Here is a 55,255-nt window from a genome sequence, read left to right as displayed (position 1 = left end):
AGCCGGGTGGCCGAGGGCGAGTTCGACGCCGCCAAGCGCCGGCTGGACCGGGCCCTGGTGTGGAACGAGCGCGGCGACCTGGTGAACCTGACGCCCCGGCCGGCCCTCTGCTTCAATCCCGTGCTGGGGGCGGTCACCGACGCCCCGGCGCCGGCCCGCCTGCACCAGGGGGCCGCCAACGCCACGGGTCTGGAGTGGGGCGCCCGGCCGGCCTTCCTGGCCCGGCAGGTGAGCGCCCGCTGCGAGCACGGCGTGCTGCATGTGAGCCGGCCCAAGTCGGCCTCTCTGCGCAAGAGCGGCTCCTGGGCCGACCGCCGCAAGGCGCCGGGCTTCAATCTGTTCTACGCCGACCTCGAAACCGACGCGAAGGCCAGGCTCACGGCCTTCCAGGCGCGCCCGTCCGAGGCGGCCCCGCAAGACCAGCCCCCAGATCTCTAGAAAGTCGAGGAAAAGCCCCATGTCCGACGTGAACCGCCAGATCGTGCTCGACCAGCTGCCGCAGGGCCCGCTGACCCCCGGCCATTTCCGCCTCACGGAAGGGCCGCGCCCCACGGCGGGCGAAGGCCAGGTGGTCGTGAAGACCCTTTATGTGTCGCTCGACGCCGCCAACCGGGCCTGGATGCAGGGGGCGACCTACCGCTCGGCGATCAACGCCGGCGACGTCATGGCCGGCGGCGCCCTGGCCGAGGTGGTGGAAAGCAATTCGCCCGACCTCGCCGTGGGCGACCTCGTGTTCGGCGACACCGGCTGGCAGGACTATGCGGCCCTTCCGGCCAAGAACCTGCGCAAGCAGCCCCGGCTGGAGCCGCTGACGCATCTGCTGAGCGTCTATGGCGTGGCCGGCCTGACCGCCTATTTCGGCCTGCTGGAGTGCGGCCAGCCCAAGGCTGGAGAGACGGTGGTGGTGTCGGCTGCGGCCGGCTCGGTGGGCTCGATCGTCGGCCAGATCGCCAAGATCAAGGGCTGCCGCGTGGTGGGCATCGCCGGCGGCGCGGAAAAGGGCCGTTGGCTGACCGAGGAGCTCGGGTTCGACGCCGCCGTCGACTACAAGGCGTCGGACTTCAAGGCGCAGCTGCGGGCGGCCTGTCCCGACGGCGTGGACGTCTATTTCGACAATGTGGGCGGCGAGGTGTTCGAGGCCGTGCTGTTCGCCATGAAGACCTTCGGCCGCATCGCGTGCTGCGGGGCCGTCTCGCAGTATGACGGCGAGGCGCCGCGACATGGGCCCCGGGGCGTGCCGGGCCTGATCGTCACCAAGCGCCTGAACCTGCGCGGCTTCATCGTCTCGGACTTCGCCGACCGCAACGACGCCGCCCTGGCCGATCTCCAGGCCTGGGTCGCCTCCGGCCGGCTGAAGGTGCAGGAGGATGTGATCGAGGGCTTCGAGAAGCTTCCCGAAGCCCTGGTGGGCCTGCTCCACGGCGAGAACCGCGGCAAGCGGATGGTGAAGGTCTGATCCCTAGCCCGCGTCCCTGAGGGCGAGGTTGGCCTTCCAGTCGAACAGTTCCTGCAGGACCTGGAGGGCTTTGCCTCGCTCGGACGTCAGGTCGGGGTCGCGGGCGATGATCAGGCGGGCGTCATCGCCGGCGGCGGCGATCAGCTCGCGATGGGCGAAGGGGTCGGCGAACACATAGTCCGGAAACCCCGACTGGCGCAGTCCCAGGGCGTCGCCCCCGCCGCGCAGCTCCAGGTCCCGCTCGGCGATCAGGAAACCGTCGTCCGTCCGGCGCAGGATGTCGAGGCGCTGCTGGGCGGTCTCGGACAGCGGCGGGTCGTACAGGAGCACGCAGGCGCTCTCCCGGGCGCCGCGGCCCACGCGCCCCCGCAACTGGTGCAGCTGGGCGAGGCCGAAGCGTTCGGCCTGCTCGATGACCATGATGGTGGCGTTGGGCACATTGACCCCCACCTCGACGACCGTAGTGGCCACCAGGACCGACAGCTTGCCGTCGGCGAAGTCGGCCATCACGGCGTCCTTCTCCGGCCCGCTCATTTTGCCGTGGACCAGCCCCACGGCCGGCACCACCTTCTTCAGGGCCAGGGCGCGCATCTCGGCGGCGGCGAGGTCGCTGACTTCCGATTCCGAGACCAGCGGGCAGATCCAGAACGCCTGGGCGCCGGCCGCCACCACCTCGCGCAGGCGGCCCACCACCTCGTCGAGGCGGGACATGGGCACGGCCCGGGTGGCTACCGGGGTGCGGCCCGGCGGCTTCTCGTCGATCCGCGAGACGTCCAGGTCGCCGTAGATGGTCAGTTCCAGGGTCCGCGGGATCGGCGTGGCCGACATGGCCAGGAGGTGGACCGCACGGCCCTTGGCCTGCAGTCGCTGACGCTCGGCGACCCCGAAGCGGTGCTGCTCGTCGATGACCACCAGGTCCAGGCGCTGGAAGGCGACGTCGTCCTGGAAGAGGGCGTGGGTGCCCACCGCCACCGCCGCCTCGCCGGACGCCAGCGCCCGGAGCTTTTCGGCCCGGGCCTTGCCCTTGTCGCGGCCGGTGAGCAGCACCACGGCGATCCCATGGGCGGCCAATGGCCCGGCGATGGTCTCATAGTGCTGCCGGGCCAGGATTTCGGTGGGCGCCATCAGGGCGGACTGGCCGCCGCCGGCGGCGACGTCGGCCATGGCGCACATGGCCACCACGGTCTTGCCCGAGCCCACGTCGCCCTGGACCAGCCGGCTCATCCGCTCGCCCGAGGCCAAGTCGGCGCGGATGTCGGCCAGGGCGCGGGCCTGGGCCCCGGTGAAGGCGAAGGGTAGGTCCGCCTGGACCTGGGTCGCGACGGCGCTGGCGGCGATGCGCGCGGCCGGCTCGCGGCGGCGGGCGGCCTTGCGCTGGGCCATGGCGAGCTGGTGGGCCAGCAGCTCGTCATAGGCGAGGCGGCGCATGTGCGGCGTCAGGGGCGACAGGTCGGCCTCGCCCTCCGGGGCGTGCATCCGCCCCAGGGCCTCCCGCCAGGCCGGGAACCGCTCTCGAGCCAAAAACGCCGGGTCCTGCCATTCGGGCAGGTCGGGCGTGCGCGCCAGGGCCTCCAGCACGAAGGTCCGCACCCGGCGGGCCGGGAGGCCCTCGGTGGCCGGATAGATCGGCTCGACCTCGGGGATCTCCTCGGCCTTCTCGGGATCGGCCATGTAGTCGGGGTGGACCATCTGGCGGCCGAACCGATCGTCGGCGACCTTGCCGGAAATGATCCGCCGGGCGCCCACCGGATGGCGTTTCTCGAGACCGTCGCCGAAGCGGCCGAAAAAGACCAGGGTGATCCAGCCGGTAGGGTCGGAGGCGCGGATGCGCCAGGGCTGGCCGTTGGCCCGGGGCCGCTGATGCTCCTCGATCACCACCTCGAAGGTCATGATCTCGCCGTCGCGGGCGGCCGACAGGACCGCGGGCGTGCGGCGAATGATGGTGTGAGGCTTAAGGAACGCCACGTCGCGGACGATGGGCCCGGCCACCCGCGCAAGCAGGGGCTCCACGCGCGGGCCGACGCCCTTCAGCGTGCTTACCGGTGCGAAGAGCGGGAACAGAATCTCCGGCCGCATGCTTCGAGCATAGCTCACTGGCGCAGAGGCGAGGGGACCTCTATATCCGCGACCTTCCGATGACCAACGAAGATGCACGGCTGAAGAAGCTGAAGCTGCGGGCCTGGCGCCGCGGCTTCCGGGAAGCGGACCTGATCCTGGGCCCGTTCGCGGACAAACACGTCTCGACCTTCACTCCGGATGAGCTGGACTGGTTCGAACGGCTGCTCGAACAGCCCGATCAGGACCTCTACGCCTGGATCGTCGAGACCCTGCCCACGCCGCCCGAGTTCGACGGCGAATTGATGAACCGGCTCAAGGCGTTCCGCGACGAGGTTTACGCCAAGGGGATGACCGGTGGCAGCTGACGGATCGCGTCCAGTGAGCGCCGCCCAACTGCGGCGGGTGGCCGAGGATCCGGGCCGCCTGGACCTGGTGGGCGCGCCGGAGGGCTTCGACGCCCTGGTGATGGCCGACATCGTCAAGGCCCGGAAGGGCCTGTCGGTGTTCGTGGCCCGGGACGGAGCCCGGCTGTCGGCCTTCGTCGACGCCTTCCGGTTCTTCGCGGAGAATGTCGAGGTGCTGACGTTCCCGGCCTGGGACTGCCTGCCCTACGACCGGATCGGCCCGTCGCCGGGGGTGGCCGCCCAGCGCATGGCCACGCTGTCGCAGCTCGCCGCCGGCCTCGACGAGAAGAAGCCGGTGCTGCTGGTCACGACGGCGCCGGCCCTGCTGCAGCGGGTTCCGCCGGTGAAGTTCGTCAAGCGGGCCAGCTATTCCGCCAAGGTGGGCAATTCGGTCGAGATCGCCGACCTGGAGCGCTATTTCGCGGTCAACGGCTACGCCCGGGCCTCGACGGTCTCGGACAAGGGCGAGTTCGCTATCCGCGGCGGGGTGATCGACGTCTTCCCGCCCACGGCGGACGAGCCGGTGCGCCTGGACCTCTTCGGCGACACCCTGGAAAGCATCCGCGCCTTCGATCCGGAGACCCAGCGCTCCACCAGGCAACTCAAAGAGGTGAGCCTGCTGCCGGTCAGCGAGGCCCTGCTGGACGCCGAAGCCATCAGCCGCTTCCGCACCGGCTATCTCGAGGCCTTCGGCGCGCCCGGGGACGATCCGCTCTATGCAGCCATCTCGGAGGGCGGCCGCCGGGCCGGGATGGAGCACTACCTGCCGCTGTTCTACGGTGAGCTCGCGACCCTGCTGGACTACCTGCCCAAGGACGCCCTGGTGGCGCTCGACCACCTCTCGCGCGACGCCCGCGACGAGCGGCTGGAGATGATCGCCGACGCCTATGAGAGCCGCACGGCGACCGAGCGGCGGATGCATTACCATCCGCTCGAGCCCACCCGGCTCTATCTCGACAAGGACGAGTGGAACGAACAGCTGGCCAAGCGGCCGACCCGGCGGTTCTCCGCCTTCCAGGAGGCCGAGGGCGAGGCCGTCATCGACATGGGGGCGCGCCAGGGCCGGGACTTCGGCCCCGAGCGCAAACTCGACAGCGTCAATCTGTTCGAGGCCACCGTCGCCCACGCCAAGAAGCTGTCGTCCGACGGCAAACGGGTGCTGTTCGCCTCCTGGTCGGACGGCTCCTCGGACCGGCTGGGCCACATGCTCGCCGACCATGGCCTGCCGAGCCTGCCGCTGGCGGCCTACTGGGGCCAGGCCAAGGCGGCCGACCCGAAGAAGCCCCAGCGGGTGGTGCTGCCCCTGGACCACGGCTTTGAGACCGACAACCTGGCGGTCATCTCCGAGACCGACATCCTGGGCGACCGGCTGGCCCGGCCGCGTAAGCGGCGGCGGGCGGCCAACTTCCTCGCCGAGGCCTCGGCCCTGACGACCGGCGATCTCGTGGTCCACATCGATCACGGCATCGGGCGCTACGAGGGCCTAAAGACCCTGGACGTCCAGGGCGCCCCCCACGACACCCTCGAACTCCAGTACGGCGGTGATGCGAAGCTCTACCTGCCGGTGGAGAACATCGACCTGCTCACCCGCTATGGGGCTGACGGCGAGAACGTGCAGCTCGACCGGCTGGGCGGAGCCGCCTGGCAGGCGCGCAAGGCCAAGGCCAAGGAGCGCCTGCGGGCCATGGCCGACGGCCTCATCCGCATCGCCGCCGAGCGGGCCACCAAGCAGACCGACGCCGTGGAGCCGCCGCAGGGCGTGTTCAGCGAGTTCTGCGCCCGCTTCCCCTACGAGGAGACGGACGACCAGCTGGCCGCCATCGGCGACGTGCTGGAGGATCTGGCCGCCGGCCGGCCCATGGACCGGCTGGTCTGCGGCGACGTGGGCTTCGGCAAGACCGAGGTGGCGCTGCGCGCCGCTTTCGTGGTGGCCATGAGCGGTCAGCAGGTGGCGGTGGTGGCCCCCACGACCCTCCTGGCCCGGCAGCACTACAAGACCTTCAGCGAGCGGTTCGAGGGCTGGCCGGTCAAGGTGCGCCGCCTCTCTCGGCTGGTGCCGGCCAAGGAAGCGGCTGAGACCCGCGAAGGCCTGGCCAAGGGCGAAGTGGAGATCGTGGTCGGCACCCATGCGGTGCTGTCCAAGCAGGTCAGCTTCAAGGACCTGGGCCTGGTCATCGTCGACGAGGAGCAGCACTTCGGCGTGAAGCACAAGGAGAAGCTCAAGGAGCTTCGGGCCGACGTGCACATGCTGACGCTCACCGCCACGCCGATCCCGCGGACCCTGCAGATGTCGCTGAGCGGCATCCGCGAGATGTCGATCATCGCCACCCCGCCGGTCGACCGGCTGGCGGTGCGGACCTACATCACGCCCTGGGACCCGGTAGTCATCCGCGAGGCCCTGCTGCGGGAGAAGTATCGCGGCGGCCAGGCCTATATGGTCGCCCCGCGGCTGAAGGACCTGCCCGACCTGGAGCGGTTCCTGCGCGAGCAGGTGCCGGAGGTGAAGTTCGTCGTCGGCCACGGCCAGATGAGCGCCACGCAGCTCGAGGAGGTGATGAGCGCCTTCTACGACGGCCAGTACGACGTGCTGCTGTCCACCACCATCGTGGAGAGCGGTCTCGATATCCCCACGGCCAACACCCTGATCATCCACCGGGCCGACATGTTCGGCCTGGCCCAGCTCTACCAGCTGCGCGGACGGGTGGGCCGCTCCAAGGCCCGGGCCTACGCCTACATGACGACGCCCGCCGAGAAGCAGCTGACGCTGTCGGCGGAGAAGCGGCTGAAGGTGCTGCAGTCCCTCGACAGCCTGGGCGCCGGCTTCCAGCTGGCCAGCCACGACCTCGACATCCGGGGCGGCGGCAACCTGCTGGGCGAGGAGCAGTCAGGGCACATCCGCGAAATCGGGGTCGAGCTGTACCAGCAGATGCTCGAGGACGCGGTCAACGAGCTGAAGACCCGGGCGGGCGCCGAGGGCCTGGTCCACGACCGGGGCTGGTCGCCGCAGATCAACACCGGCGCGGCCGTGCTGCTGCCCGAGGACTACATTCCCGACCTCAATGTGCGGCTGGCGATCTACCGCCGCATCTCCGACGCGGAGAAGGCGGACGACCGCGAGGCCCTGGCCGCCGAGCTGATCGACCGCTTCGGGCCGCTGCCGCCCGAGGCCGATCAGCTCCTCAAGGTCGTGGCCATCAAGGGCCTGTGCCGCGAGGCCAATGTCGCCAAGATCGACGTGGGGCCGAAGGGCGCGGTGGTGAGCTTCCGCAACGACGACTTCCCGAACCCCATGGGGCTCGTGCAGTTCGTGGCCAAGAACCAGGTCGCCTGGAAGATCCGCCCCGACCACAAGGTGGTGGTGAAGGGCGAGTGGGAAACCCCGCTCCAGCGGCTGAACGCCGCCGAGAAGGTCCTGGCCGAACTGGCCCGTCTCGCGGCCTAGACTGCGGCCGCCAAAGCCGCTGCGGCGTCGTCAGCCGGCCTTGCGCCGGCCGGCCGCGGCGGCGGCCTCCTCAAGGGCGTGGGCCACGCTGTCGGAGGAGGTGACCTCGGCCGCGCCCACCTCGAACTCCACCACGAAGGGCTTGGCGCCTTCGCTCGCCTCGAAAGCGGTGCAGCCGATGACGGCGGCGATGCGCTCGCCCGCGGCGCAGGCGGCGGGCAGGGCCGTCGCGGGCAATGCGAGGGCGAACACCTCGGGCCCAAGCCGGGCGGCCGTGTCCTCCACCCGCACCAGGCGGCCGATCATGGAGCCGATCTGCGGGATGGCGCGAGCCACCCAGCCCCCGGCCCGGGCCGCTTGCAGCTCGGCACGCTCGGACACCTTCAGGACGCAGACGCTAAGCGGCCGCCGGCGGGCCTGGGAAGCCCGAGCCAGGCGCACCAGATGGGCGGCGAAGAGGTCGCGGGTGAAGAGGCCGGTGGCGGCGTCCATCAGGCCCAACTGCCGCGCCTGCTCCAGCGCCTCGCGCACCGCCTTCTGGCGACGGAAGGCGCGGGCGAGTTCGACGATCCGCAGCGCTGTCTCGCTCTCGGGCGTGTCGGCCGCGGCCACGTCGCTGACCCCGCGATGATAGGCCTCGGCGGCGGTCACCGTGGCCCCGCCCTTCAGATAGAGCAGGGCGGGGGTGTGATAGAGCCGGGTGTTGCGGCGCATCCCCGCGGCGATGGACAGGGCCTCCTGCGGACTGTCGCCGGCCCAGAGCACCACGGCGTCGAACGGCCGCTCGTGCAGGAAGTCGAAGGCGGTGAAGGCCGTGAAGGCGCCCGTCACCTCGGCGCCGTTGCGAGCCAGGGCGTTGGACAGGGCCAGGAACTGCGGCGCGGGCTCGCCGATGGCCAGGACGCGGAACGGCGAGGGATCGTCCGCCGGGGGCTCCAGGGCGTGGCCGCGCTCGGCGAAGGTGTCGAGACGCAGCTCGAACTCCTCCTCGCAAACGGCTGTCCGGACGAGACTTTCCAGGCGCGTCGCGGCCTGAGCGGGATGCAGCGGCGGGGCGATGACGAGGTCGAAGCCGTGTTCGCTCAGGGCCGGATCGGGCCGCGCCACTGCGACCATCGGCATCCGCCGCGGCGCGCACGCGGCCCGCAGCCGGGCGACCAGCGGCCCCAGCTCGGCCCCGAAGCCGGCCGCATCCACGATGACGGCCTCCAGGGTCATGTCCGAGAGGGCGGCCTCGGCACCGGCCAGCCCTCGCGCCGTGATGGTCCGCCAGCCGCGCTGATCCAGCCCCTCGGCCAGGGCCCCGGCCACGGAATCATCGCGCGCTGCGATCAACACCCGGGCCTGCACGCCTGACGCCATTTCCCCATCCCAAAAACGCTAGGGCGTAGCCTATGGCGTGTCCTAAGCACGGAATCGCGGCGCCCAAAACAGACCACTAGGCGCGCAAAGGTTGCAGAAACGCTGAAGCTTGGGAGGGAAGCAGGGGATGAGCGGACAACTGTCGGGCAAGGTGGCGGTGGTCACGGGCGCCAGCGGCGGTCTCGGAGCGCATTTCGCGCGGGTGCTGGCCCGGGAGGGCGCGGCGGTGGCGCTCACCGCGCGGCGCGTCGACCGGATCGAGGCCTTGGCCGTCGAACTGACCGCCGGCGGCGCCAAGGCCGTGGCCCTGCCGCTGGACGTGGCCGACGCCCACGCCATCGCGCCGGCCCTGGACGAGGTGCAGGCCAGGCTCGGCCCCATCGACATCCTCGTGAACAACGCCGGGGTGGGCGGCGAGGGGCTGGCCCTGGAGCTCTCCATCGAGGCCTTCGACAACACCTTCGCCGTGAATGTGCGCGGAACCTACTTCGCCGCTGTCGAGGCGGCGCGGCGGATGATCGCCGCCGGGATCGAGGGGCGGATCCTGAACATCGCCTCCATCGCCAGCCACACCGTTCTGCCGGGACTGTCGGCCTACTGCGCCTCGAAGGCCGCGGTGGGGATGCTGACCAAGAGCCTGGCGCGGGAGTGGGCCCGCCGCGGCATCGCCGTCAACGCCCTGTGCCCGGGCTATATCGACACCGACATCAACACCAACTGGTGGCCGACGGAGGGCGGCCAGAAGCAGCTCAAGGGCTTCCCGCGGCGCCGGCTGATGGAGGCCTCGGACCTGGACGCGGCCTTCCTGATGCTGGTCGGGCCGGCGGCCTCGGCCATCACCGGCACCCTGGTGACGGTGGACGACGGCCAGTCGCTGCCCGGCGGCGGCTGAGCGCCCTTGGCTGACGGCGCGTCAGGATTCCTAGAATCGCCGGCAAGTTCGGAGGAAACACATGCGCCAGGGACCGCTGACGGGCCTCAAGATCATCGAATTCGCAGGGATCGGGCCGGGGCCGTTCTGCGGCATGCTGCTGTCCGACCTCGGCGCCGACGTCGTCCGGATCGACCGCAAGGGCGGTCGGGGCGGCGCCCCGTCCGACATCACCTCGCGCGGGCGGCGCTCGGTGGCCCTGGACCTGAAGGACCCCGCGGCGGTCGAGACCTGCCTGAAGCTGATGGAAAAGGCCGACGCGGTGTTCGAGGGCTTCCGCCCCGGCGTCATGGAACGGCTCGGCCTCGGCCCCGACGTGGCGCTCAAGCGCAATCCCAAGCTGGTCTATGGCCGCATGACCGGCTGGGGTCAGACGGGACCCTACGCCCACGCCGCCGGCCACGACATGAACTACATCGCCATCACGGGGGCGCTGCACGCCATCGGCACCGAGGACAAGCCGGTTCCGCCCCTGAACCTGGTGGGCGACTTCGGGGGCGGGGCGCTCTACCTGGCGTTCGGCCTGCTCGCCGGGGTGATCCATGCCCGGGAGACCGGGCAGGGGCAGGTGGTGGACTGCGCCATGAGCGACGGGGCGGCCTCGTTGATGGCCATGTTCTACGGCTTCAAGGCGGCCGGAGCCTGGACCAACGAGCGGCGCGCGAACCTTCTCGACGGCGGGGCGCATTTCTACGACACCTACCGTTGCGCGGACGGCAAATGGGTGTCGATCGGCTCCATCGAGCCGCAGTTCTACGCCCTGCTGCTGGAAAAGACCGGCATCACCGATCCCGACTTCCAGCGGCAGATGGACAAGACGGCCTGGCCGGTGCTGCGCGAGAAGCTCGCCGCCGTCATCGCCACCAAGACCCAGGCCGAGTGGTGCGGGCTGATGGAAGCCACCGACGTCTGTTTCGCCCCGGTGCTCGACCTCGACGAGGCGCCGAAGCATCCGCACAACCAGGCCCGGCAGACCTTCGTCGAGGTGGCGGGCGTCACCCAGCCGGCCCCCGCGCCGCGCTTCTCGGCCACTCCCGGCAAGATCCAGGGCCCGCCGCCGCAGATCGGCGCAGACACCGCCAAGGCCCTGGCCGACTGGGGCCTGACCGAGGCCGAGATCCAGGCGCTCGGAAGCTGAAAGCGCCGTTCAGACTGGGTTCAGCCACAGAGCCGCATTTTCGCGTCCGGACGGTCGTCGCGCTCTCCCGTCCCTCGAAGCGGCGGCCGGCCCGGATGGAACGACACGCCCATCGGCGGCCCGTCACTCGCAAGGTGGCGGGCCGTTATGGTTTTCGCCTGGCGGGTTGCGAGTCAGGAGCGCCTTGACCACCCTGCGCCCGATGAAGAGCCTTCCCGACCGGCTGCGCGCCGCTGACTGGGATCCGGTCCACTGGGCGCGGACGACCCTCGTGGTGCTTGGTCGGGCGCTGACCCGGCTCTGGGGGCGTGACGTGATGCTCTACACGGGCGGCGTCAGCTTCTTCGCCATGCTGGCGATCTTCCCGGCCCTGGCCATTCTGATGGGGGTCTACAGCCTGGTGTCGGACCCGGCCCAAGCCGCGCGGCAGGGCGAATACCTCGCCAGGATCCTGCCCGACGCCGCCCGGCTGATCTTCCAGAACGAGATGCTGCGGCTCAGCCATGCGCCCTTCGAGACGGTGTCGCTGCAGAGCGGCGTCGCCCTGGTGGTCGGCGGCTACGCCACCCACCGCGGCTTCAAGGCCCTGCTGGCGGGCCTGTCGTTCATCCACGACGAGGACAAGCCCCGGGGATTCGTCGGCTTCAATCTGCTGGCCCTGGCGGTGCTGCTGGCCGTGTTCGCCGGGCTGGGCGCCCTCTCGGTGGTCTTCTTCGGCTTCCGTATCCTGGGTGAGACCTTCGATCTTCGGCCGCTGCGGGGCGCCTCGTGGCTCTTCAGCGAATGGACCTGGGCCAGCGTAGGCATGAGCACCGGCATGGCGATGATCTACCGCTGGGCCATGTCACGCGACCCGGTGGACTGGCGCGCCTCCCTGCTGGGCGGGATCGCCGCGGCGGCCCTGTGCATCTTCGCCTCGTGGGCCCTTGGCTTCTATGTGGAGCAGATCGCCCAGCTGGGCGCCACCTACGGCTCGGTGGCCACGGTTGTGATCTTCCTGATCTGGCTGTCGTGGAACGTAAACGCCCTGTTCTTCGGCGGGGCCCTCGCCACCGAGGTGGAGCTGGCCCTGCACGCGGGCGTGCTTAGGGCTTGACCACCACGAAGCTGAGCGTCCCGTCGCGTTCTGACTGCTCCAGGACCGTCGCCCCGGCCTGGCCGGCGAAGTGGGGCACGTCGATACGCGCCAGGGGGTCGTCGGCAAGCAGCCGCACATGGGAGCCGGCAGGGGCGGCTTCCAGGGCGCGCCGGAGGCGCAGGGTGGGCACCGGGCAACGGTGGCCGCGGGCGTCCACCAGGATCTCGTCGGAGGGCATGGCCGGCCTCTACACCGGCGCGGCGCCCTGTCCTAGATGGCGCGGCGCATCGCCGGCGCCGCGTGGTCGGCTTTCAGCAGCGTCCAGCCGTCGCGGGTGAGGAAGAAGGCATGGGGCGATCCCCGCCAGCCGTTGGCGGCGGCCACGCCGCCAGACCGCTGCAGGAGGCCAAGGCTGCACAGACGGACGCAGGCGGCGAGCTCCTCCGCACCAAGATCGACCAAGGGGCCGTTCAGGGCCGCATGGAGAAGGCCGCGCTCTTCGGGGGTCAGGCCGAGATTCGGACCAGGCATAGGGCTCATGCGGGCTGAACGCAGAGAGCGGCGGTATGTTGCCGCCTAGCGGGCCAGATGCAGGGCGGCGATCTGGCCGGCGATGCTCTGGAACGCCAGGGTCATCTGCGAGGCGTCCCTGACGTCGTAATAGTGGTCGGCGGACGAAGCGCAGGTTTTCAGAACGGTGCTGGATCCCGACTTAACCTCGACCCGGATCGTATAGATTTCAATGTCCTTGGCCGACGCCTTCATGTTGGCGCAGAGCAGCTTCAGGCGGTGATCGAGCGCCGCCGTCCGGTCTGGATTGCTGGTGTTCTGGTCGATGCCGACGCCGGCGGCGTTGAGGACGCGCTTCTGCCGGATGTGGCCGATGCCCGTGTAGCTGGAGCCGTTGGGGGTATCGATGGAGGAGATCTGGTTCTCGCCGTCGGTCATCAGCACCACGATCTTCTTGTGCTTGTCGGCCCGGTAGGGGACGCCGTCGTTGAAGGGCGGGAGGGGCGCCAGGGTGTGCCAGCCCCAGACCAGGCCCATGGGAATGTTGGTCGAGCCCGAGGCCGTGAGGTTCCTGATCGCCGTGCGCAGGGCGGCGAAGTCGGTGGTGAGCCGCACGATGGGGCGGATGTCGCAGCCGGTGTTCGGGCCCTTGCTCCAGTCGGTGCGGTGCTTGCGCTTGTACTTCGCAAGGTTGCCCTGACGGACCCGCCATTTGGCGTTGAGCGTCTCGTCCGACAGGTAGTTGTGCGGGAACCGGTCGAAGTACCACTCGGCCTTCAGGTCCGGTTCGTCGGGGGCGAAGTAGGGGGTGAAGAGCGTCGCGCCGCTGGTCGGCGGGGTGTCCTGGATGTCGTAGGGCGCCTGGCGGCTCTCCACGCAGCCGGCCCAGGTCTCGCCCAGCTGCTCGAGCAGGGTGAAGCGATTGGCCCACTGGACGCCGTTGGCCGTGGTGAAGATCTCGTTGTTGATGGGCGAACTGCCGTTCTGGTCGATCCAGGCGGCGTGGCGATAGACCGACGGCTCCAGCCGGACGGTGTGGGAGAACGGCACCAGCGAGATCTTGATGGTGTTGGGCTCGGAGGCGCCCCGGGCCGCTTCCTCCATCTTGTTGACGAAGGCGGTGGCCGCGTCCTTCAGGTGCTTGAGCTTGTTGTTCTGGTCCATCGAGCCGGTGTTATCCAGCACGAGGGCGATCTCGAGCTTCATGCCCGCGCGCACCACCTCGGCATCGACGGTGATGTTCATGTCGGAGGCGCCGATCAGGCCGGCCACATAGGGCTCCACCCGGACCTGGGCCCGGGCCAGCACCCTGTTGCCTTCCGCGAACCGGAAGGACGAGGACACCAGCTCGAAATCCTCGCCGAGGGACAGGTTCTGGCGCAGCAGCTGCTCGCCCCTGGCCTGCAGCACGGCCGGATCGGCCGAGGTGGCGCGCGCCGCTCCGAGCGCGGCCGCGTCCAGGGCGTCCTGCAGCTGGACGCGGGCGCTGGCGCCCCGGGCCAGGTCCACCGCCGCCAGGGTCCCGAACGAGATGGGCAGCATGGCGAGCGCCACCGTGATCGCGACATTGCCGCGATCCTCGGCCAGCCGCTGAAGGCCGCGGCGCAGCCGCCGCGGCATGGGGATACGCATCCAGCCCATGGCGGCGGGAGCATGGGGCCCGCGGGGATAACGGCGCGTGTGCGGAACTGGTTAAGCGCGCGTCCACCATGGCGCGCCTGGGCTTAACCCGGCCTTTGCGCCGAGCGTCGAGGATGGCCGCCGGTTTCAACTGTCTTCGGCGAGGAGGCGCTCTTGGCCGTGCGCCGTTTCCACCGTGACGAGCGGGGCGGAACCGCCATCGAGTTCGCCCTGGTGGCGCCGATCCTGATCTTCCTGCTGTGCGCCACCCTGGAGGTGGCGGTCCTCGGCATGACCTCGGCGGTCCTCGACAATGCGGTGGCCCGGGCTAGCCGGATGATCCGCACCGGTCAGGACGACGGACCGGCGGACGCGGCCGCCTTCAGGGCGCTCATCTGTCGCGGCCTCGGGGAGGACGACGACCGGTGCCGCGAGCGGGTGCGGGTGAGCGTGGAGCGCTATGCGAGCTTCGCCCAGGCCGCCGCGGCGGCGGACGACGCCCCCGACGGCGCCTTCGACAAGGGCGAGGCGGGGGACATCATCGTGGTGCGCGCCAGCTATCGCTATCCTCTGTTCATGCCGCAGATCGCGCTTGTGGGCGAACCGGCCGGGCGGGGCGAGGTGATGCTGGACGCCCGCACCGCCTTCAAGAACGAGCCCTATCAATGAGGGCGGCGCTGGGACGCCTTGTCCGGGACGAGCGGGGCGCGGCGGCCGCGGAGTTCGCCCTGATCCTGCCGTTCCTGGTGATCCTGCACTTGGCCGTGGTGGAGTTCGTCCAGGCCTGGCAGGTTCGCACGCGGGTGGGCCATGTGGCGGCCTCGATCGCCGACGTCGCCTCCCAGTCCCGGTCGCTGGGCGAGGCCGAACTGAACGACATCCTCCGGGCCGGCGACGCCATGATGCGGCCCTATCCCACCGCGCCGTTGGGGGAGCGGATCACCAGCCTGTCCACCAACGCCCAGGGCGTGGTCTCGGCCGACTGGAGCGTCAGCCGCAACTTCCCGTCCAGCCCGGCGCCCACCACGCCGCCCGGGTTCCTGGGGCCGAACGAGAGCGTCATCGTGGGCGAGACGATCTACGACTACCGGCCGGGCATCCGCATCATCATGGCCGACCGCTTCCGCCTGCGGCAGGCCGCCTATGTGAGGCCCCGGGTCTCGGCGCGGGTGGAGAAGCGCTGAGCGCTCAGCGCGGGGCGGCGATGCGCACCCAGACCTGCGACTTGCAGGCGATGTTGGCGATCAGGCAGCCCCGGGCCCGCAGGTGATCGTTGTCGACCAGTTCGGCCATGCCGGTGAAGGTCACATTGAGGTCGGGCACGAACACCTTGCCGCGCCAGCGGCCATTGGCCTGCTGGTTGAAGTTGCGGAACAGCTGCAGCCCGATGAGGTTTGGGGTCCCGCCCTTGCGGGCGTCGGCCTGGGCCTCTGCATTGGCCCAGACGACATAGCCGCAGGCGCTCTCGCCGCAGGGGCGCACGTCCACATGGACGCTGTTCTTGGGGTTGCGCCACACGCCGTAGATCGACGCCCCGGGCTGGGCCTGCGCCGCCGCCGGGGCCGCGAGGGCCATCGTGGCGAGGAGGGCTAGGACGATCTTCTTGATGGACATCAGGACGCTCAGCTACCGCAGTTCGCCCGATGTGCAAACGCGGGCTATCGACACGGCCTATGCCGCAAGCCGGTTAGATAGGAGATGAACAAACCGCCTCAAGCGCAAAAGAGCAGGGCGCAGCCTTGCCTGGCGGATGGGGTGGGATTCGAACCCACGGTGGGCGTGAACCCACGGCGGTTTTCAAGACCGCTGCCTTAAACCACTCGGCCACCCATCCGGCGGCGCCGCCTATAGCAGGGCCGGGCGGGCGGCTCCACCGCAACCCTCCGTTAACCCTGGCGCAAGCGTTGGCCCGCAAGCTTTCCGGGAATTTCGGGAGGGCTCGGCATGGCGCGCGCTCGCATCGTGAACCTGCTCGGCGTGCTGCTGGCCAGCGCCCTCCTGGCCGCCTGCGTGACGCCCAGGTACGCGACGGAGGGCGGCAAGGGCGGCCGCCCGCCGGCCACCGCCGGGGCCGGCGGCTATAAGGTGGGCAAGCCCTATCAGGTGGGCGGGGTCTGGTACGTGCCCCGCGAGCAGCCCAACTATGACGAGGTCGGGATCGCCTCGTGGTACGGCGACGCCTTCCACCTGAAGGCCACCGCCAACGGCGAGATCTTCGACATGAACGCGGTGACCGCCGCGCACACGACCCTGCCGCTGCCGTCCATCGTCGAGGTCACCAATCTGGAGAACGGCCGCAAGATCCGGGTGCGGGTGAACGACCGGGGGCCGTTCGTGGGCAACCGGATCATCGACCTTTCCCGGGAAGCAGCCCGGCAGCTGGGCTTCGAGCGGGCGGGGATCGCCCGGGTGCGCGTGCGCTACATCGGGCCGGCGCCGCTGCTCGATCGAGACGCCGGGGTGCGCTACGCCTCGGCGCCCGTTCGGCCTGACCGAACGCCGACGCCTGCTCCGGCGCGGGCCGCACGACCGCAACAGCCGGCGGTCACCGAGGTGGTCAGCCGCTTCCCGTCCCCTGAACCGATCACGGCGGCGCCGCTGGCGGCCCCGCCGGCCCGGCCCGCGCCCGCGCCGATGCTGGCGTCCGCAGCCCCGTCGGCCTTCCGGATTCAGGCCGGCGCCTTCGCCAATCCCGGCAACGCCGAGCGCGCCGCGGCCCAGCTCGCCTTCGCCGGTCCGGCCACCATCGAGCCCCTGCAACGGGCCGACGGGGTGACGCTCTACCGCGTGCTGCTGCCTGCGCCAGGGGACGAGGCCCAGGCCTACGCCCTGCGTGATCGGGTGGCGGAAGTCGGCTTCGCCGACGCCCGGGTGCTGAGGTCGTTCTAAGCGGCTGGACATCCGTCGCGAACGGGCCATTTTGGCCCCCGTGGCGCGCGGGCGGTTCATCACATTGGAAGGCGGCGAGGGGGCCGGCAAGACCACCCAGGTGAAGCGGCTGGCCGCGCGCCTGGGCGCGCAGGGGCTCGAGATCGTCACCACCCGTGAGCCGGGCGGCTCGCCCGGGGCCGAGAGCATCCGCGATCTCGTCCTGAACGGCGCGGCCGATCGCTGGAGCCCGGTCACCGAGACCCTGTTGATGTACGCCGCCCGCCGGGATCACATCGAGCGGGTGATCCGGCCGGCCCTGGATCGGGGCGCCTGGGTGATCTGCGACCGCTTCGCCGACTCCACCCGGGCCTACCAGGGGGCGGCCGGCGGGACCGATCCGGCCCTGATCTCCGCCCTGGAGGCCCACATCCTGGAGGACGTGCGCCCCCACCTGACCCTGGTGTTCGACCTTCCGCCCGAGGTGGGCCTGGAGCGGGCCCACGCCCGGGTCGGCGGCGAGATGCGCTTCGAGAGCAAGGGCATGGCCTTCCACACCCGCCTGCGCGAAGGCTTCCGCGCCATCGCCGAGGCGGAGCCGGAGCGCTGCGTCCTGGTGGACGCCACGCAGTCAATGGATGCGGTGGAAGCCGCCGTCTGGCAGGCGGTGGCCGAACGGCTCGCCGTCCATGGCTGAAACCCAGGTCCCGCATCCCCGCGAGGTCTTCCAGCTGCAGGGCCAGGGCGGGGCCGAGTCCGCCTTCGAGGAGGCCCGCGCCCGCGGCCGCCTGCACCATGCCTGGCTGCTCACCGGTCCCGAGGGCGTCGGCAAGGCCACCTTCGCCTACCGCGCCGCCCGCCGCCTGCTGGGCGCCCCGCCGGCGCCGGCCTATGGCGGGCTGGGCTCCGATCCCGAGCATCCCGTCAGTCGACAGGTGGCCGCCCGCAGCCACCCCGACCTGCTGGTGTTGGAGCGGGAAGGGGCCGACGGCAAGCCGCGCAAGGTGATCCCCGTGGAGGACGCCCGCCGCCTGGGCGAGTTCTTCTCCAAGTCGCCCGCCGCCGCACCGCACCGGGTGGCCATCATCGACGCCGCCGACGACCTGAACGTCAACGCCGCCAACGCCATCCTCAAGACCCTGGAGGAGCCGCCGCCGCGGGGGGTGCTGTTCATGATCTCCCATTCGCCGGGGCGGCTGCTGGCCACCATCCGCTCGCGGTGCCGCCGGCTGGCGTTCCATCCGCTCGAACTGGAGGACGCCGCGGGCTTCGTGCGTCGCCATGCCGACGTGAACATGGAGGAGTCCCTGCGCCTGGCCCGCATGGCCGGAGGCGCGCCCGGCCGGGCCCTCGCCCTGGCCGCGGCCAATGCGCTCGCCGTGGACGACGCCGCCCGCGAGCTGATCGCCGACCTTCCCCGGGTGGACGAGGCCCGCGCCCTGTCGCTGGCCGAGAGCTTCCGGGGCGGGGAGGGGCCGCAGGCCTTCGCCCTGCTGTTCGACCGCCTGGCCGACCGGGTGCACGCCATGGTCGCCGATCGGGCCGCCCAAGGGCTCGGTTCCCTTGATCGCTGGGTCCAGGCGTGGGAGACGCTGCAGCGCCTGCCGCGGGAGGTCGAGGCCCTAAATCTCGACCGCACCGATGCGCTGTTCGCGGCGCTCTCGGAACTGAAGCAGGCCGCCCAGGCCTAATTTTCCCATGCTCATCGACAGCCACGTCAATCTGCACGCGCCGCAATTCGATGACGACCGCGAGGCGGTGATCAGCCGCGCCCTGGCGGCGGGCGTCCGGCTGATGGTCAATATCTGCGACCGTGTCTCGAACTTCGAGGCGGTGCGGGCCGTGGCCATGCACCCGGACATCTGGTGCACCGTCGGCACCCATCCGCATGAAGCCAAGGAGAACCCCGAGCTCGCCGCGGCGACGCTGGTCGACCTGGCCCAGGACCCCCGCGTGGTGGGCATCGGCGAGTGCGGCCTCGACTTCCACTACGACCTCAGCCCGCGGGACATCCAGGCCAAGGTGTTCCGGGTCCACTGCGAGGCGGCGCGGGAAACCGGGCTGCCCCTGGTGGTTCACACCCGCGAAGCCGACGACGTCATGGGCCAGATCCTCGAGGAGGAGTACGCCCGCGGCCCGTTCCGCATGCTGATGCACTGCTACACCTCGGGGGCGGACCTGGCCCGCAAGGCGGCGGGCCTCGGAGCCTGGTTCTCGGTGGCGGGGATCGCCACCTTCAAGACCGCCGATGACGTGCGCGCCGTGATCGCCGAGATGCCCGCCGACCGGATCATCGTCGAGACGGACTGCCCCTACCTGGCGCCCGTACCGTACCGCGGGCGGCGCAACGAGCCCGCCTTCCTGCCGCACGTCCTGGCCAAGCTGGCCGAAATCCGCGGCTGGACCCTGGAAGAGGCCGAAGCCCGCACCGAGGACGCCTTCTTCGCCCTGTTCGACCGGATTCCGCGGCCGTGAGCGGGACGCTGGAGGTCGTGGTCCTGGGCAGCGGCTCGTCGGGGGGCGTGCCGCGCGCCGACGGCGAATGGGGCGCGTGCGACCCGGCCAACCCCAAGAACTTCCGCACCCGCTGCTCGCTGCTGGTCCGGCGCAAGGGCGAGGGGCCGCAGACGACCCTCCTGGTCGACGCCTCGCCCGAGCTGCGCATCCAGACCGCCCGGGCCGGGGTGAAGCGGGTGGACGCCGTGCTGCTCAGCCACGACCACGCCGACCAGGTGCATGGTCTGGACGACGTGCGCGCCTTCTATCTGCGCCAGCAGGCGCGCATCCCCTGCTACATGGACCCCGCCACGCACGGGACGATGAAGCGCCGCTTCGGCTACATCTTCGAAGGCGAGGGGGGCTATCCGGCCATTTGTGACGACCGCCCGTTGCCGCCGCACGGCGAGGCCTGGGCTGTGGAGGGGCCGTCGGGACCGATCCCCGTGGTCACCTTCGACCAGGACCACGGCGGCGTGCGCTCGGTGGGCTACCGGTTCGGCGGCGTGGCCTATTCCAGCGACGTGGTGGGCCTGGACGAGGCCGCATTCGCCGCCCTGGCGGGCGTGGAGGTCTGGATCGTCGACACGCTCCGCTACCGGCCGCACCCGACCCACGCGCACCTGGACCTCGCCCTGGAGTGGATCGACCGGGTGAAACCCAAGCGCGCCATCCTCACCAACCTGCACATCGACCTCGACTTCGACACCCTGGCGGCGCAGCTGCCCGAGGGGGTCGAGCCGGCCTATGACGGCCTGGCGTTCGAACATCAGCTCGGACCTGAAAACCTGTGATTTCCCGGCCCCTTAAGATCGGTTTTCTCGCGTCCGGGAACGGTTCCAGCGCCCGGGCGGTGACCGAGGCCATCCGGTCGGGTGATCTCGCGGCCGAGGCGCGGCTGCTGGTGACCAACACCCGCAAGGCCGGGGCGCTGGAATGGGCGCAGGCCGCGGGCCTGCCGACCCTGTGCGTGCCGACGGCGGCTGATCCGGAGGCCGCGGACGTGCGCTTGGCCGAGGCCATGGCCGAGGCCGGGGCCGAGCTCATCGTCATGTCGGGCTACCTGCGCCGCCTGGGACCGGTGACGCTCGGGCGGTTCGCCGGGCGGATCGTCAACATCCATCCCGGCCCGCTGCCGGACTTCGGGGGCCAGGGCATGTACGGCCGCCGGGTGCACGAGGCCGTCCTGGCCTCCGGTCGCGCCCACAGCGGCATCGTCATCCATGTGGTGGACGAGGAATACGACCACGGCCCCGCGCTCGCGACCCTCGACGTCCCGATCGCGGCCGGCGACACGCCCGAGGCGCTGGAGGCGCGGGTCAAGGCGTTGGAACCGGCGTTCTTCGTCGATACGCTCCGGAAAATCGCCCAGGGCGAGCTGGAGCTGCCGGATGTGGCTGGATCGTAGAGCCTTCGCCCTGGGGACCGCTGCGCTCGCGGCCACGCCCGCCGCGACGGCCGAGGGAGGGTCGCGCATGTACGGACTGATCGGAAAGGTGCTGGCCAAGCCGGGCCAGCGGGACGCCCTGGTGGAGGCCATGCTCTCGGGCTCGAAGGGCATGCCCGGCTGTCTGAGCTATGTGGTCGCCGCCGACGCGGAGAACCCCGACGCCGTCTGGGTCACCGAAGTCTGGACCGACGCCGAACATCACAGGGCTTCGCTGCAGCTGCCGCAGGTCCAGGCTGCGATCGCCCGGGCCCGACCGCTGATCGCCGGCTTCGGCGAGCGTTTCGAAACCATCCCGCTGGGCGGCGTCGGCCTCTGATCCGCCCGCCCGGCCCGGCCCCTCAGGCCGACGCGCGCGCCCGCTGGACCAGCCCTTCGATCCGGGGGTCCGGCGTATCCGACGGGCGGGCGCCATAGGCCCCAGCGGCGGGGAGCTCCACGCCGAACAGGCGCCGGGCGAGGGCGGCGGCGTCGAGGGGCGGCGCGACCTCATCCTCCGCCCTGCGGACCGAAACCAGGGCCAGGACCTCGCGCCGGCTCGCCCCGCCGCCGCGGACCGACAGGCCTGGAGCCTCACCCGAGACGAGGGAGCCGCTGCGGCTTTCCCGCCGGGTGAGCGATCCGGTGGAGCCGACCAGCACGGCCTTGCCGAACGGCACGCGGGCCGAGACCTCCACCCGCGACTTGTCGGTCTGCAGGAGGCTGGCGCCGCGGCCGGCGCTGTTCACGCTCTGGCCGGTGATGTTGGACAGCTCGAGGGTGACGGCCAGATCGACCTCCTCCGCGCCGATCCGCTCGGGGGTGACCTCGAGCACGATGCCCACGTCGCGCTCGACCGGGTCGCTGTCGTCCGCCAGCGGGACGATGAGGACCGAACCGCCCTCCAGGAACTTGGAGGTCTTTCCCTGGCGCGCGAGGACCACGGGACTGGCCTCCAGGGACACGCGCGAGAGATCGCGGCTGGCGAGGTTCAGGGAATAGGTCACCGCCGGAAGGGTGATGGCGACCGAACCGCTGGTCTCCGAGGAGTCGCCGCCATAGCTGTAGTTGACCAGCGTCCCCTCGAACTGGAGGGCCAGGCTGTCCAAAAGGTTCAGGCCCTGGTTCAGGTTGGCGCTGCGGCTGTCGCGGATCAGAAAGGCCTCGATGAGGATGTTGCGCTCCGCGTCCGGGACAGGCGCGGCCGGGCGCGACGGCTGGACGGGCGCCGGACGCCAGGCGCCGCCGCCTTCGAACGCACGACGGAGGAAAGCTGCTTCCGGCGCCATGGCGGCCTCCGGCCCGGCGGCGGCGAAGGCGAGGCGCGCCAGCTCAGGCTCCTGGGCCCGGTAGGCCAGGAGGGCATAGGGGAGGGCGAGGTCGCCGAGACTCCCCCGGCGTTCCACGGCCTCCGACAGGGCGGCGAGGGCCTCGCGATACTCGCCCAGGCGGTAGTGGGCGGCGGCGAGGGCGGCCATGGGCTCCCACAGGTCGGGGGCCAGACGCCCGGCGGTGGCGAAGGCGCTGCGGGCGATCTCCACATCGGCCCGGGTGCGGCCGGCGCGGCCCATCAGCCCCAGCCCGGTGACGAGGTGGGCCCTGGCGTTGAGCGGCTCGCGCTGGGCGACCTCGAAACCGGCCGGCTCGGCGGGTGCGCCGGTCATGGTCATCGCGCGTTCAAGACTGGTCGAGGCGCAGCCGCCGAGCAGGCCCGCCGCCAAAAGCGTGACCGCGAGAGGCGCGGCCGTCCGGGGCGACCGGCGCCGCTTGCGAAAGTCCGCCATTCCAAGATCCCCCATCACCGGTCCGGCGATAGGCGTCCGGGCCGCTGCGGCCCATCCCATGTTTATGGGACGCCGGCGTCCGCCTGAGGTCGCCGCGGGCCGTCCGCCGCGGCCTCGGCGGTCATCGGCAGGCGCAGAATGACGCAGGTCTCGTCGCCTTGGCGGCCGACGCTGAGCTCGGCGCCCAGCCGCTCGGCCCGCAGGCGCATGTTGCGGATGCCGGCGCCGCTTCCACCGGGGTCGAAGGCGTGCCCGTCGTCGCAGATCGCCAGGGTGATCGCGCCGGCCTCGGTGGAGACGGACACCCGGAGCCGCCCGGCGCGGGCATGTTTCATGGCGTTGGTGGCCGCCTCCTGGACGATGCGCAGGATGTCGAGCGCCTGGGCGGGGCCGAGGCCGGGGAGCTCGGGCACGTCGTCCACATCCCAGGCCAGGGTCAGGCCGGCGGCGCGCAACTGCGGCTCGGCCCGCTCGCGCCAGGCCCCCAGCACCAGGGACAGGTCGCCCCCGTAGTCCTCCAGCGAGCCGATGATCAGCCGCATGTCGGTGAGCGCCGCCCGGGCGTGGGCGGCGATCTCCGGTGCGGAGGGCTTGGGGGCGTCGGACAGGGCGAGGATCGAGGCCAACTCGCCGCCGAGGCCATCGTGCAGGTCGCGCATCAGCCGGGCCCGCTCGCGCTCGACCGCCTCGGCTTCGCGCCGGGCGCGGAGCTCTTCGTAGGTGGCGCGCAGTTCGGCCTCCACCTCGGCGACCCGCTCTCGCAGTACGATGGCGGTTTCGTCCACCCGGCGCATGGCGCGGATGAACCGCAAGGTCATGAAGGTGGCGACGGCGGCGAGGAAGCCCAGGTAGGCCGTCCGCACCAGGAAGACCCGGCTGGGGTCGGCGTTGAGCGCCATGGCCACATCCCGGGCCCCGAAGGCCAGCAGCATGATCAGCCCCGGCGCCACGAGCAGGGCGTCGCGGTCGCCCCGCCGGGCGGCGTAAAGCAGCGTCACGGTGGAGGCGGCGAAATAGAGGCCGACGGCGGCGACGCAGGCGAGGAGCGCCCAGTAGGCGATCTCCATGGGGGGCTGGATCACGAAGAGGACCGTCGCCGCCGTCGGCGGGGCCGCGAGCAGCCAGGTTCGCCAGGTGGTCGGCCGGCGGGTGAGCGCCCGGCAGAACATCAGGCAGGTGGCCGCCTCCCACATGACCAGGACGTTCCAGTAGGGGCGCTCCAGGGCCGAGATGCCGAAATCCGGCATCAGCACCGAGCCGCGCAGGGCCGCCAGCCCCAGGGTGGCCGCGATCCACCCGAATTCGGTCTCCCGCGGCCGGGCCACCCAGATCAGGCCGAACATGCAGGCCAGGGCCAGCTCGGCGCCCACGGCGACGGTGGGGATCACCGCCGCGGCGAACCAGCGGGCGTGGTAGAACGGCTTCAGCCGCGCGCGGTCGCCGATGAACACCCGGTTCAGCGCCAGGGCTCGGCCAGGCAGGGTGGTCACCGTCACCCGGAACTGGTTCGTTCCGGGCTCCAGGACGTCTCCCAGTCGCGGGAAATAGGCCGGGAAGGTGGCGAAGCGCAGGTCGCGCATCATGTAGAGGTCGGCCACCGCCACCCGCCGGCCATTCACCTCCAGGGTCACCGAGTCGGCGAAGGAGGGGATCAGCATGGCCGCCGCGCTGACCTCGTCTTCGGTCAGCGTCAGCTCGAACTCGCAGCGCAGGGTCCGCCGCTCGGAGGCCGGCGCGCCGGGCTCCACATAGGGCAGGTGGACGATCCGGCCGGCGCCCTCCACGCCCGGGGCGGGCAGGCGAAGGCACTCGGCGCTCTGGACGGCCAGGCTGTAGTCCGGCTCGCGGGAGGCGGCGACCAGGGCTACAACCCCGAAGACCACAAGGGCGACGATGAGCCAGGCTACGGCCAGGACGTGGCGCCAGGCGGCGTTGCCGGCCGCCTGGGGCCTCAGAGCTTGATCAGGCCGCACTGAATCGCCTCGTAGACGGCCTCGCCGCGGGTCGCGACCTGAAGCTTGCGATAGATCGCCTTGATGTGGCTGGGCACGGTGTGCCGCGAGAGGCCGAGCCGGTCCGCGATCTCATTGTAGGTCAGGCCCTTGGCGATCCCCCACAGGATATCGAGCTCCCGGGGCGTGAGGCGCGGGGCGGGCAGCTCCTCGGCGGCGGGAGCGGGGGCGGCCGGCGCCTCACGCATGCGCCGGACGATGAAGCGGGCGATGGACGGCGAGATCGGCGAGCCGCCGGACAGCACCTCGATGGCCGCGGCGTGAATATCCTCGGGCAGGGCGTCCTTCAGGATGTAGCCCGAGGCGCCGGCGGCGATGGCGGCGAGGATGGTGGTCTCGTCCCCCAGCACCGAGATCACCAGGATCTCCACCGCCGGATACTGGGCCCGGGCCTCGGCCAGGAGGTCGATCGCGAGGCCATCGGGCAGCCGCAGGTCGGCGACGATCAGGTCGAAAGGCTGCCTGGCCAGCAGCGCACGCCCCTCGGCGAGGGTGCCGGCGGTGGCCACCTGACAGTCGCCCGGGGCGGCGAGGGCGTCCCGAAGCCGTCGGCGGATCGCCCGGTCATCCTCGATCAGGAGGACCTGATGGACCCCGGCCCCAGCCAACTCGGTACTCGCACCCGTCATGGGGGAAGCTTAGGCGTAGGCGAGCCGCCGCCGCCACCCCATGAATCAGGGACTACGTTCATGGGATACCCGCCGACCGCCGCCGCGCGCATTTCCGGACCGCCCCGAACTGGGGGGAAACGGAGCAAACGAGGTACGACATGCGCACCATCTTCACCGCCGCGGCGGCCGCCGCCCTGATGATCGGCACGCCGGTCCTGGCCAAGGACATGCACTGCAATGTCAACGCGGACTACGCGCCGATGCTCAACGGCAAGGAAGTCAAGGTTGGCGGCACCACCTACAAATTCAAGGTCAAGGACACCTTCCAGGGCGTGCCTGAGAGCGTGTCGAGCCGCGACTATAACGGCTTCGTCAACGTGAAGTTCGGGGCCGAGCGGACCAGCAGCAAGTCGGTCAACGTCCAGGTGCGCCCGCGCAAGTCGAGCGAGTGCCTGAACGGCGTCTATGACGACAACAAGAAGCAGATCTGGGGCGGCGCCTACTGCGACACCAGCAACCACAAGAAGGCCTCGAGCCTGACGCTGCGTGCGGCCGACGACAAGCACAAGCTCTACATCGCCGGCGGCGCGGCCACGACCACGTCGAAGCAGAACCACCTGATGGGGCTCTACATGAGCCAGGGCTCGCAGTACGTCCTGACCGGCGTCTGTGTGGAAGACAAGTAGCCATCTGCGCCCCGTCCGTCGGCGCAGGCGGACGGACGGGGACATCGGCTGGGCCCGATCGGATGAGGCGCGCCCGAAAGACGGCCCAAAGCGCCGAACGTCTCGTAATAGCCAGAAGCGAGCTTGGCATTATTTCTGATAATATTCCTTAGGCGAGAAGTTGGCGGGGCTCAAAAGGGCGGATGCGCCTGCCCCGGGTCCCGCCCCCTTGGCTTCCCGCTCCGGGTTCACGCCGCAGCCTCTGCCATCACGCCGTACGCGAGGCGGCATTCGGTCACGACAGCAGCCCGGCTCGTGGTGGTCTCGCGTCGTCCCGCGGTAACGCCTTGAGGCCGTCCGCTTTCGAGCGAGCGGACCATCCATAGGACTGGACGGCGCGCGCGCCCTCGCCCACAACGCGCGGCGTGACCGAGCCCTTGCCGGACGAGACCCTCGCGCGCGCTGTCCTGCAGCGTCTGCCAGATCCCGTTCTGATCGTCCGGGGCGAGCCGCCCGAGATCACTTGGTCCAACACCGCGGCGCGGGAGCTGTTTCCCCTGAGCCGCGCCCATGCGCCGCTGGAGGCGGCCCTGCGCCAGCTGGACCTGCTGGAGGCGGTCGATGCGGCCCGGACGGGCGGCGCCGCGCACGAGGCGGCGTTCGCGACGATCGGCGCGACCCCCAGATTCTGGCGGGCGACCGTCCGGCCCCTGGGTCCCGGTCAGGCCTTCATCGTCCTGCACGACGAAACCGACGCGCGGCGGACCGAACGGATGCGGGCTGACTTCCTGGCCAACGCCAGCCACGAACTGCGGACGCCGCTGGCCTCTCTGTCCGGCTTCATCGAAACCCTTCGCAGCCACGCCAAGGACGATCCCGAGGCCCGCGACCGGTTCCTGGCGATCATGGACGAGCAGGCCGGCCGGATGCGCCGGCTGGTGGACGACCTGCTTTCGCTCAGCCGCATCGAGATGAACGAGCATGTGCCGCCGGCCGACGAGGTCGACCTGGCCGGCGTCGTTCGGGACGTGGCCGGAGCCAGCGCGCCGATCCTCGCCGCGCGCAGGCTGACGCTGGAGGTGGATGCGCCCGCTCCGTTGAGGGTCGTCGGCGACTACGACCAGCTGGTGCAGGTGGCGCAGAACCTGGTGGACAATGCGTTGAAGTACTCCCCCGACGGCGGGGTCGTGCGGCTCGCCGCCCGGGCGGTGACGGCGCAGGCCGCGCGAGCGCCCTTACGGGAAGGCGCCGTCTCGCTGTCCCTGCTCGATCCCCAGGGAGACGCCAGGGGGCTCTATGGCGCGATGTGGGTGATCGACCAGGGGCCAGGGATTCCGCGCCAGCACCTCCCGCGCCTCTCCGAGCGCTTCTATCGGGTGTCGGGACAGAGGACCGGCGGCACCGGCCTGGGGCTCGCCATCGTCAAGCACATCGTCAACCGCCATCGCGGCGGCCTGGTCGTGGAAAGCGCCGAAGGGATGGGAACGACGTTCTGCGCTTATGTCCCGGCGGCGGACTAGACGCTGTCGCAAAACTGTCGTGGAAGCCCGCTAGAAGCGCGTCGGGAGATTCCTGATGTCCGAGACCGCCCGCCCTGCGGCGACCGAGCTGCGCAGCCTGAGCGCCGACCTGATCCGCATGGGAGGTCTCGCCGAGGCCCAGGTGGTCGACGCGGTGGAGGCCGTGGTGCGCCGCGATGTCGCCCTCGCCCAGGCCCTGATCGTCCGGGACCTGCGCCTGGACGCCCTGCAGGTGGACGTGGAGCGCCGAGCTCTGGCGCTGATTTCCCGACAGGACCTGGCGGACGACCAGCTGCGGGTTGCAGTCTGCGCCCTCAAGCTGGCCGGGGCGCTGGAGCGCTGTGGCGACCTCGCCCGGAACATCGCCAAGCGAAGCCTGATCCTCTCGGCTGCCGAGCCCGCCACCGGCCTGATGGGGGCGGTCGAGCGCATGGGCCGGCTGGTGGCCGCCCGCCTGCACGAGGTGCTGGACGCCCTGGCGGCCGGGGAGATCGCCGGGGCGCTGGATGTCTGGCGCCGTGACGGCGAGGTGGACGAGCATCACGAGAGCCTGTTCGCCGAGCTGCTGGCCTTCATGAGCCGCGAGCCCGCCCAGGTGACCACGGGCGCCCATCTGCTCTTCGTCACCAAGAACCTCGAACGGATCGGCGACTACGCCACCAACATCGCCGAAGTGCTGCACTTCCAGCTGACCGGTCAGGACATCCTGGGCGAGCGGCCGAAGTACAGCCTGGCCGAGGCTACGACGCGGGAGACGCAAGCATGAGCGCACGCCTGCTCATCGTCGAGGACGAGGACGCGCTCGCCACCCTGCTCGACTACAACCTCTCGAAGGAAGGCTTCCTGACGGAACGGGCGGCGGACGGCCAGGAGGCCCTGCTGCGTGTAGAGGAAGCTAGGCCCGACCTGGTGATCCTGGACTGGATGCTGCCGAAGGTGTCGGGCGTCGAGGTGTGCCGCCAGATTCGGGCCCGGCCGGAGACCCGGGCGACGCCCGTCCTCATGCTCACCGCCCGGGGCGAAGAGAGCGACCGGGTGCGCGGGCTCGACACCGGGGCGGACGACTATCTTGTGAAGCCGTTCGGCATGGCCGAGCTGGCCGCCCGCGTGCGGGCCCTGCTGCGCCGCGCGAGCCCCGAACTGGTGGAGGAACGGCTGACCTACGCCGACCTCGTCATGGATCGCGGCCGCCATCGCGTGACCCGGGCGGGCCTGGAGCTGCACCTGGGCCCCACCGAATATCGGCTGCTGGAGTTCCTGCTGCAGCGGCCGGGCCGGGTGTTCAGCCGCGAGCGCCTGCTGGATGCGGTGTGGGGCTCGGACATCCACGTGGAGGCCCGCACCGTCGATGTGCACATCGGTCGTCTGCGGAAGGCCATCACGCCCCCCGGCGCCGCCGACCTGATCCGCACCGTGCGCGGCGCGGGCTATTCCCTGGACGAGCGGAACTGAAAGGCGGGAGGCTGCCTCGCGTCGCAGCCTCCCGCCCCTCCTCTCAGAACGTGAACTGCGCGCGGGCGGCGACCGCATCGTAGGTCTGGCCGATCTGAACGCCGACGGCGTTCAGGCGATCGATCTCGACGTGCTGGTAGTTGATCATCGTGCGGATTGCCGGGTTCAGGTACCAGTTCAGGCCGAGGCTCAGGATCTTCTGTTCCCCGCCGCGCACGCCGTCGGCCGGGATCGCGCCGCCCGCCCCTTCCCGGAAGTTGAGGTCGAGGACCGAGTAGCGGGCCGCCAGCTCGAACGCGCCCCAAGCGCCCTCCGCCGGCGCAAAGTTGACGTTCTGTCTGGGCGCGGCGAACCGGCCTTCCAGCGGATCATAGAGGCGCGGCTCGCCGGTCAGGACCCACGAGCCCTGCACGTACCAGCCGTCGAACTTTGGATCGGCCAGGGCGCTGGCCCGGCGTGCGATCTCATAGGCGAAGCGCTCGCCCTCGATCAGGAACGGCCCCACCTGGGCGGCGGCCTCGAGGCCGAAGACCTGGGCGCCCTCGGCGTCGATGGCGCCGGTGTCGACGAGACGCGAGCCGTCCAGGCGCAGTTCCGGTCGGTCGCGGATCTGGATCGGATAGCGGACGCCCGCCCCGCCGCCCGTGGCGTCGTTGGGAGAGATCACCCGCTGGTAGTTCGCGCCGAAGTGCGTCTGCCAGGCCGTGCTGCCGAACGGGGCGATGGCGATGCGGCCGATAGCGGCGGTCTGCTCGTCGAACTGGTGGGAGCCGCCCAGGGTGTTGCCAGTCAGTGCGCCGGAGACCAGCCAGCGCAGGCCGACGCCGGTGTCGCCGTCGCCCCTCATGCCGTTGGCCGTCAGTTGCAGCGCCGCGCGGCTGTCGCCGGCGGCGACGTTGCGGGCGGCTTCCGCCGGAGCCGGGCGTTCCAGCAGCGGCATGGCGCTGGTCGAGGTGGCGGCCGCCAGGCCGATGTTCGGCTCGAAGGCGCCCAACTTGATGCGGAGCGGCTTGAGCGCCGTGTAGGTCACCGAGGCCTCGTAGAGGCGGCCGGCCTCTTCGGCGCCGGACCCGCCGAACTCGTAGACGAAGGCGTAGTCGAAATCCCTGAACAGCCGGCCGTCGAAGCCGACTCGCGCGCGACGGAAGTTGACGCCCTCGTTCAGGTCGCGCCCCACGACCGAGGCGCCCAGGTTGTCCTTCTGGAAGTACTTGCCCGCGTCCGCCATGACGATGGCGCGGATGTTGGCCGTGAAGCGTCCGTCTGCCGTGGCGAAGGACGGCTTGCCGTTGGACAGGGTCGTGGTCACGGCCCCGCCGGTGGGCGGCGCCTTCAGCGTGGCGATATCGGCGGCCGCGTTCTCCTGGGCCTCCTTCACCTCCGCGAGCTGGGCGGCCATGGCGTCGAGCTGGGCCTGAAGGGCCGAGAGCTGGTCGCTGGGCTGGCCGCCCCCCTGTAGGGCGGCAAGCTGAGCGCGCAGCTCGTCGAGTTGCCGCTGCATCGCCTCGAGCCTGGCGGCCTCCTTGGCCGGCGCCGCCAGGGCCACGGTCGAGACGCCGCACATGAGCGTGGCGGCGAAGGTTGCGGCCAGGCCGCGCTGCAGGAAGGTCTCCATGGATCACCCCTCGTAGGGCCGCCGTGATGACGGCTTCGACGGGCGGGCTCTAGAGCGCTCGTGCGACAGTTCCGGCAAAGCCAGGTGACAGCCGCGTGACATCGAAGGGGCCTCGCCGCCGCTGTCATCGAACTGTCGCCGAACCGTCAACGCACCTTCGCAGACAGACCGTAGACGGCCCTCGACCGGCGCCGGGACAGGCGCCTCAACGGTAGGGGTCCTCGATGCTGAAGCGCAGTTTCCTCGGTCTGGCGGGCGCGGCCCTGTTGCTCTCCACGGCGCCGCTTGGCGAGGCCCAGGCGGCCGACATCTCCGGCGCCGGCGCGACCTTCCCTGCCCCGCTGTACGCCAAGTGGGCCGAGCAGTACCGCGCCAAGACGGGCCATCGCCTCAACTACCAGCCGATCGGCTCGGGCGGCGGCGTCCGCCAGATCACCGCCGGCACCGTGGACTTCGGCGCCACCGACAAGCCGATGAAGCCGGACGAACTGGCCGCCAACGGCTTGGCCATGTTCCCCACCGTGATCGGCGGCGTCGTGCCGGTCGTGAACGTCCCAGGAGTGAAGTCGGGGCAGCTGCGCCTCACCGGCGCCCTGCTGGGCGACATCTACCGCGGCGTCATCAAGCGCTGGAACGATCCGCGCATCGCCCGGCTGAACCCCGGCGTGGCCCTGCCGAACCTGCCCATCACCGTGGTTCACCGGTCGGACGGTTCGGGCACGACCTTCCTCTTCACCAGCTACATCAGCCTGAAGGCCGCCCGCTGGGCCGCCGAGGTGGGCGCGAACGATGCGGTGAAATGGCCGACCGGCATCGGCGGCAAGGGCAACGACGGCGTCGCCGCCTTCGTCCGCCAGACGCCCGGCTCCATCGGCTATGTGGAGTACGCCTTCGCCAAGCAGAACAACCTCGCCTACGCCCTGCTGCAGAACAAGGCGGGCGCCTGGGTCGCCCCCAGCGCCGAGACGTTCCAGGCCGCCACCGCCGGCGCCGACTGGGCCAAGGCCCCCGGCTTCTATCAGCTGCTGCTCGACGGTTCGGCCCCCAAGGCCTGGCCGATCACCGGGGCGACCTTCATCCTGGTCCGCACCAAACCGGCGAACCCGCAGAAGACCGCCGAGGCGCTGGCCTTCTTCGACTGGGCGTACCGAAACGGCGACCCCGCCGCCCAGAGCCTCGACTACATCACCCTTCCCGCGCCGGTGAAGGACCTGGTCCGGAAGAGCTGGAGCAAGGTCCGCGGCCCGAACGGCCAGCCGGTCTACACCGCCAAATGAGCGGCGAGGCGGCGGCGGCCGTCCCGGCGCGGGCGGCGAAAGGCGCGGTGTTCGACCGCGCCTTCGAAGCGCTCTGCTTCGGCGCGGCGACCCTGCTGTTGGTCGCCCTGATCGGGGTGATGGCGTCGCTGACGGTGGGCGGCTGGCCGGCCTTCAAGGCCTTCGGGCTCGGCTTCCTCACCAGCGCCGAGTGGGACCCGGTGGCTGAGGTCTATGGCGCATTGGGAGCCATCGTCGGCACGGTCGTGACGGCCGGCCTGGCGCTGCTGTTCGCCCTGCCCCTGGCGCTGGGGGTGGCGATCTTCCTGGTGGAGCTGTGCCCCGCGCCTCTGCGCCGCCCCATCGGCATGGCCGTGGAGCTGCTCGCGGGCATCCCCTCGATCGTCTACGGCATGTGGGGCCTGTTCGTGTTCGCGCCCTGGTTCGCCCGGCACGTACAGATGCCGATCATGATGGCGGCCGAGCCCGGCTCCCTCCTCGAGACGATCACCGCCGGCGTTCCCAACGGCGCCAACATCCTCACCGCCTCGATGATCCTGGCGATCATGATCCTGCCGTTCATCGCCGCCACCCTGCGCGAGCTGCTGCTGACCGTGCCTGTCCACCTGCGCGAGAGCGCCTACGGCCTCGGCTCCACCACCTACGAGACCGTCGCCAAGGTCAGCCTGCCCTACATCCGGGTCAGCGCCATCGGCGCGGTCATGCTGGGCCTGGGCCGGGCGCTTGGGGAAACGATGGCGGTGACCTTCATCATCGGCAACGCCCACGGCCTGCCCACCTCGATCTTCGCCTCGGGCTCGACCATCGCCTCGACGATCGCCAACGAGTTCACCGAAGCAACCCACGAGCTGCACACCGCCTCGCTGATCGCCCTGGGGCTGGTGCTGTTCCTGATCACCTTCACGGTCCTGGGCCTCGCCCGGGCTCTGATCGGGCGGAAGCCTACATGAGCAGCGCCTCCCTCCGCCTCTCGCGCCGGCTCGGCGCCTGGGCCTTCCTGGGCTTTGCGTGGCTCGCCACGGCCCTGGCCCTGCTGGCCCTCGCCGCGATCCTCTGGACTCTGGTGAGCCAGGGCCTCGCCGGCCTGGACCTCGCGGTCTTCACCATGTCGACCCCGGCCCCCGGGTCGCGGGGCGGCCTGCTGAACGCCATCCTGGGCTCGATCATGATGTGCACGCTGGCGATGCTCGCCGCCGCGTTCGTGGGCGTCCTCTCGGGCACCTGGCTGTCGGAGTTCGCGGGGGCCAGCCGTTACGGCAAGGTGGTCCGCTTCGTGAACGACGTGCTGCTGGCCGCCCCGTCGATCCTGATCGGCCTGTTCGTCTACGAGATCATCGTCCATCCGATGAAGGGCTTCTCCGGCTACGCCGGGGCCGTCGCCCTGGCCATGCTGGCCGTGCCGGTCATCACCCGCACGACCGAGGACGTCCTGCGCCTGCAGCCCGTGGCTCTGCGCGAGGCCAGCGTGGCCCTCGGCGCGCCCCTGTGGCGCACGGTTCTGGCGGTGCTCTGGAAGGCGGCCCGGAGCGGCATGATCACCGGAGCGCTTCTGGCCTTCGCCCGGATCAGCGGCGAGACGGCGCCCCTGCTGTTCACTGCACTCAACAACCAGTTCCTGAGCCTCGACCTTTCAAAGCCCACCGCCAGCCTGCCCGCGGTGATCTTCCAGTTCGCCCTGTCGGCCTATGACGACTGGCGCCGCCTCGCCTGGGCCGGCGCGCTGCTGATCGCCCTGGCGGTCCTGACGGTCACCATCCTCGCCCGCCTGCTCTCCCGGGAAACTCGCCGCTCATGACGATCCTCGCCCCCACGGCCGCGCCTGCGACCTCGATCCTGGCCCTTCCCGACGACCAGGTCGCCCTGTCGATCCGCGACCTCGACTTCTTCTATGGCCGGACGCAGGCGCTGCACGGCGTCAGCGTGGGCTTCAAGAAGCAGGCGGTCACCGCGCTCATCGGGCCGTCCGGCTGCGGCAAGTCCACCCTGCTCCGCGTTCTGAACCGCATCTACAGCCTCTACCCCGGCCAGCGGGCCGAAGGGCGGGTGCTGCTGGACGGCGAGGACATCCTGGCGCGGGGCGTCGACGTCGCCCGGCTGCGCGCCCGGGTCGGCATGGTGTTCCAGAAGCCGACGCCCTTTCCGATGTCGATCTTCGACAATGTGGCCTACGGCGTGCGCCTCTATGAGAAGCTGCCGAAGGCCGAACTGGCGGCGCGCGTCGAACAGGCCCTGCGCCGCGCCGCCCTGTGGGACGAGGTGAAGGACAAGCTCAAGGAGAGCGGCCTCAGCCTGTCCGGCGGCCAGCAGCAGCGGCTGTGCGTGGCCCGGGCCATCGCCGTGAAGCCTGAGGTGCTCCTGCTCGACGAGCCGGCCTCGGCCCTGGATCCCATCTCGACCGCCCGCCTGGAGGAGACGGTGGCCGAGCTGAAGGCGGACCACACCGTCGTCATCGTGACCCACAACATGGGCCAGGCCGCCCGCCTCTCGGATCACACCGGCTTCATGTACCTGGGCCGCCTCGTCGAATTCGGCGAGACCGAGCAGGTCTTCACCGCCCCAGCGACTGAGCGGGCCCGCGACTACATCACCGGCCGGTTCGGCTGAGGAGGAACGCCTTCATGGACCACACCTTCAAGGCGACGGGCGAGGACCTGGCGGCCCTGGGCGCCGAGATCTCCGCCATGGGCGACCTGGCGACGGCGCAGCTTCGCGCGGCGCTCGACGCCTTCGTGCGGCAAGACGCCCGGGCTGCGGCGGTCGTGGCCGCCGGGGACGCGCGCCTCGACGAGATGGAAGCCGCGATCGAGCGGCGGACCGTACGCCTGATCGCCCTGCGCCAGCCCCTGGCCGACGACCTGCGCCGGCCGATCACGGCCATGAAGCTCGCCGCCCAGCTCGAGCGGTGCGGCGACCTCGCCAAGAACCTCGCCAAGCGCGTGGCGAAGCTCGACGCCCGGCCGTCTGCGGAGCAACTGGCCGACGTGAGGCGCATGGGCGGCCTCGTCGCCGACCGGCTGGAAACGTCCCTCGCCGCCTACCGACGCCAGGACCCGGCGACGGCCGTGGAGGTCTGGGCCAGGGACGCCGAGGTGGACATCCTGCACGATGAGCTCTTCCAGTCCGTCGCCGCCGCCATGACCGGCGATCCGGGCAAGGTCGCGGTCGGCGCCCACCTGCTGTTCATCGCCAAGAACCTGGAACGCATCGGGGATCACGCCACCAACATCGCCGAACTCGCCTACTACGAGATCACCGGGGAACGGCTGGGGGAGCGACTAAAGGGGTAAGGCTCACTCTCCATGCTCAGGAGGATCGAAGCCCTGGAGCCTATAGGTCGTGCTGATCCTAAAAAGGCGGCGATATCTCCTTGAAATCCCGCAACACTTCTCCGACGCGCACGTCAGCTGGCGCGCAGGCCTTCCGACGCCGCGGCGCGGACCGCGTCGGTCAGGCCGGCGAGCAGTCGCGCCGTGATGCGCAGGTGCTGCCAGAACAGCGGCACGTCCAGATGGACGCCTGGCTTCAGGTCCACCAGCCGGCCGGCTGCGATCAGCGGCGCCGCGAGCTGGAGCGGCGTCATGGACCAGCCCACCCCGCAGAGGGTGAGATCGAGGAAGCCCTGGGTCGACGGAACCCAGTGCGTCGGCGCGTCCATGGCCCCCCCGAACGCCCGGGTCATCCAGCGGTGCTGGAGGTCGTCCCGGCGGTCGAAGCGCAGCACGGGCGCGTGGGCCAATGTCCGCGCCGACACGCCCTCCTTCAGATGCCGCTGCACATAGTCGGGGCTGGCGGCGGCGATGTAGCGAATCGAGCCCAGCGGCAAGCTGCGGCACCCCTGGACCGCCTGACCGCCCGTGGTGACGGCGGCCAGGACCTCGCCCGAGCGGATCCGGTCCGGCGTATGGGCTTCGTCGTCTAGGACGAGGTCCAGCGTCGCCCCGTTCGAGCGCGTGAAGCCGGCCACGGCGGCGGGAAACCAGGTGGCCAGGCTGTCGGCGTTGACGGCGATCCGCAGCGTGGGCGCTCGCCCGGCCGCCGCCCCGGCCCAGCCCGGGCCATCCGCGGCCAGGTCGTGCTCGAGCAGCATCACCTGGTCGAAATGCGCCGCCAGCCGCGCGCCCGCGGGCGTCGCGACGCAAGGGGCGCCGCGCACTACGAGCGGAGCGCCAAGCCGCTCCTCCAGCGCTTTGACGCGCTGGGAGACCGCCGAGGGCGTCACCCCGAGCTCCAGAGCCGCGGCCTCGAACGATCCGGTCCGGATCACCGCGACCACGGCCGCGACGGCTGGGTAATCGAGCATTAGGATGGCTAATCCGGCATAAGATAAATGAGTTTAACTAAATCAGTGAAGCGACCGATCAGGGCGACATGCAAGCGCCCATCTTCTTCCAAGGCGTCGCCGTCGCCGCACCGCTCATCGTCGCCATCGGCGCGCAGAACGTCTTCGTCCTTCGCCAAGGCCTGTTGCGCCAGCATGTGCCGGCGATCGTCATCTTCTGCTCTGCCATGGATGCGGTGCTCATCGCCGCCGGCGTCGGTGGTCTGGGCGTAGTCCTCGGCGCCGCGCCGACGCTCAGACTGGCGATGGCGCTCGGAGGCGCCGGCTTTCTGGCGTGGTACGGGCTGGGCGCGGCGCGCCGGGCGGCCAATCCTGCCGCCCTTGACGCCAACGGCGGTCAGGCGGCGGCGAGCCTGAGGGCGGCTCTGGGCAAGGCCGCCGCCTTCACCCTGCTCAATCCCCACGTCTATCTCGACACGGTGCTCCTGGTCGGCTCGATCGGCGCCGCCCTGCCCCGCGCCGACCAGCCGATCTTCGTCGCCGGCGCGGCGTCAGCGAGCGTCCTGTGGTTCACGGGCCTGGGCTTTGGGGCGCGCGTGCTCGCCCCGTGGCTGTCCAGGCCGAGGGTCTGGCGGGGCATCGAGGCCCTCGTAGCGCTCATGATGTTCGGTCTCTCGGCCAAGCTGCTCCTCGGCGCGATTGCGCTATGGAAAGGCTGGGCCGCCTGATGACCCGGCCCGCGCATGCACTCCCCCATTGTGGGGCCATCGCGTGTCGCTTAACGAGACCAGCCGTCCCGCCGACTCTGGAGTCGTCTTCCGTGACCGACCACGCCGAACCTGAAAAGGTGTCGGAGATCCTCGGAGCCCTGGCCGCCGGCAAGGCGCGCAAGGTGGCCGTGGGCGACATCCTCGAGGCCTTCGGCAACCGGGCCTTCGGCGCCCTCACCTTCGTGTTCGCCGCGCCGCTTGTCCTGCCGATGCCCCCCGGCGTCTCGGCCGTGCTCGGCGCGCCGCTGCTGTTCATCTCGGTGCAGTGGATGGTCGGCCGCCGCACGCTGTGGCTGCCCAAGGCGATCCTTGATCGCACCATGTCGATGTCGGACTTCCGCAAGCTGGTGGCGAAGCTGCGGCCCTATCTGGGAAAGCTGGAACGGCGCCTCAGGCCGCGGCTCACCTTCCTGCTGAACCCGGTGGGCGACCGGCTCGTCGGAGCCATCTGCTTCCTCCTGGCGCTGATCGTGTTCCTGCCGATCCCGTTCGGGAACATGCTCCCGTCCCTGGCCATCGCCGCCTTCGGGATCGGCGCCGTGGAACGGGACGGGCTCGCCGTGCTGGCCGGATGGCTGAGCGCGGCCCTCAGCCTCCTGGTGCTCGCCCTGCTCTCCAAGGCGATCCTGGCCGCCACTACGGCCTTCATCACCACCCTGGTGGGCGCGCTCACCTGAACCCTGGCCGGCGCGCCGTGCACCGGTTCCATTCAGCCCATTGTCAGGAACGCCGGTCCAGCTTCGGATCAGGCTTCAACCTTCGAGCTATCCATGACCGACCGTAACCTCCTCGTCCCGGCCCTCGCCGGAGCCGCCGTCCTCGCTGTCGGCGGCGCGGCGGCCGGCGCCTTGATCGGCAAGGGCCTCGAGAACGCGAGCAGCGGCAATCGCGCCGTCACCGTCCGCGGGCTGTCCGAGCGCATCGTCAAGGCCGACCTGGCCGTGCTGCCGCTGAAGTTCGCGGCCGCCGGCGACGACCTGCAGGCCGTCCAGGCCGACATCGACGCCGACACCCAGGCCGTCCGCCGCTTCCTGGCCGCCCAGGGCTACAAGGACGACGAGATCGACCTCGGCCGCCTGGAGGTCACCGACCAGTACGCCCGCGAGTACCAGCAGCAGAACGTCGCCGCCCGCTACCGCGTGGCCCAGACGGTGATCGTGCGCACCACGGACGTCGACCGCGTGCAGGCCACGACCCGCCAGCTGGACCAGCTCATCCGTCAGGGGGTGGTGCTGCAGGACTACAACGGCCCGTCCTACCTGTTCACCGGCCTTAACAGCGTGCGGCCGGCGATGATCGCCGAGGCCACCGCCAGCGCCCGGACCGGCGCACAGCAGTTCGCCCGGGATTCGGGCGCCAAGCTCGGCGGCATCCGTTCGGCGACCCAAGGCTCGTTCGAGATTCTGGGCCGGGACGACGTCGGCTACGACCCCTCCTCCCAGGTGTTCAAGAAGCTGCGGGTGGTGACCACGGTAAGCTACGCCCTGCGCTGACGCCGTCTTGCGGGCTGACAGCCGCGCACCCATATGTTAAGTTATTACTGTACAAGATTAGGAGACCCGCATGCGCATCCTCGCCATCACGGCCGCCGCGCTCCTGGCCAGCGGCTCCGTCGCCATCGCGGCCCCCGCGACGGTGTCCGTGACCATCGGTCCTGAGCTGCAGAAGAAGGCGGAGAAGACCTATGGCGTCCGCGAGACGGCGCTCCTTGCCGACGAACTGCGCAAGGACGTGGAGCGCGCCCTCGCCCAGTCCGGCGCCCATGAAGACGCTCGGGTGGAGCTGGTGATCACCGACGCCGTACCGAACCGGCCGACCTTCAAGCAGCTGGGCGACAAGCCCGGCCTGTCGATGGACAGCTTCGGGGTCGGCGGCGCCGCCATCGAGGGCCGGATCATCGCCGCCGACGGCTCGGTGACGCCGGTGAAGTACCGCTGGTACGAGACCGACATCCGCCAGGCCTATGGCGACTGGGTGTGGTCCGACGCCCTGGTGACCTTCGACCGGTTCGCCTCGCGGCTGGCGCGCAACGACGTGCGCCTGGCGCAGAACTGATCCATCCAAGCATCGGCTTGCGCCAAGGAACGGCGCGCGGTCTGATCCCCGCGCGCCGTTTTCGTATCCGCCTGCAGAGTCCCAGCATGACCCGCCCTGCCCCGCCGGCCGACCTTCGGCCCATCGACCGCCTGCTGGCCATCATGGCCCGCCTGCGCGACCGGGAGGACGGCTGCCCGTGGGACCAGGAGCAGACTTTCGAGACCATCGCCCCCTACACGGTGGAGGAAGCCTATGAGGTGGCCGACGCCATCGAGCGGGGCGACCTCGCCGACCTGAAGGAGGAGCTGGGCGACCTCCTGCTGCAGGTGGTCTTCCATGCCCGCATGGCCGAGGAACAGGGCGCGTTTGACTTCGAGGACGTCGCCCGGGCCATCAGCGAGAAGATGGTTCGCCGCCACCCGCATGTCTTCGGCGAGGAAACCTATGGCTCGATCGCCGAGCAGAAGGCCGGGTGGGAGGAGCTCAAGGCGCAAGAGCGCGCCAAGAAGGGCCGCCAGGCCAGCCTGCTGGACGACGTCCCCGTCGGCCTGCCCGCCCTCACCCGCGCCGTGAAGCTCTCCAAGCGCGCGGCCGGGGTCGGCTTCGTCTGGCCCACGGTCCAGGACGTGATGGCCAAGCTGCACGAGGAGGTCGCCGAGCTGGTCCGCGAGGTGGACGCGGGCGACCTCGAGAAGGCCCGCCAGGAACTGGGCGACGTGCTGTTCGTGGTGGCCAACCTCGCCCGTACGCTCGACGTCGATCCCGAGGACGCCCTCCGCTACACCAACGCCAAGTTCGCCCGCAGATTCCGCTACATTGAGGAGCAGCTGGCCGAGCGGGGCAGGACGCCAGAGCAGTCGGACCTGGCCGAGATGGACGCCCTCTGGGACGAGGCCAAGGCGGCCGAGAAGGCCTAGCGGCGGCCGTCCCGGGCGATGGCGTCCAGGTCGGCGTCGAAGCGGCGCGCCGCCACGATCAGGGTCGCCACCGAGCGCGCATAGAAGTCCTGGGGAATCTTCTCGAAGTCGTCGCTGGGCCGGTGATAGTCCGGATGGTCCTCCACGCCGAAATAGGCGAACGGCACGCCGGCGGCGTGGAACGCGCCATGGTCCGAGCCGAACGTCCAGTCGTCCGATCCGGTCCAGGGCGGCCCGTCGTGGCCCAGCTTCAGCGTCACCTGCGCCTCTGCGGCCAGGGCCTCCAGCCGCGGCTTCAGGAACGGATAGTGGCGGGCGCCCGCCACATAGAGCTCGCCCCGGTCGCCGCGGCCGACCATGTCGAGATTCATGGTCAGCGCGATGCGGGACATGGGGATCGCCGGCGCCGTGACGAACGCCTTCGCCCCCATCAGGCCGCGTTCCTCGCCGTCCCACAGGGCGACCAGCACGTCATGCTGCGGCGGCTGGGTGCGGAAGGCCTCGGCGATGGCCAGGGCGGCGGCGACGCCCGAGGCGTTGTCGTCTGCCCCGTTGTGCACCTGGCCGCCGGCCAGGCCCAGATGGTCATAGTGGGCGGACACCACCATCACCCGGTCGCTGCCCGAGGTCCCCGGGATCAGGCCCAGCAGGTTCACTCCGGCCAGGACCGCGCCGCCGCGCCCCTCGCCACGGAAGGAATGCTCGAACCCTCCGCCCACCGGCTGCAGACCGACCTCGGCCATCCGCCGAAGCAGATAGGACCGCGCCTTGGCGGAGCCCGGCTGGCCGATGCCCCGGCCCTGCATGTCGTCGGCGGACAGGATGCGCAGGTCGGCAAGGGCCTGGAGTTCCTGACCGGGCGCGGCGCCCGGCGCCGTCGCCAGGCCGAGGACCGCAGCGGCGAGCAGGCCGGTCCGGCGGGCCGCGCAGGTCATCGGGGCTGGATGCCGGCCTGCGGGAACAGGCGCTCGAACTGCCCCAGGGCCTGGGCGGTGAGGCTCACGGACAGGCGAACGCCGCCCGCCTCGTCGGTGTCGCGCTCAAGCACCCGGCCGTGCTGGTAGAGCCAGGCGATGGCCGCCCCCTCGCCCGCCGAGGTGCGGATCTCCACCGGCGGCGCCTCGTCCACCAGGCCGGCCACCGCCTCGAGCAGGTCGTCGATACCCTCGCCGGTGACCGCCGAGACCGGCACGGCCGGCGGATGGGCCCGGCGGGCGTCGCCGACGACCGTTTGCCGCCCGTCCTCGGGCAGCAGGTCCACCTTGTTCCAGACCTCGAGTATGCGGCGCTCGTCCATGTCGAGGCCGAGGCGCTCCAGAACCTCGCGCACGTCAGCGGCCTGGGCCTCGGCTTCCTCCCTGGCGATGTCGCGAACGTGCAGGACCACGTCGGCCTCGCGCACCTCCTCGAGTGTGGCCCGGAAGGCCTCCACCAGTTCGTGCGGCAGGTCCGAGATGAAGCCCACGGTGTCGGACAGGATCGCCGAGCGCCCGTCCGGCAGCTTGAGGCTGCGCAGGGTGGGATCGAGGGTGGCGAACAGCATGTCCTGGGCCAGGACCTCGGCCCGGGTCAGGCGGTTGAACAGGGTCGACTTGCCGGCGTTGGTGTAGCCCACCAGGGCGACGCTCGGGAACGGCACCCGGCGACGGGCCGAGCGCTGCAGGGTCCGGGTGCGGCGCACCTCCACCAGCTCACGCTTCAGCTTGCCGATCTTCTCGGCGATCAGTCGGCGGTCGGTCTCGATCTGGGTTTCACCGGGGCCGCCCATGACCCCGAAGCCGCCTCGCTGACGCTCCAGGTGGGTCCAGGTCCGCACCAGGCGCGAACGCTCGTAGGTGAGCCGCGCGAGCTCCACCTGCAGCCGACCCTCGCGCGTGCGGGCCCGGCGGGCGAAAATCTCCAGGATCAGGCCCGTGCGGTCGATGACCTTGGCCTTCCAGGCCTTTTCCAGATTGCGCTGCTGGACCGGCGTCAGGGAGTCGTCGACGACCACGACGTCGAGCCCCTCGACCTCCACCAGGGCGGCGATCTCCTCCACCTTGCCGCGTCCGAACAGGGTTGCGGGCGTCAGCTTGCGAAGGGTCACGATCATCCGCTCGCGGACCTCGAGATCGAGGGCGAGGGCGAGGCCGGCGGCCTCTTCCAGCCGCGCCTCGGGATGACGCGCGCCGTCGCGGCCTTCCCGATCCGGATGGATCACGAGGGCGCCCTGGACGGGCGCCTCTCGGTCAACGAATTTGGATGAGCTCAATCGGCCTCGTCATCGGCCGGCTCGTACAGCTGTACGGGCTGGGCCGGCATGATGGTGGAAATCGCGTGCTTGTAGACCAGCTGGGACTGGCCGTCCCGGCGCAGCAGGACGCAGAAGTTGTCGAACCAGCTCACGACCCCCTGCAGCTTCACTCCGTTCACGAGGAAGATGGTCAGCGGCGTCTTCGACTTGCGCACGCTGTTCAGGAAGGTGTCCTGGAGGTTCTGTTTCTTGTCGCTCATGGCTTTTCGCCTTCTGGTTCTGATCGGGCGGCCAAATCCGCCCACACACGCGAGGTCACGCTAAGCAGGGTTTGGCGACGGGCGCAATCGTACCCGCCGGCTCAGATGGCGCGCTGCTTCGCACGCTCGATATAAAGGCGGCGCAGGCGCATCGCCACCGGCCCGGGCGTCCCCTCGCCCACCGGCTTTCCATCAACACTGACCACAGGCAGCACGACGCTGCCGGCGCCGGTGATGAAGGCCTCGCTCGCCTCCAGGGCCTCCTGCGGCGTGAACGGCCGCTCCTCCAGCGTCAGTCCCGCCTCGTGGATCACGTCGATCAGCGTGTGGCGGGTGACGCCGCGGAGGATGTTGGCATTGGTGTCCCGGGTGCGCAGCACCCCGTCGCGGCCGACAATCCAGGCGTTCGAAGAGGCGCCCTCGGTGACGAGGCCCAGGTCGTCCACGAACCAGGCCTCGGCCGCACCGGCGGCCCGGGCCTTCTGCTTGGCCATGGCGTTGGGCAGCAGGCCCACGGTCTTGATGTCGCAACGGCCCCAGCGGTTCTCCGGAGTGGTCACGACGCCCACGCCCTTGGCGGCGCGGGCCTCGGTGGCGGCCCGGTCCACGCGACTGACGGTCACCACCACGGCCGGACGCACGGGCGGGTTCGGGAAGGCGTGGTCGCGGGGCGCGACACCCCGGCTGATCTGCAGATAGACGAGTCCCTCGCGCACGCGGTTACGGCGGACCGCCTCGCGCAGGACGGTGGTCAGGGCCGCCCGGGTCATCGGCATGGCGATGGAGAGTTCGGAGAGGCTGCGCTCCAGGCGGGCGAAATGGCCCTCGGCGTCGGCGAGCTTGCCGTCGAACAGGGCCCAGACCTCATAGACCGCGTCGGCCAGCTGGTAGCCGCGGTCCTCGATGTGGACGAAGGCTTCGGCGTGGGGAACGAACCGACCGTTCACATAGGCGATGCGTCCCACCTCAGGCCTCCTCGGATTCGAGCGCGCGGCCGCCGGACAGGCCCAGGGACTTCAGTTTGCGATGCAGGGCCGACCGTTCCATGCCGATGAAGGCGGCCGTGCGGCTGATGTTGCCCGAGAAGCGCAGCATCTGGGCGCTAAGGTACTCCCGCTCGAAGACCTCCCGCGCCTCGCGCAGCGGCAGGGCGATGATGCGCTCGGCGCCGAAGGCGCCCGCCTGGTCGCTCACCGAAGCCTCGGGGGGCAGCATGTCGGCGGTGATCGGGTCGTTCGGCGAACCCGAAGCGAGGATCAGCATCCGTTCCACATTGTTGCGCAGCTGGCGCAGGTTGCCCGGCCAGGCGCGGACCTGGAGCATGGCCAGGGCATCGTCCGACAGCCGCCGGCGCGGCAGGCCGGTGGCTTCGCAGATTCGGGTGATGAAGTCCTCGATCAGTTCGGGGATGTCCTCCCGCCGCTCGGCCAGGCCCGGCACGTTCACCGGCACCACGTTCAGGCGGTGGAACAGGTCCTCGCGGAAGCGGCCGGCCGCGATCTCCTCGCGCAGGTCCTTGGAGGTGGACGAGATCACGCGCACGTCCACCTGGACGTCGGAATCGCCGCCCACCCGACGGAAGCGCTGCTCCACGAGAACCCGCAGGATCCGGCCCTGGCTCTCCCGCGGCATATCGGCCACCTCGTCCAGGTAGAGAGTGCCGCCGTGGGCGCGTTCGAACACGCCGATCTTGGCGGGACGGCCGCCCTCGCCTTCCTGGCCGAAGAGTTCGATGTCGATGCGCTCGGGCGTCATGCCGGCGGCGCTGATCGGCACGAACTCAGACCGGGCGCGATGGCTGGCGTCGTGGATCAGGCGGGCCACCGTCTCCTTGCCGGCGCCCGGCGGCCCCGAGATCAGCACCCGGCTGTTGGCCCCGGCCAGCTTGGCGATCATCTGGCGCAGCTGCTGGGCGGCCACGGACTTGCCGAGCAGGCCCTCGGGCGTGATCGCCTGGGCCCGCAGGCGACGGTTCTCCCGGCGCAGGTTCGCCGCTTCCAGGGCCCGCTCCACCACCAGCAGCAGGCGGTCGGACTTGAACGGCTTCTCCAGGAACTCGTAGGCGCCGCGCTTGATGGCGCTGACGGCGGTTTCGATGTTGCCGTGGCCCGAGATCATGATCACCGGCAGGTCCGGATCCAGCTCCTTGACCAGGTCGAGGAGCTCCAGGCCGTCCATGCCGCCGCCCTGCATCCAGATGTCCAGGATCAGCAGCGCGGGCTTGCGCGCCCGGATGGCCGCCAGGGCGGACTCCGAGTCGTTGGCGGTGCGCACCGCATAGCCCTCGTCCGAGAGGATGCCCGCGACCAGTTCACGGATATCCGCCTCGTCGTCGACAACCAGAACGTCAGACGCCATGCCTTCCAGTCCTCTACGCCGTCACCACGCCGGCTTGGCCGCCGACGCGGGCGGCGTGGGCCGCCGGCAGGCGCAGGACGGCCAAGGCCCCCTGCCCGCTGCGCGCGTCGGCGAGTTCAAGCTCGCCGCCATGGTCTTCCAGAATTCGCTTCACGATCGCGAGGCCCAGGCCGGTGCCTTTCTCGCGGGTCGTCACATAGGGCTCGGTGAGCCGATCCCGATCCTTGTCGGGCAGGCCCACGCCGTTGTCTTCCACCTCGATCGCCACCTGGCCGTCGTCGACCACAAGGCGGGCGGTGATCCGGCCCCTCAGCCTGGGCGTGCGGGCGCGGCGCGCCTCTACGGCCTCCGCGGCGTTCTTCAGCACATTGGTCAGGGCCTGGGCCAGCATCCGCCCGTCCGCCAGCAGCTTGGCGCGCGGCGTCGGCTCCTCCAACTCGACGATGAGCTCGGGGCTGGCCACCCGCTGGGCGAAGACCGCGGCGCGCAGCAGCTCATCGGCCTCCACCTCGGCGAACTTCGGCGCCGGCATGCGGGCGAAGGCTGAAAACTCGTCCACCATCCGGCCGATGTCGCCCACCTGGCGGACGATGGTGTCGGTGCAGCGGTCGAAGGTCTCCAGTTCAGCCTCGGCGATGTCCTTGCGGAACTTCTTCCGCAGCCGCTCGGCCGAGAGCTGGATCGGCGTCAGGGGGTTCTTGATCTCGTGGGCGATGCGCCGGGCGACGTCGCGCCAGGCGGCGTTGCGCTGGGCCGCCACAAGCCGGGTGATGTCGTCGAAGGTCAGCACTAGGCCGCCTTCGCTGTGGCTGGCGCGGACCCGCAGGCGCCGGCTCTCGCGGCCGCGCACCACATCCACCTCCTCCTCGACGTCAGCGCCGCGCCCTGCGCCGGCCGCCACCTCGGCGAGTTCCGGCGCCACGTCGGCCAGCAGGCCGCCGCGGCCCCGATCCTCCGGCAGGGCCAGGAGCAGGGCCGCCTGCCGGTTGACCACGGAGATGCGCCCCCCGCGATCGAGGCCGATGACCCCGGCGCTGACCTCGGCCAGCACGGTCTCGATGAACTGCCGGCGGCTTTCGGCCTCTTCGCGCGCGTTCTTCAGGGCTTCCTGCTGCGCCTGAAGATCATGCGTCATGCTGTTGAAAGCACGGGACAAGACAGCGATTTCTTCAGGGTCGTTGTCGGCGTCCACCCGAACATCGAGATCGCCTCCGGCCACGCGCCCGGCGGCCTGCACCAGCCGCGCCACCGGCGCCGAGATGGCGTTGGCCGCGCCCAGGCCCAGCCACACCGCACCCACCAGCACCAGCAGCGCCGTCTCGGCGTAGCTCAGGGCGAAGATGGTCTGGATGCGCTCCCGGTTCTGGGCGACGTCACGATAGGAGACCAGCGAGCCCTCGGCCTGCCGCAGATAGCCGGTGATGCCCTCGCGCAGCGGCCGGGCGATGTAGAGATAGACGTCCTCATAGGCGCTCAGCTTGTAGAGCGCCCGCATCACGTCGGCGCCGGTGAAGTCCGGCACATAGATTTCGCCCTGGTCGGCGGCGGCGAAACCCGCCTTCGGCGGCATGACATAGGGCGGCGCATCGGCCATCTCGGCCTTGGCCAGCACCTCGCCCTGCCCGTTCACCAGATAGGCGGCGGGAAAGGCGTGATACGAGGCCAGGGCCCCCAGATACTGGTCCACCTGGTCCGGCCGCGCCTGCAGGGCGCCCGCCTCGCGGTTGAGGTCGGCGGCCATGGGCGTGACGTGCTCGACGATGTAGCGGGTCTGCTCGTCCACATAGGAGCGGAAGACGGTGGCGGCGTTCTCCACCACGGTCTGCACCCGCTCCGAGAACCAGTTCTCGACCCCGCGGCTGACCAGAACGCCATAGAAGATGAACACCACGGCGGCGGGCGCGACGGCGGCGAAGGCGAACAGACGGACGAATCGGACATGCAGCCGAGCGCCGGCGTCCTGTGTCCTTGCCCGCAGCAGCTCGAGGATCCGCAGGGTCACGGCCGTCATCAGCAGCAGGATGATGACGAGGTTCAGCCCCAGCAGGGTCAGGATGGCGCGACTGGCCGGGCCGAGCGGCCCCGTTTGCGGGGGCGAAGCGGCCAGGATGATGGCGAGCACCGTCAGCGCCACGGCCACGCCATAGCCGACGCCCAGCACGAGCCGGGATCTCAGCGTGCGCCGGGCCCAGGCGAGCACCGGCGGCACGAACGCAGGGCCGTTCAGCAACGCCATTGAGCCGGAGACTAGGGCGCTGTGCTCCGAACTCAACAGCTATGTTGCCGTGATGCTTCACACGGCCGTGGAAGGCCGGTCAGCGCCGGCCGCGGCTCATCTCGACGCCCAGGTCCTGGATCTTCTTGCGCAGGGTGTTGCGATTGAGCCCCAGGATTTCCGCCGCCCGCACCTGGTTACCCCGAGTGGCCGCCAGGGTCAGCTGGATCAGCGGCCGCTCCACCTCCTCCAGCACCCGGTCATAGAGGCCGGACGGCGGGATGCCGTCGGGCTGGTCGGCAAAATAGGCGGCCAGCTTCTGCTCGACCAGCTGGGCCAGGGTGGCGGGGCCTTCCTGCCCCTGCACCACGGGCTGCTGATCGGCCAGCTCCTTCTCGACGATCCGGGCGGTGATCAGGTCTTCGCCGTAGAGGGCGCAGATGCGGCGGATCAGGTTCTCCAGCTCGCGGACGTTGCCGGGCCAGCTGTGCCGCTTCAGGCGCTCCAGGGCGCCCGCATCGATGGTCTTGGCCGGCAGGCCCTCCCGGTTGGCGCGCAGGAGGAACGCCCGGGCAAGGTCCGGGATGTCCTCGGCGCGATCCCGCAGCGGCGGCAGGCGCAGGGGCGCCACATTGAGCCGGAAGAACAGGTCCTCTCGGAACAGCCCTTGCTGGATCAGGGCCCGCAGGTCGCGGTTGGTGGCGGCGATGATCCGCACATTGGGCCGGCGGCCCGTCTTGGGGTTCAGGGCCGGCTCGGAGCCGTCGATCACCCGCAGGAGCCGGGTCTGGGCGTCCAGCGGCATGTCGCCGATTTCGTCCAGGAACAGGGTGCCGCCGTCGGCCTCCACCAGCTTGCCGTAGTCGCCGTCCTCCTTGCCGAACAGCTCGGCCTCGACCCGCTCGCGCGGGGTGGCGGCGAGGTTGATGACCACGAACTTGCCGTCGCGCCGGCGGCCCATGTCGTGCATCGCCCGGGCGACGAGCTCCTTGCCGGTGCCGCTTTCGCCGGTGATCAGAACGGTGAGGTCCGCCCCCACCAGCCGGGCGATGGTGCGATAGACGTCCTGCATCGGCCCCGACCGGCCGATCAGCGGCAGGCGGTCGTCCCGCACGGCCCGGGCCTGGGCCTTGGCGGCGTCGGCGTCGGCCGGACGCGACAGGGCCCGCCGGGCGGCCGAGGTCATGTCGTCCAGGTCGAAGGGCTTGGGCACATATTCGAAGGCGCCCACCTCGGCGGCGTTGACCGCGGTGATCAGGTTGTTCTGGGCGCTCATCACGATGACGGGCAGCTTGGGCCGCTGCTTCCTGATGCGCGGCAGCACGTCGAAGACGTTCTCGTCAGGCATCACCACGTCAGTGACCACGAGGTCGCCCTCGCCGTCCGACACCCACTTCAGCAGGGTCGTCGCATTTCCCGTGGCGCGGACCTGATAGCCCAGCCGGGTGAAGGCCTGGCTCAGCACTAGGCGGATCGAGGAGTCGTCGTCGGCGATCAGGATTTTCTTCGAGGCCGCGTTCATTCGGAAAAGTCCTCCGCGGTGGCGATCGGGAGCAGGACGCGGAAGACCGTCCGGCCGGGTTCGGATTCAAAGTCGATGAGGCCGCCATGGCCGGCGACCAGCTTGGCCACCAGCGCAAGGCCCAGCCCGGCGCCGCTCGGCTTGGAGCTGACAAAGGGCTGGAACAGGCTCTCGCGGATGTGCTCGGGCACCCCGGGGCCGTTGTCCTGAATCCGCACCTCCAGCGGCGCGCCGCGCAGGGCCTGGCCGCTGGCGGCGCGGACGCGGACGCCATGGCGATAGGCCGTATGGATGATGATCTCGCCCCGGCCGTCGCCCCGGGCGTGGGCCGCCTCGGCCGCGTTCTTCACGAGGTTGAGAAACACCTGGATCAGCTGGTCCTCGTCCCCCAACACCGGCGGCAGCGACGGGTCGTAGCGTTCGCGCAGCACCAGGCCGTCGGCCACCCCGTTCACCGCCAGGGCCCGCACGCGGTCGAGGATCTGGTGGATGTTGAGCGGCGCCACCGCCGGCAGGGCGTCGTCAGAGAACGCCTCCATCCGCTCCACCAAGCGCTTCACCCGGTCGGTCTCGTCCACGATGAGCTGGGCGAGCGGCGCGTCCTCGGCCTTGGCGCCGGCCTTCAGGAGCTGCGCCGCGCCGCGGATGCCGGCCAGCGGGTTCTTGATCTCGTGAGCGAGCATCCGGCCCAGGCCCACCAAAGAGCGCAGGCCCGCCGCTTCCTGCGCCCCGCGCTCCACAGCCAGGCCGGATCTCACCGTGAGGGTCAGCAGCACCGAGCCGTCCCCCAGCGGCGCCGCGGCCCCGTCGGCCTCGAACGGGGGCAGGCCGAACAGGCTGATCTGCACGCCCCGCTCGCGCACCCGGGCGCCCTCGTCCAGGGCCCGGTTCAGCAGCGAAACCAGAGCCGAGCCCGGCGGCAGGGCGGCCCGGAAGCGCCCCCGGGCCAGCAGCCCCAGCCCCTGGCCGAACAGGGCCTCCGCCGCCTCGTTCACCGCCACCAGCGCGCCGTCGGCGTCGACCACCATCGATGGGTCGGGACTGAGATCGAACGCCGCCGCCTTCAGAGCCGCGGGGTCGTACCCCTTGGCCTGTGTCCTTGTTTTCCCATTCATGCCGCCAACCTGTGATCCGAAGCTCCCCACAGGGCCGCGAGGCCCCGCTCCACTTCAGAGGCGTCCTCCAGACGGCATAGCGCCGCGCGCGCTTCTCTCCGGGCCTGCGCATCTTCAGGCCAGGGGGCGCTTTCGATGTAAGCGGCCAGGTGCTTGCGGAAGATCCGCAGGCCGAGCCGGTCGCCGTAGAACTTGAGGCTGTCGCGCAGGTGATCCAGCGCAATGCCCAGCCGCGTCTCGCGGTCGGGCTCTTCGTAAGGGCGCCCGGCCAGTTCGGCCTCGATCTGGGCGGCCACCCAGGGCTTCCCATAGACCCCGCGCCCGATCATCACCGCGTCGGCCCCGGAGGCGTCCAGCGCCGCCCGGGCGGTGGCCCCGTCGACTATGTCGCCGTTGACGATGACCGGGATGGAAACCTCGTCCTTCACCGCCTTCACGGCGCGCCAGTCGGCCGAGCCCTTGTAGAACTGGCAGCGGGTGCGACCGTGGATGGTCACGGCCTGCACGCCCAGCGCCTCGGCCCGGGCGGCGATCTCGGGGGCGTTCTTCGAGGCGTCGTCCCACCCCAGGCGCATCTTCACCGTCACGGGCGCGTCGACCGCATCCACCGCCGCGGCCATCAGCTCGGCCGCCAGGGCCGGCTCGCGCATCAGGGCCGAGCCCGACAGGACGCCGGTGACCTCCTTGGCCGGACAGCCAAAGTTGAGGTCGATGATCTGAGCCCCCGCCTCCACGGCCAGGCGCGCACCGTTGCGGATGTGGACGGGATCGCGGCCCACGAGCTGGACCACCATAAGCGGCAGGCCCTCGCCCACGGCCGCACGGCGCACCACATCCGGACGCCCCCGGGAGAACTCGGCGCAGGCGACCATCTCGGTGGCCACATAGGCCGCGCCCTGGGCGCTGGCGGCTTTACGGAACGGAAGGTCGGAGACGCCGGTCATGGGAGCGATCCAGGCGCGCCCGCCAACGTCCACCCCACCGACCTTGAGCAGGTTGCTCATTTTCTAATCATCCCCAACGCCGCGTTTTTAGGCACTTTCCCGGCCGCCGTAAAGCTGGAACAAGCCGGCGCAGTTTTCTAAGACGGCGCCATGAGTTTCTCGGCGGTTGTGGTGGCGGCGGGGTCGGGCCAGAGGGCCGGCCCTGGAGAGCCCAAGGTCTGGCGCAGCCTGGGCGGTCGTCCCCTCGTGCGGTGGTCCATTGAGGGCCTGCTGGCCGCCGGCGCGCGCGAAATCGTGGTCGTGGTCGCCAGCGACAGACTGCCGCATGCAGGCGAAGCCCTGGCTGGGCTCCCGAACTGGCGGGCGGTGGCGGGCGGCCAGACGCGGGCGGAGTCGGTGCAGGCAGGCCTGACGGCCGTGACCGCCGAAGCCGACGAGCCGGTGCTGATCCACGACGCCGCCCGGCCCTTCGTCACCAAGGCCCATGTGGACCTGCTGCTGCAGGCGCTGGAGGCCGCGGACGGGGCGATCCCGACCCTGCCCGTTCCCGACACCCTGAAGCGTGGCGATGGCCTCGTGGACAGGACCGTTTCCCGTGACGGGCTGTGGCGGGCCCAGACCCCGCAGGCGTTCCGCCTCGGGCGGCTGAAGGCCGCCTACCAGAGCTGGCCCCCTGGCGAGGAGCCCACCGACGACGCCTCGGTGATGGAGCGCGCCGGCGGCTCGGTGGCGATGGTCCCGGGCGATCCCCTGCTGATGAAGCTCACCTATCCGCAGGACTTCCTGCTGGCGGAGCAGCTCACCGCCGGGCGGCGGATCGTGCGGACCGGCCAGGGCATCGACGCCCACCGTTTCGGCTCCGGGGACGCGGTCTGGCTGTGCGGGGTGCGCATCCCGCACGACCAAGGGCTGGTGGGCCATTCCGACGCCGACTGCGCCCTGCATGCTCTCACCGACGCGGTCCTTGGGGCCATCGCCCAGGGCGACATCGGGGAGCACTTCCCACCCTCCGATCCGCGCTGGAAAGGCGCCTCCTCCGACCAGTTCCTGGTCCACGCCGTGAACCTGGCCGGCGCGGCCGGGGGCCGCATTCTCAATGCGGACGTGACCCTGGTGTGCGAGCGTCCGAAGATCCGTCCGCACCGCGACGCCATGCGCGCCCGGATCGCCGAACTGCTGGGCCTGTCCCTGGACCGGGTCAGCGTAAAGGCCACCACCATGGAAGGCATGGGCTTCACCGGCCGCGAGGAAGGCCTGCTGGCCCAGGCGGTGGTCTCGGTCGAGACCCCGGCCTGACGCCGCGCCCTCAGGGCAGCCAAGTCCAGCGCATCCTGAGGTTGGCGTACAGCGCCCCCGGAAGGTTCGTGTAGTCGTCCCGCCAGGGCTTGGCGAGGAACGGGTTCACGCGCTCCCAGCGCGGATCGGCCGCGAAGGGCGCGAGCGCCGCCTCCGTGCGGCCCACGATCACTACGTCCTCGGCCGACTCCCAGCTGCCTTGCGGGTCCTCGGCCGGGCGATAGGCCTGAACCAGCCCCCGCCCTCCTGCAGCCCGCGCCACCGCCTGGGCAGGGCTCGTCAGGTCGAGGTTGCGGTTCGACAGGTGCAGGATGACGACCCCGTCGGGCTTCACGCGCGTCAGGTACCCCTGCACCGCCTCCACGGTCAGCAGATGCGCCGGCACCGCATCCGACGAGAAGGCGTCGATCAGCAGGACGTCGAACGCCTCGGCCGGCTGCCGGTTGAGCGTCAGGCGGGCGTCGCCGATCACATAGTCCACCCGGCCCTGGGCGCACTTGGTGGTGTAGGTGAAGTACCGTGGGTCGGTGGAGATCCGCCGGACCAGCGGGTCGATCTCGAAGAAGGTGAGATGGTCGCCCGGCCGGGTGTAGGCGGCCACTGAGCCGGTCCCCAGCCCCACGGCCCCGATGCGCAACGCCTGCCGCTCGGCCTTCTTGGCTTCGAACACCTGCCCGATGGGCGTGCGCGGGGTGTAGTAGACCAGCGGATTGCAGGCGTACTCGGGATTGAGCGCCTGGGCGCCGTGCAGCGTTGTGCCGTGGGCAAGCATCCGGACCCCGCCGCCCAGGCTCGTGACATGGGTCTGGGACAGGCGCATCACCCCGAAGAAGCTGCGCCAGCTCTCGCGGGTGTTCACGCGGTCGGCTGCCATTTCGGCGGCAAAGGACAGGACCGCCACCACCAGGAAGAAGAACAGCGCCCGCGAGCGGACCAGGAAGACGCAGATCACCGCCAAGCCCAGAAGGGCCTTCATCCCCATGTCGAACAGTTCGGACTGGTCGAACGTCCCGACCACGGTCTCGGCGGTGACCCGCGACCCCAGCCAGCCCAGCAGGACCGGCATGCCGGCCGCCGCCACGATGCCCAGGACGAGCAGCACCCAAGCCCCAGGCTCCACCTTGTCCAGCCGGCCCCAGGGGCGCGCGAGCCCGGCCAGGGCCAGGACTAGCGGATACTCCCAGACGTTGTTGAAGATCACGGGCGCCAGGAAGGCGTTGAAGGCGCCGCCCACCACCCCACCGACCGACAGGCAGAGGTAGAACTCGGTGAGATGGGCCGGGTCCGGCCGCCGGGCCACCAGGCGCTGGTGACACATGAGGGCCGTCAGGAAGAAGGCGCCCAGGTGGATGAAGAACTGCAGGACGAAGTTGGTGGACTTGAACGGCAGGAACGCCGCGCAGGCCGCCAGGGCCGCCGCCTGCAGCACCAGGGTCACGTCCGGCGGGATCAGGGGCCGCGTCTGAAAGGCGATGATGAACGTCGCCAGATAGAGCCCCAGCGGCAGCACCCACACGAACGGCGCCGAGGCCACGTCCGTGGTGAGATAGGCCGTCACGCCCAGCATCAGGCTAGCGGGTATGGCCGCCAGGACGATCCAGGCCAGGCGGTCGGCCCAGCTGGGCGACGCGGCGCTGGACTTCGGCGCCGCCTCGGCGTCGGCCACCGGCCCGCGGGTCGCCATCAGGCCGAGGGTCGCCATCAGCAGCACGAAGCCCACATAGGCCGCGCTCCACCCGTACCGCTGCCCCGCCAGGGTGACGGCGGGCTCCACCACCAGCGGATAGGCCAGGAGGGCGAGGAGGCTGCCGAGGTTGCTGGCGGCGTAGAGGGCGTAGGGCTCGCGGCCCTCGGCCTGCCCCACCGTGCGCGCATACCAGGCCTGCACCAGGGGCGCCGTGGCCGACAGGATCGCGAACGGCGCGCCGATGGAGAGGCCCAGCACCGCCAGCAGCCAGAGGTTCGGATGGTCGGAAGACGGCGGGCCGGCCAGGCCGTTCACCCGCAGCGGCAGTACGATGGCGGCGAGCGCCAGGGCCGCCACATGAATCATCGCCTGCCGGCGCACCGAGGCGACCCTCTGCAGGGCATGGGCGTAGAAGTAACCGGCCAGCAGGGCGAGCTGGAAGAACGCCATGCTGGTGTTCCACACCGAGGGGCTGCCCCCCAGCAGCGGCAGGACCAGCTTGGCTACCATCGGCTGCACCAGGAACACCAGGGCGGCGCTGTAGAAGGTGGTGAGGGCGAACAGCGCCGGCGGCGCAAACGCGGGTCGCGAGGTGGCGGCGAGCGTTGTCATGCGGTTCCCTGCCCCTTGATTGCACCGGACCTTCCGGTGCTTGTGGACGCGCGACAACCCCAAAGAGAGTCGACACGATGTTCCCGCTTGAGATCGTCACCCTCGCCCGGCTGCTGATCGACGAGGCCCGGGCTAGGTCCCTGCGCATCGTCACCGCGGAAAGCTGCACGGCGGGCCTGGTCGCCGGGGCGATCGGCTCGATCCCCGGCGCCTCGGACGTGCTGGAGCGGGGGTTCGTCACCTATTCCAACCGGGCCAAGCAGGAGCTGCTGGGGGTGCCGGGCGACCTGATCGCTGATCTGGGGGCGGTGTCCGAGCCGGTGGCGCGGATGATGGCGGAAGGCGCCCTGGAGGCCTCGAACGCCCATCTCGCCGTGGCGATTACGGGCATCGCCGGTCCTGGCGGCGGCACGCCCATGAAGCCCGTGGGCACGGTGCACATCGCCACCGCCCGCACGAACGAGCGCATCCTGCACCGGCACGAGCTGTTCGAGTTCGAGACCCGGGAAGAAATCCAGCTCGCCGCGGTCCAGGCCGCCTTGCAGGCCCTCCGCGATCGGCTCGCCTAGCCGGGAGAGACTTCCCGCGGCGCGCCGTACAGCAGGGCGGCGCGATCCTCGAAACAGGTCATCAGCCGCTCCACGGCGTGGTGGAAATTGGCCTTGAGCAGGCCCTCAAGCAGCCGCGACTTGAACTGGAACTCGATGTCGAACTCGATGCGGGCGCCCGCCTCGCCTGCATCGATGAAGCGCCAGCGGTTCACGAGCTTGCGGAACGGTCCCGACAGCAGGCTGACATCGATCTGCTTGTTGGCCGCATCCCGCCGCACGCGGGTGGCGAACTTCTCCTTCAGGAAGGCGAAGCCCACGCTAGCCTCGGCGTCCAGGGTGTCCACGTCCTCGCTGAGGGCCCTCGCGTTCCAGGTTCGCAGGGCCGTGATCCAGGGGACGAATTCCGGATAGCGCTGCACGTCCCCGACCAGGGTGAAGAGCTGGTCAGGCGTGTACGGAAGCTGCTTGGAGACGTGGTGCCGCACGGGGGGTCAGACGGCCGCTTCCTTGGCCCGGCGGGCAGCCTGGAGCCGGGCGAAATCCTCGCCGGCGTGGTGCGAGGAGCGGGTCAGCGGGCTGGCGGAGACCATCAGGAACCCCTTGGCGCGGGCGATCTCCTCCAGGGCGCGGAACTCGTCGGGATGCACGAAGCGGTCGATGGCCGCGTGCTTGCGGGTGGGCTGCAGGTACTGGCCGATGGTGATGAAGTCGACGCCGGCCGAGCGCATGTCGTC

At 70.7% G+C, this 55,255-nt stretch carries 55 protein-coding genes and 1 tRNA gene (2 of these 56 cut by a window edge); 32 read left to right on the top strand and 24 right to left on the bottom strand.

What is annotated here, in order from left to right:
* Together BO64_RS15080 and BO64_RS15075 are read left to right on the top strand one after the other, a co-directional pair.
* Positions 1-438, top strand: partial view of a DUF3089 domain-containing protein gene (locus BO64_RS15080; RefSeq protein WP_496404135.1) — the final stretch only. 699 nt of this gene lie to the left of the window's left edge; the window shows 438 of its 1,137 coding nt (coding positions 700-1,137); the start codon falls outside the window, past its left edge; the stop codon is at positions 436-438.
* 19 nt (positions 439-457) lie between these two features.
* The gene (locus BO64_RS15075; protein ID WP_496404134.1) at positions 458-1,456 is read left to right on the top strand and encodes an NADP-dependent oxidoreductase; all 999 of its coding nucleotides are present in this window, start codon (positions 458-460) and stop codon (positions 1,454-1,456) included.
* A gap of 3 nt (positions 1,457-1,459) precedes the next feature.
* On the opposite strand, the gene recG is transcribed toward BO64_RS15075, so the two are convergent.
* Positions 1,460-3,532 (bottom strand): ATP-dependent DNA helicase RecG, encoded by a 2,073-nt coding sequence (recG, locus tag BO64_RS15070; RefSeq protein ID WP_496404133.1) that lies wholly within the window; start codon positions 3,530-3,532, stop codon positions 1,460-1,462.
* Between the two features lie 59 nt (positions 3,533-3,591).
* On the opposite strand from recG, the gene BO64_RS15065 reads away from it, so the two are divergent.
* Both BO64_RS15065 and mfd read left to right on the top strand, forming a co-directional pair.
* On the top strand, positions 3,592-3,879 hold the full coding sequence (locus BO64_RS15065) for an FAD assembly factor SdhE (protein ID WP_496404132.1): 288 nt from the start codon (positions 3,592-3,594) through the stop codon (positions 3,877-3,879).
* Between the two features lie 28 nt (positions 3,880-3,907).
* Complete coding sequence (mfd, locus tag BO64_RS15060; protein WP_496404187.1) at positions 3,908-7,360, top strand: transcription-repair coupling factor; 3,453 nt, start codon at positions 3,908-3,910, stop codon at positions 7,358-7,360.
* A gap of 30 nt (positions 7,361-7,390) precedes the next feature.
* On the opposite strand, the gene BO64_RS15055 is transcribed toward mfd, so the two are convergent.
* Positions 7,391-8,722, bottom strand: a complete 1,332-nt coding sequence (locus BO64_RS15055; RefSeq protein WP_496404131.1) for a diguanylate cyclase domain-containing protein — start codon at positions 8,720-8,722, stop codon at positions 7,391-7,393.
* A gap of 127 nt (positions 8,723-8,849) precedes the next feature.
* Between BO64_RS15055 and BO64_RS15050 the strand changes: the two genes are divergently transcribed.
* From BO64_RS15050 to BO64_RS15040, 3 genes are all read left to right on the top strand, one after another.
* Positions 8,850-9,614: an SDR family NAD(P)-dependent oxidoreductase gene (locus tag BO64_RS15050; RefSeq protein WP_496404130.1), complete on the top strand. Its 765-nt coding sequence runs from the start codon at positions 8,850-8,852 to the stop codon at positions 9,612-9,614.
* A 61-nt stretch (positions 9,615-9,675) separates the two neighbouring features.
* On the top strand, positions 9,676-10,791 hold the full coding sequence (locus BO64_RS15045) for a CaiB/BaiF CoA transferase family protein (RefSeq protein ID WP_496404129.1): 1,116 nt from the start codon (positions 9,676-9,678) through the stop codon (positions 10,789-10,791).
* 184 nt (positions 10,792-10,975) lie between these two features.
* Positions 10,976-11,887: a YihY/virulence factor BrkB family protein gene (locus BO64_RS15040; protein WP_496404128.1), complete on the top strand. Its 912-nt coding sequence runs from the start codon at positions 10,976-10,978 to the stop codon at positions 11,885-11,887.
* Here BO64_RS15040 and BO64_RS15035 read toward each other — a convergent pair.
* Genes BO64_RS15035 through BO64_RS15025 form a run of 3 tightly spaced genes read right to left on the bottom strand, consistent with a single transcriptional unit; the run spans position 11,877 to position 14,011 of the window.
* On the bottom strand, positions 11,877-12,107 hold the full coding sequence (locus tag BO64_RS15035) for a sulfurtransferase TusA family protein (protein ID WP_496404127.1): 231 nt from the start codon (positions 12,105-12,107) through the stop codon (positions 11,877-11,879). The genes BO64_RS15040 and BO64_RS15035 overlap by 11 nt on opposite strands.
* A 32-nt stretch (positions 12,108-12,139) precedes the next feature.
* The gene (locus BO64_RS15030) at positions 12,140-12,400 is read right to left on the bottom strand and encodes a hypothetical protein (RefSeq protein WP_496404126.1); all 261 of its coding nucleotides are present in this window, start codon (positions 12,398-12,400) and stop codon (positions 12,140-12,142) included.
* 45 nt (positions 12,401-12,445) lie between these two features.
* Complete coding sequence (locus BO64_RS15025) at positions 12,446-14,011, bottom strand: pilus assembly protein TadG-related protein (RefSeq protein WP_496404125.1); 1,566 nt, start codon at positions 14,009-14,011, stop codon at positions 12,446-12,448.
* A gap of 168 nt (positions 14,012-14,179) precedes the next feature.
* Between BO64_RS15025 and BO64_RS15020 the strand changes: the two genes are divergently transcribed.
* Both BO64_RS15020 and BO64_RS15015 read left to right on the top strand, forming a co-directional pair.
* Complete coding sequence (locus BO64_RS15020) at positions 14,180-14,668, top strand: TadE/TadG family type IV pilus assembly protein (protein ID WP_496404186.1); 489 nt, start codon at positions 14,180-14,182, stop codon at positions 14,666-14,668.
* Entirely contained in the window at positions 14,665-15,183 is a 519-nt protein-coding gene (locus tag BO64_RS15015) for a TadE/TadG family type IV pilus assembly protein (RefSeq protein ID WP_496404124.1), read from the top strand. Before BO64_RS15020 ends, BO64_RS15015 begins: the two co-directional genes overlap by 4 nt.
* Before the next feature lie 4 nt (positions 15,184-15,187).
* Here BO64_RS15015 and BO64_RS15010 read toward each other — a convergent pair whose 3' ends face one another.
* Both BO64_RS15010 and BO64_RS15005 read right to left on the bottom strand, forming a co-directional pair.
* Positions 15,188-15,613, bottom strand: a complete 426-nt coding sequence (locus BO64_RS15010) for a DUF2147 domain-containing protein (protein WP_496404123.1) — start codon at positions 15,611-15,613, stop codon at positions 15,188-15,190.
* A gap of 130 nt (positions 15,614-15,743) precedes the next feature.
* A tRNA-Ser gene (locus tag BO64_RS15005) sits at positions 15,744-15,833 on the bottom strand.
* A gap of 110 nt (positions 15,834-15,943) precedes the next feature.
* Between BO64_RS15005 and BO64_RS15000 the strand changes: the two genes are divergently transcribed.
* The 7 genes from BO64_RS15000 (at position 15,944) to BO64_RS14970 (ending at position 21,129) form a co-directional block, all read left to right on the top strand.
* The gene (locus tag BO64_RS15000) at positions 15,944-16,888 is read left to right on the top strand and encodes a septal ring lytic transglycosylase RlpA family protein (RefSeq protein ID WP_496404122.1); all 945 of its coding nucleotides are present in this window, start codon (positions 15,944-15,946) and stop codon (positions 16,886-16,888) included.
* A 40-nt stretch (positions 16,889-16,928) separates the two neighbouring features.
* Positions 16,929-17,564 (top strand): dTMP kinase, encoded by a 636-nt coding sequence (gene tmk, locus BO64_RS14995; RefSeq protein ID WP_496404185.1) that lies wholly within the window; start codon positions 16,929-16,931, stop codon positions 17,562-17,564.
* Positions 17,557-18,558, top strand: coding sequence for a DNA polymerase III subunit delta' (locus BO64_RS14990; RefSeq protein WP_496404121.1), 1,002 nt, complete (start codon positions 17,557-17,559; stop codon positions 18,556-18,558). The genes tmk and BO64_RS14990 overlap by 8 nt, the downstream gene beginning before the upstream one ends.
* Positions 18,559-18,565: 7 nt before the next feature.
* Entirely contained in the window at positions 18,566-19,342 is a 777-nt protein-coding gene (locus BO64_RS14985; RefSeq protein ID WP_496404120.1) for a TatD family hydrolase, read from the top strand.
* On the top strand, positions 19,339-20,157 hold the full coding sequence (locus tag BO64_RS14980) for an MBL fold metallo-hydrolase (RefSeq protein ID WP_496404119.1): 819 nt from the start codon (positions 19,339-19,341) through the stop codon (positions 20,155-20,157). Before BO64_RS14985 ends, BO64_RS14980 begins: the two co-directional genes overlap by 4 nt.
* Positions 20,154-20,771, top strand: coding sequence for a phosphoribosylglycinamide formyltransferase (gene purN, locus BO64_RS14975; RefSeq protein WP_496404118.1), 618 nt, complete (start codon positions 20,154-20,156; stop codon positions 20,769-20,771). Before BO64_RS14980 ends, purN begins: the two co-directional genes overlap by 4 nt.
* A 67-nt stretch (positions 20,772-20,838) precedes the next feature.
* Entirely contained in the window at positions 20,839-21,129 is a 291-nt protein-coding gene (locus tag BO64_RS14970; RefSeq protein WP_496404117.1) for a putative quinol monooxygenase, read from the top strand.
* A gap of 22 nt (positions 21,130-21,151) precedes the next feature.
* On the opposite strand, the gene BO64_RS14965 is transcribed toward BO64_RS14970, so the two are convergent.
* From BO64_RS14965 to BO64_RS14955, 3 genes are all read right to left on the bottom strand, one after another.
* On the bottom strand, positions 21,152-22,453 hold the full coding sequence (locus tag BO64_RS14965; RefSeq protein WP_496404116.1) for a secretin GspD/PilQ domain-containing protein: 1,302 nt from the start codon (positions 22,451-22,453) through the stop codon (positions 21,152-21,154).
* A 182-nt stretch (positions 22,454-22,635) separates the two neighbouring features.
* On the bottom strand, positions 22,636-24,546 hold the full coding sequence (locus BO64_RS14960; protein WP_496404115.1) for a sensor histidine kinase: 1,911 nt from the start codon (positions 24,544-24,546) through the stop codon (positions 22,636-22,638).
* A complete protein-coding gene (locus BO64_RS14955; RefSeq protein WP_496404114.1) occupies positions 24,525-25,214 on the bottom strand; it encodes a response regulator in 690 nt (229 codons plus the stop codon). The genes BO64_RS14960 and BO64_RS14955 overlap by 22 nt, the downstream gene beginning before the upstream one ends.
* A gap of 140 nt (positions 25,215-25,354) precedes the next feature.
* Between BO64_RS14955 and BO64_RS14950 the strand changes: the two genes are divergently transcribed.
* The 4 genes from BO64_RS14950 to phoB all read left to right on the top strand — a co-directional run bounded on the left by BO64_RS14950 (position 25,355) and on the right by phoB (position 28,833).
* On the top strand, positions 25,355-25,882 hold the full coding sequence (locus BO64_RS14950) for a hypothetical protein (RefSeq protein WP_496404113.1): 528 nt from the start codon (positions 25,355-25,357) through the stop codon (positions 25,880-25,882).
* Between the two features lie 404 nt (positions 25,883-26,286).
* The gene (locus tag BO64_RS14945) at positions 26,287-27,381 is read left to right on the top strand and encodes an ATP-binding protein (RefSeq protein WP_496404112.1); all 1,095 of its coding nucleotides are present in this window, start codon (positions 26,287-26,289) and stop codon (positions 27,379-27,381) included.
* Between the two features lie 55 nt (positions 27,382-27,436).
* Complete coding sequence (gene phoU, locus BO64_RS14940) at positions 27,437-28,147, top strand: phosphate signaling complex protein PhoU (protein WP_496404111.1); 711 nt, start codon at positions 27,437-27,439, stop codon at positions 28,145-28,147.
* Positions 28,144-28,833 carry a phosphate regulon transcriptional regulator PhoB gene (gene phoB, locus BO64_RS14935; protein WP_496404110.1) on the top strand — a complete coding sequence of 230 codons (690 nt, stop codon included), beginning with the start codon at positions 28,144-28,146 and terminating at the stop codon, positions 28,831-28,833. The genes phoU (BO64_RS14940) and phoB overlap by 4 nt, the downstream gene beginning before the upstream one ends.
* A gap of 43 nt (positions 28,834-28,876) precedes the next feature.
* Here phoB and BO64_RS14930 read toward each other — a convergent pair whose 3' ends face one another.
* The gene (locus BO64_RS14930; protein WP_496404109.1) at positions 28,877-30,448 is read right to left on the bottom strand and encodes an OprO/OprP family phosphate-selective porin; all 1,572 of its coding nucleotides are present in this window, start codon (positions 30,446-30,448) and stop codon (positions 28,877-28,879) included.
* A 224-nt stretch (positions 30,449-30,672) separates the two neighbouring features.
* On the opposite strand from BO64_RS14930, the gene pstS reads away from it, so the two are divergent.
* From pstS to phoU (BO64_RS14905), 5 genes are read left to right on the top strand one after another with little or no spacing between them, the layout of a single operon-like run.
* On the top strand, positions 30,673-31,725 hold the full coding sequence (gene pstS / locus BO64_RS14925; protein WP_496404108.1) for a phosphate ABC transporter substrate-binding protein PstS: 1,053 nt from the start codon (positions 30,673-30,675) through the stop codon (positions 31,723-31,725).
* The gene (gene pstC / locus BO64_RS14920) at positions 31,722-32,675 is read left to right on the top strand and encodes a phosphate ABC transporter permease subunit PstC (protein WP_496404107.1); all 954 of its coding nucleotides are present in this window, start codon (positions 31,722-31,724) and stop codon (positions 32,673-32,675) included. The genes pstS and pstC overlap by 4 nt, the downstream gene beginning before the upstream one ends.
* Positions 32,672-33,520 (top strand): phosphate ABC transporter permease PstA, encoded by an 849-nt coding sequence (gene pstA / locus BO64_RS14915; protein ID WP_496404106.1) that lies wholly within the window; start codon positions 32,672-32,674, stop codon positions 33,518-33,520. Before pstC ends, pstA begins: the two co-directional genes overlap by 4 nt.
* Complete coding sequence (gene pstB, locus BO64_RS14910) at positions 33,517-34,329, top strand: phosphate ABC transporter ATP-binding protein PstB (RefSeq protein ID WP_496404105.1); 813 nt, start codon at positions 33,517-33,519, stop codon at positions 34,327-34,329. Before pstA ends, pstB begins: the two co-directional genes overlap by 4 nt.
* A 14-nt stretch (positions 34,330-34,343) precedes the next feature.
* A complete protein-coding gene (phoU, locus tag BO64_RS14905) occupies positions 34,344-35,012 on the top strand; it encodes a phosphate signaling complex protein PhoU (RefSeq protein ID WP_496404104.1) in 669 nt (222 codons plus the stop codon).
* 113 nt (positions 35,013-35,125) lie between these two features.
* Here phoU (BO64_RS14905) and BO64_RS14900 read toward each other — a convergent pair whose 3' ends face one another.
* Entirely contained in the window at positions 35,126-36,025 is a 900-nt protein-coding gene (locus BO64_RS14900; protein WP_496404103.1) for a LysR family transcriptional regulator ArgP, read from the bottom strand.
* A gap of 68 nt (positions 36,026-36,093) precedes the next feature.
* Between BO64_RS14900 and BO64_RS14895 the strand changes: the two genes are divergently transcribed.
* From BO64_RS14895 to mazG, 5 genes are all read left to right on the top strand, one after another.
* Positions 36,094-36,732 (top strand): LysE/ArgO family amino acid transporter, encoded by a 639-nt coding sequence (locus BO64_RS14895; RefSeq protein WP_496404102.1) that lies wholly within the window; start codon positions 36,094-36,096, stop codon positions 36,730-36,732.
* A 92-nt stretch (positions 36,733-36,824) separates the two neighbouring features.
* Entirely contained in the window at positions 36,825-37,451 is a 627-nt protein-coding gene (locus BO64_RS14890; protein WP_496404101.1) for an exopolysaccharide biosynthesis protein, read from the top strand.
* A gap of 93 nt (positions 37,452-37,544) precedes the next feature.
* A complete protein-coding gene (locus tag BO64_RS14885) occupies positions 37,545-38,267 on the top strand; it encodes an SIMPL domain-containing protein (RefSeq protein WP_496404100.1) in 723 nt (240 codons plus the stop codon).
* A 70-nt stretch (positions 38,268-38,337) separates the two neighbouring features.
* Entirely contained in the window at positions 38,338-38,829 is a 492-nt protein-coding gene (locus tag BO64_RS14880) for a hypothetical protein (protein WP_496404099.1), read from the top strand.
* 86 nt (positions 38,830-38,915) lie between these two features.
* Positions 38,916-39,728 (top strand): nucleoside triphosphate pyrophosphohydrolase, encoded by an 813-nt coding sequence (gene mazG / locus BO64_RS14875; protein WP_496404098.1) that lies wholly within the window; start codon positions 38,916-38,918, stop codon positions 39,726-39,728.
* Here mazG and BO64_RS14870 read toward each other — a convergent pair.
* From BO64_RS14870 to dusB, 9 genes are all read right to left on the bottom strand, one after another.
* Positions 39,725-40,663 (bottom strand): M20/M25/M40 family metallo-hydrolase, encoded by a 939-nt coding sequence (locus BO64_RS14870; protein WP_496404097.1) that lies wholly within the window; start codon positions 40,661-40,663, stop codon positions 39,725-39,727. The genes mazG and BO64_RS14870 overlap by 4 nt on opposite strands.
* On the bottom strand, positions 40,660-41,979 hold the full coding sequence (gene hflX, locus BO64_RS14865) for a GTPase HflX (RefSeq protein WP_496404096.1): 1,320 nt from the start codon (positions 41,977-41,979) through the stop codon (positions 40,660-40,662). The genes BO64_RS14870 and hflX overlap by 4 nt, the downstream gene beginning before the upstream one ends.
* Entirely contained in the window at positions 41,976-42,221 is a 246-nt protein-coding gene (gene hfq, locus BO64_RS14860) for an RNA chaperone Hfq (RefSeq protein WP_111274395.1), read from the bottom strand. Before hfq ends, hflX begins: the two co-directional genes overlap by 4 nt.
* A 101-nt stretch (positions 42,222-42,322) precedes the next feature.
* A complete protein-coding gene (locus BO64_RS14855; protein ID WP_496404095.1) occupies positions 42,323-43,186 on the bottom strand; it encodes a D-amino-acid transaminase in 864 nt (287 codons plus the stop codon).
* A gap of 1 nt (position 43,187) precedes the next feature.
* Entirely contained in the window at positions 43,188-44,579 is a 1,392-nt protein-coding gene (ntrX, locus tag BO64_RS14850) for a nitrogen assimilation response regulator NtrX (RefSeq protein WP_496404094.1), read from the bottom strand.
* A gap of 13 nt (positions 44,580-44,592) precedes the next feature.
* On the bottom strand, positions 44,593-46,815 hold the full coding sequence (locus BO64_RS14845) for a sensor histidine kinase NtrY-like (RefSeq protein WP_496404093.1): 2,223 nt from the start codon (positions 46,813-46,815) through the stop codon (positions 44,593-44,595).
* Positions 46,816-46,894: 79 nt separating this feature from the next.
* Positions 46,895-48,316, bottom strand: a complete 1,422-nt coding sequence (ntrC, locus tag BO64_RS14840) for a nitrogen regulation protein NR(I) (protein ID WP_496404092.1) — start codon at positions 48,314-48,316, stop codon at positions 46,895-46,897.
* Entirely contained in the window at positions 48,313-49,431 is a 1,119-nt protein-coding gene (locus BO64_RS14835; protein ID WP_496404091.1) for a two-component system sensor histidine kinase NtrB, read from the bottom strand. Before BO64_RS14835 ends, ntrC begins: the two co-directional genes overlap by 4 nt.
* Positions 49,428-50,435 carry a tRNA dihydrouridine synthase DusB gene (gene dusB, locus BO64_RS14830; protein ID WP_496404090.1) on the bottom strand — a complete coding sequence of 336 codons (1,008 nt, stop codon included), beginning with the start codon at positions 50,433-50,435 and terminating at the stop codon, positions 49,428-49,430. Before dusB ends, BO64_RS14835 begins: the two co-directional genes overlap by 4 nt.
* Before the next feature lie 90 nt (positions 50,436-50,525).
* Here dusB and BO64_RS14825 point away from each other — a divergent pair, with 90 nt between their 5' ends.
* The gene (locus tag BO64_RS14825; RefSeq protein WP_496404089.1) at positions 50,526-51,671 is read left to right on the top strand and encodes a bifunctional 2-C-methyl-D-erythritol 4-phosphate cytidylyltransferase/2-C-methyl-D-erythritol 2,4-cyclodiphosphate synthase; all 1,146 of its coding nucleotides are present in this window, start codon (positions 50,526-50,528) and stop codon (positions 51,669-51,671) included.
* A gap of 10 nt (positions 51,672-51,681) precedes the next feature.
* Here the strand turns inward: BO64_RS14825 and BO64_RS14820 are convergent, their stop codons facing one another.
* Positions 51,682-53,970 carry a fused MFS/spermidine synthase gene (locus BO64_RS14820; protein WP_496404088.1) on the bottom strand — a complete coding sequence of 763 codons (2,289 nt, stop codon included), beginning with the start codon at positions 53,968-53,970 and terminating at the stop codon, positions 51,682-51,684.
* A 77-nt stretch (positions 53,971-54,047) separates the two neighbouring features.
* Here BO64_RS14820 and BO64_RS14815 point away from each other — a divergent pair, with 77 nt between their 5' ends.
* Entirely contained in the window at positions 54,048-54,539 is a 492-nt protein-coding gene (locus BO64_RS14815) for a CinA family protein (RefSeq protein WP_496404087.1), read from the top strand.
* Here the strand turns inward: BO64_RS14815 and BO64_RS14810 are convergent.
* Positions 54,536-55,006, bottom strand: a complete 471-nt coding sequence (locus BO64_RS14810; RefSeq protein ID WP_496404086.1) for a type II toxin-antitoxin system RatA family toxin — start codon at positions 55,004-55,006, stop codon at positions 54,536-54,538. The genes BO64_RS14815 and BO64_RS14810 overlap by 4 nt on opposite strands.
* 6 nt (positions 55,007-55,012) lie before the next feature.
* Positions 55,013-55,255: the 3' end of a lipoyl synthase gene (gene lipA / locus BO64_RS14805; RefSeq protein ID WP_496404085.1), read on the bottom strand. Its footprint extends 717 nt past the window's final position; 243 of the gene's 960 nt are visible here — the last part of the coding sequence; its start codon lies off the right edge, out of view; its stop codon occupies positions 55,013-55,015.

The organism is Phenylobacterium composti DSM 19425, assembly GCF_059568645.1.
This window is presented reverse-complemented; position numbering and strand designations above follow the sequence as displayed.

Bases quoted from the DNA above. Each gene is read 5' to 3' on its own strand.
- BO64_RS15065 (WP_496404132.1), top strand. From the start codon at position 3,592: ATGACCAACGAAGATGCACGGCTGAAGAAGCTGAAGCTGCGGGCCTGG.
- BO64_RS14815 (WP_496404087.1), top strand. From the start codon at position 54,048: ATGTTCCCGCTTGAGATCGTCACCCTCGCCCGGCTGCTGATCGACGAG.
- BO64_RS14950 (WP_496404113.1), top strand. From the start codon at position 25,355: ATGCGCACCATCTTCACCGCCGCGGCGGCCGCCGCCCTGATGATCGGC.
- ntrC (WP_496404092.1), bottom strand. From the start codon at position 48,316: ATGAACGCGGCCTCGAAGAAAATCCTGATCGCCGACGACGACTCCTCG.
- BO64_RS14880 (WP_496404099.1), top strand. From the start codon at position 38,338: ATGCGCATCCTCGCCATCACGGCCGCCGCGCTCCTGGCCAGCGGCTCC.
- BO64_RS14900 (WP_496404103.1), bottom strand. From the start codon at position 36,025: ATGCTCGATTACCCAGCCGTCGCGGCCGTGGTCGCGGTGATCCGGACC.
- BO64_RS15050 (WP_496404130.1), top strand. From the start codon at position 8,850: ATGAGCGGACAACTGTCGGGCAAGGTGGCGGTGGTCACGGGCGCCAGC.
- pstS (WP_496404108.1), top strand. From the start codon at position 30,673: ATGCTGAAGCGCAGTTTCCTCGGTCTGGCGGGCGCGGCCCTGTTGCTC.
- BO64_RS15010 (WP_496404123.1), bottom strand. From the start codon at position 15,613: ATGTCCATCAAGAAGATCGTCCTAGCCCTCCTCGCCACGATGGCCCTC.
- BO64_RS15015 (WP_496404124.1), top strand. From the start codon at position 14,665: ATGAGGGCGGCGCTGGGACGCCTTGTCCGGGACGAGCGGGGCGCGGCG.
- mazG (WP_496404098.1), top strand. From the start codon at position 38,916: ATGACCCGCCCTGCCCCGCCGGCCGACCTTCGGCCCATCGACCGCCTG.
- hfq (WP_111274395.1), bottom strand. From the start codon at position 42,221: ATGAGCGACAAGAAACAGAACCTCCAGGACACCTTCCTGAACAGCGTG.
- phoB (WP_496404110.1), top strand. From the start codon at position 28,144: ATGAGCGCACGCCTGCTCATCGTCGAGGACGAGGACGCGCTCGCCACC.
- pstC (WP_496404107.1), top strand. From the start codon at position 31,722: ATGAGCGGCGAGGCGGCGGCGGCCGTCCCGGCGCGGGCGGCGAAAGGC.
- BO64_RS14965 (WP_496404116.1), bottom strand. From the start codon at position 22,453: ATGACCGGCGCACCCGCCGAGCCGGCCGGTTTCGAGGTCGCCCAGCGC.
- phoU (WP_496404104.1), top strand. From the start codon at position 34,344: ATGGACCACACCTTCAAGGCGACGGGCGAGGACCTGGCGGCCCTGGGC.
- BO64_RS14820 (WP_496404088.1), bottom strand. From the start codon at position 53,970: ATGACAACGCTCGCCGCCACCTCGCGACCCGCGTTTGCGCCGCCGGCG.
- BO64_RS14930 (WP_496404109.1), bottom strand. From the start codon at position 30,448: ATGGAGACCTTCCTGCAGCGCGGCCTGGCCGCAACCTTCGCCGCCACG.
- BO64_RS14870 (WP_496404097.1), bottom strand. From the start codon at position 40,663: ATGACCTGCGCGGCCCGCCGGACCGGCCTGCTCGCCGCTGCGGTCCTC.
- recG (WP_496404133.1), bottom strand. From the start codon at position 3,532: ATGCGGCCGGAGATTCTGTTCCCGCTCTTCGCACCGGTAAGCACGCTG.
- BO64_RS14825 (WP_496404089.1), top strand. From the start codon at position 50,526: ATGAGTTTCTCGGCGGTTGTGGTGGCGGCGGGGTCGGGCCAGAGGGCC.
- BO64_RS14845 (WP_496404093.1), bottom strand. From the start codon at position 46,815: ATGGCGTTGCTGAACGGCCCTGCGTTCGTGCCGCCGGTGCTCGCCTGG.
- phoU (WP_496404111.1), top strand. From the start codon at position 27,437: ATGTCCGAGACCGCCCGCCCTGCGGCGACCGAGCTGCGCAGCCTGAGC.
- BO64_RS14990 (WP_496404121.1), top strand. From the start codon at position 17,557: ATGGCTGAAACCCAGGTCCCGCATCCCCGCGAGGTCTTCCAGCTGCAG.
- BO64_RS15055 (WP_496404131.1), bottom strand. From the start codon at position 8,722: ATGGCGTCAGGCGTGCAGGCCCGGGTGTTGATCGCAGCGCGCGATGAT.
- BO64_RS14835 (WP_496404091.1), bottom strand. From the start codon at position 49,431: ATGAATGGGAAAACAAGGACACAGGCCAAGGGGTACGACCCCGCGGCT.
- pstA (WP_496404106.1), top strand. From the start codon at position 32,672: ATGAGCAGCGCCTCCCTCCGCCTCTCGCGCCGGCTCGGCGCCTGGGCC.
- BO64_RS15035 (WP_496404127.1), bottom strand. From the start codon at position 12,107: ATGCCCTCCGACGAGATCCTGGTGGACGCCCGCGGCCACCGTTGCCCG.
- BO64_RS15075 (WP_496404134.1), top strand. From the start codon at position 458: ATGTCCGACGTGAACCGCCAGATCGTGCTCGACCAGCTGCCGCAGGGC.
- BO64_RS14885 (WP_496404100.1), top strand. From the start codon at position 37,545: ATGACCGACCGTAACCTCCTCGTCCCGGCCCTCGCCGGAGCCGCCGTC.
- BO64_RS15030 (WP_496404126.1), bottom strand. From the start codon at position 12,400: ATGCCTGGTCCGAATCTCGGCCTGACCCCCGAAGAGCGCGGCCTTCTC.
- pstB (WP_496404105.1), top strand. From the start codon at position 33,517: ATGACGATCCTCGCCCCCACGGCCGCGCCTGCGACCTCGATCCTGGCC.
- BO64_RS14895 (WP_496404102.1), top strand. From the start codon at position 36,094: ATGCAAGCGCCCATCTTCTTCCAAGGCGTCGCCGTCGCCGCACCGCTC.
- BO64_RS14970 (WP_496404117.1), top strand. From the start codon at position 20,839: ATGTACGGACTGATCGGAAAGGTGCTGGCCAAGCCGGGCCAGCGGGAC.
- BO64_RS14985 (WP_496404120.1), top strand. From the start codon at position 18,566: ATGCTCATCGACAGCCACGTCAATCTGCACGCGCCGCAATTCGATGAC.
- dusB (WP_496404090.1), bottom strand. From the start codon at position 50,435: ATGAGCAACCTGCTCAAGGTCGGTGGGGTGGACGTTGGCGGGCGCGCC.
- BO64_RS15045 (WP_496404129.1), top strand. From the start codon at position 9,676: ATGCGCCAGGGACCGCTGACGGGCCTCAAGATCATCGAATTCGCAGGG.
- BO64_RS15000 (WP_496404122.1), top strand. From the start codon at position 15,944: ATGGCGCGCGCTCGCATCGTGAACCTGCTCGGCGTGCTGCTGGCCAGC.
- ntrX (WP_496404094.1), bottom strand. From the start codon at position 44,579: ATGGCGTCTGACGTTCTGGTTGTCGACGACGAGGCGGATATCCGTGAA.
- BO64_RS14955 (WP_496404114.1), bottom strand. From the start codon at position 25,214: ATGACGGGTGCGAGTACCGAGTTGGCTGGGGCCGGGGTCCATCAGGTC.
- BO64_RS15025 (WP_496404125.1), bottom strand. From the start codon at position 14,011: ATGCGTATCCCCATGCCGCGGCGGCTGCGCCGCGGCCTTCAGCGGCTG.